51 protein-coding genes (2 of these 51 only partly in view) are annotated in these 57,671 nt (G+C 69.9%); 15 read left to right on the top strand and 36 right to left on the bottom strand.

Translation table 11 applies throughout. The annotated features are described in order from the left end of the window. Both nusA and V6S02_RS03795 read right to left on the bottom strand, forming a co-directional pair. Positions 1-108, bottom strand: the 5' end (the start) of a protein-coding gene (nusA, locus tag V6S02_RS03800) for a transcription termination factor NusA (protein ID WP_336399916.1). 882 nt of this gene lie to the left of the window's left edge; only the first 108 of its 990 coding nucleotides appear in the window; the start codon lies at positions 106-108; its stop codon lies off the left edge, out of view. A 93-nt stretch (positions 109-201) separates the two neighbouring features. After that, positions 202-2,031, bottom strand: coding sequence for a lipase family protein (locus V6S02_RS03795; protein ID WP_240638807.1), 1,830 nt, complete (start codon positions 2,029-2,031; stop codon positions 202-204). Between the two features lie 99 nt (positions 2,032-2,130). Here V6S02_RS03795 and V6S02_RS03790 point away from each other — a divergent pair, with 99 nt between their 5' ends. Further along, positions 2,131-3,633 carry an alanine/glycine:cation symporter family protein gene (locus V6S02_RS03790; protein ID WP_124292863.1) on the top strand — a complete coding sequence of 501 codons (1,503 nt, stop codon included), beginning with the start codon at positions 2,131-2,133 and terminating at the stop codon, positions 3,631-3,633. 41 nt (positions 3,634-3,674) lie between these two features. Here the strand turns inward: V6S02_RS03790 and V6S02_RS03785 are convergent, their stop codons facing one another. After that, entirely contained in the window at positions 3,675-5,747 is a 2,073-nt protein-coding gene (locus tag V6S02_RS03785; RefSeq protein WP_336399915.1) for a PhoX family protein, read from the bottom strand. Between the two features lie 132 nt (positions 5,748-5,879). Between V6S02_RS03785 and V6S02_RS03780 the strand changes: the two genes are divergently transcribed. Continuing rightward, the gene (locus V6S02_RS03780; RefSeq protein ID WP_124292861.1) at positions 5,880-6,707 is read left to right on the top strand and encodes a DUF1206 domain-containing protein; all 828 of its coding nucleotides are present in this window, start codon (positions 5,880-5,882) and stop codon (positions 6,705-6,707) included. Here the strand turns inward: V6S02_RS03780 and V6S02_RS03775 are convergent. Beyond that, complete coding sequence (locus tag V6S02_RS03775; protein ID WP_124292860.1) at positions 6,694-8,493, bottom strand: proline--tRNA ligase; 1,800 nt, start codon at positions 8,491-8,493, stop codon at positions 6,694-6,696. The two genes, V6S02_RS03780 and V6S02_RS03775, sit on opposite strands and share 14 nt — an antisense overlap. A gap of 100 nt (positions 8,494-8,593) precedes the next feature. On the opposite strand from V6S02_RS03775, the gene V6S02_RS03770 reads away from it, so the two are divergent. Further along, positions 8,594-9,613: a 1-aminocyclopropane-1-carboxylate deaminase gene (locus V6S02_RS03770; RefSeq protein WP_336399914.1), complete on the top strand. Its 1,020-nt coding sequence runs from the start codon at positions 8,594-8,596 to the stop codon at positions 9,611-9,613. Between the two features lie 141 nt (positions 9,614-9,754). Here V6S02_RS03770 and ispG read toward each other — a convergent pair whose 3' ends face one another. Further along, the gene (ispG, locus tag V6S02_RS03765; protein WP_200829956.1) at positions 9,755-10,906 is read right to left on the bottom strand and encodes a flavodoxin-dependent (E)-4-hydroxy-3-methylbut-2-enyl-diphosphate synthase; all 1,152 of its coding nucleotides are present in this window, start codon (positions 10,904-10,906) and stop codon (positions 9,755-9,757) included. Positions 10,907-11,102: 196 nt separating this feature from the next. Here ispG and V6S02_RS03760 point away from each other — a divergent pair, with 196 nt between their 5' ends. After that, on the top strand, positions 11,103-13,073 hold the full coding sequence (locus V6S02_RS03760; RefSeq protein ID WP_336399913.1) for an anthranilate synthase family protein: 1,971 nt from the start codon (positions 11,103-11,105) through the stop codon (positions 13,071-13,073). A gap of 108 nt (positions 13,074-13,181) precedes the next feature. On the opposite strand, the gene V6S02_RS03755 is transcribed toward V6S02_RS03760, so the two are convergent. The 3 genes from V6S02_RS03755 to V6S02_RS03745 all read right to left on the bottom strand — a co-directional run bounded on the left by V6S02_RS03755 (position 13,182) and on the right by V6S02_RS03745 (position 15,972). Next, positions 13,182-14,510: a M50 family metallopeptidase gene (locus V6S02_RS03755; RefSeq protein WP_124292857.1), complete on the bottom strand. Its 1,329-nt coding sequence runs from the start codon at positions 14,508-14,510 to the stop codon at positions 13,182-13,184. A gap of 108 nt (positions 14,511-14,618) precedes the next feature. Further along, positions 14,619-14,747 (bottom strand): hypothetical protein, encoded by a 129-nt coding sequence (locus V6S02_RS03750; protein ID WP_336399912.1) that lies wholly within the window; start codon positions 14,745-14,747, stop codon positions 14,619-14,621. A gap of 199 nt (positions 14,748-14,946) precedes the next feature. After that, positions 14,947-15,972 (bottom strand): DUF222 domain-containing protein, encoded by a 1,026-nt coding sequence (locus V6S02_RS03745; RefSeq protein WP_336399911.1) that lies wholly within the window; start codon positions 15,970-15,972, stop codon positions 14,947-14,949. A 180-nt stretch (positions 15,973-16,152) separates the two neighbouring features. Between V6S02_RS03745 and V6S02_RS03740 the strand changes: the two genes are divergently transcribed. From V6S02_RS03740 to V6S02_RS03730, 3 genes are all read left to right on the top strand, one after another. Further along, entirely contained in the window at positions 16,153-16,740 is a 588-nt protein-coding gene (locus V6S02_RS03740; RefSeq protein WP_336399910.1) for a hypothetical protein, read from the top strand. A 101-nt stretch (positions 16,741-16,841) separates the two neighbouring features. Continuing rightward, positions 16,842-17,534: a DUF1775 domain-containing protein gene (locus V6S02_RS03735; RefSeq protein WP_336399909.1), complete on the top strand. Its 693-nt coding sequence runs from the start codon at positions 16,842-16,844 to the stop codon at positions 17,532-17,534. A 51-nt stretch (positions 17,535-17,585) separates the two neighbouring features. After that, complete coding sequence (locus V6S02_RS03730; RefSeq protein ID WP_336399908.1) at positions 17,586-19,241, top strand: Mur ligase family protein; 1,656 nt, start codon at positions 17,586-17,588, stop codon at positions 19,239-19,241. A 20-nt stretch (positions 19,242-19,261) separates the two neighbouring features. On the opposite strand, the gene dxr is transcribed toward V6S02_RS03730, so the two are convergent. Next, positions 19,262-20,350, bottom strand: a complete 1,089-nt coding sequence (gene dxr / locus V6S02_RS03725) for a 1-deoxy-D-xylulose-5-phosphate reductoisomerase (RefSeq protein ID WP_336399907.1) — start codon at positions 20,348-20,350, stop codon at positions 19,262-19,264. 37 nt (positions 20,351-20,387) lie between these two features. Then, entirely contained in the window at positions 20,388-21,338 is a 951-nt protein-coding gene (locus V6S02_RS03720) for an FKBP-type peptidyl-prolyl cis-trans isomerase (RefSeq protein ID WP_336399906.1), read from the bottom strand. 216 nt (positions 21,339-21,554) lie between these two features. Between V6S02_RS03720 and V6S02_RS03715 the strand changes: the two genes are divergently transcribed. After that, positions 21,555-22,265, top strand: a complete 711-nt coding sequence (locus V6S02_RS03715; protein WP_124294413.1) for a lysophospholipid acyltransferase family protein — start codon at positions 21,555-21,557, stop codon at positions 22,263-22,265. Here the strand turns inward: V6S02_RS03715 and V6S02_RS03710 are convergent. Further along, positions 22,234-22,749, bottom strand: a complete 516-nt coding sequence (locus V6S02_RS03710) for an OsmC family protein (protein WP_124292852.1) — start codon at positions 22,747-22,749, stop codon at positions 22,234-22,236. The two genes, V6S02_RS03715 and V6S02_RS03710, sit on opposite strands and share 32 nt — an antisense overlap. A 59-nt stretch (positions 22,750-22,808) precedes the next feature. Here V6S02_RS03710 and V6S02_RS03705 point away from each other — a divergent pair, with 59 nt between their 5' ends. Next, positions 22,809-23,798 carry an asparaginase gene (locus V6S02_RS03705; RefSeq protein WP_336399905.1) on the top strand — a complete coding sequence of 330 codons (990 nt, stop codon included), beginning with the start codon at positions 22,809-22,811 and terminating at the stop codon, positions 23,796-23,798. A gap of 32 nt (positions 23,799-23,830) precedes the next feature. Then, positions 23,831-24,946: an alanine dehydrogenase gene (ald, locus tag V6S02_RS03700; RefSeq protein ID WP_336399904.1), complete on the top strand. Its 1,116-nt coding sequence runs from the start codon at positions 23,831-23,833 to the stop codon at positions 24,944-24,946. 9 nt (positions 24,947-24,955) lie between these two features. Here the strand turns inward: ald and V6S02_RS03695 are convergent, their stop codons facing one another. From V6S02_RS03695 to V6S02_RS03665, 7 genes are all read right to left on the bottom strand, one after another. Continuing rightward, a complete protein-coding gene (locus tag V6S02_RS03695) occupies positions 24,956-26,497 on the bottom strand; it encodes an APC family permease (RefSeq protein WP_124292849.1) in 1,542 nt (513 codons plus the stop codon). Between the two features lie 32 nt (positions 26,498-26,529). Then, positions 26,530-29,460, bottom strand: a complete 2,931-nt coding sequence (locus V6S02_RS03690) for an FtsK/SpoIIIE domain-containing protein (RefSeq protein WP_336399903.1) — start codon at positions 29,458-29,460, stop codon at positions 26,530-26,532. Between the two features lie 67 nt (positions 29,461-29,527). Continuing rightward, entirely contained in the window at positions 29,528-30,346 is an 819-nt protein-coding gene (locus V6S02_RS03685; protein ID WP_124292847.1) for a PP2C family protein-serine/threonine phosphatase, read from the bottom strand. A 68-nt stretch (positions 30,347-30,414) separates the two neighbouring features. After that, the gene (locus V6S02_RS03680; RefSeq protein WP_336399902.1) at positions 30,415-32,400 is read right to left on the bottom strand and encodes an ABC transporter ATP-binding protein; all 1,986 of its coding nucleotides are present in this window, start codon (positions 32,398-32,400) and stop codon (positions 30,415-30,417) included. Continuing rightward, a complete protein-coding gene (locus V6S02_RS03675) occupies positions 32,397-34,127 on the bottom strand; it encodes an ABC transporter ATP-binding protein (protein WP_336400772.1) in 1,731 nt (576 codons plus the stop codon). Before V6S02_RS03675 ends, V6S02_RS03680 begins: the two co-directional genes overlap by 4 nt. 117 nt (positions 34,128-34,244) lie before the next feature. Then, positions 34,245-35,228 (bottom strand): aldo/keto reductase, encoded by a 984-nt coding sequence (locus tag V6S02_RS03670; protein WP_336399901.1) that lies wholly within the window; start codon positions 35,226-35,228, stop codon positions 34,245-34,247. Positions 35,229-35,296: 68 nt separating this feature from the next. Beyond that, positions 35,297-36,055, bottom strand: a complete 759-nt coding sequence (locus V6S02_RS03665) for a large exoprotein (protein WP_336399900.1) — start codon at positions 36,053-36,055, stop codon at positions 35,297-35,299. A gap of 166 nt (positions 36,056-36,221) precedes the next feature. On the opposite strand from V6S02_RS03665, the gene V6S02_RS03660 reads away from it, so the two are divergent. After that, on the top strand, positions 36,222-36,686 hold the full coding sequence (locus tag V6S02_RS03660; RefSeq protein ID WP_336399899.1) for a DUF4282 domain-containing protein: 465 nt from the start codon (positions 36,222-36,224) through the stop codon (positions 36,684-36,686). Positions 36,687-36,692: 6 nt separating this feature from the next. Here the strand turns inward: V6S02_RS03660 and V6S02_RS03655 are convergent, their stop codons facing one another. The 13 genes from V6S02_RS03655 to prmC form a co-directional block, all read right to left on the bottom strand. After that, a complete protein-coding gene (locus V6S02_RS03655) occupies positions 36,693-37,445 on the bottom strand; it encodes a YaaA family protein (protein WP_336399898.1) in 753 nt (250 codons plus the stop codon). 116 nt (positions 37,446-37,561) lie between these two features. Next, the gene (locus V6S02_RS03650) at positions 37,562-37,822 is read right to left on the bottom strand and encodes a F0F1 ATP synthase subunit epsilon (RefSeq protein ID WP_124292842.1); all 261 of its coding nucleotides are present in this window, start codon (positions 37,820-37,822) and stop codon (positions 37,562-37,564) included. 2 nt (positions 37,823-37,824) lie between these two features. After that, positions 37,825-39,288 (bottom strand): F0F1 ATP synthase subunit beta, encoded by a 1,464-nt coding sequence (atpD, locus tag V6S02_RS03645; protein WP_124292841.1) that lies wholly within the window; start codon positions 39,286-39,288, stop codon positions 37,825-37,827. Positions 39,289-39,311: 23 nt separating this feature from the next. Next, complete coding sequence (locus tag V6S02_RS03640) at positions 39,312-40,208, bottom strand: F0F1 ATP synthase subunit gamma (RefSeq protein WP_336399897.1); 897 nt, start codon at positions 40,206-40,208, stop codon at positions 39,312-39,314. A gap of 19 nt (positions 40,209-40,227) precedes the next feature. Beyond that, positions 40,228-41,865 carry a F0F1 ATP synthase subunit alpha gene (atpA, locus tag V6S02_RS03635; protein WP_124292839.1) on the bottom strand — a complete coding sequence of 546 codons (1,638 nt, stop codon included), beginning with the start codon at positions 41,863-41,865 and terminating at the stop codon, positions 40,228-40,230. Between the two features lie 84 nt (positions 41,866-41,949). Further along, positions 41,950-42,741: a F0F1 ATP synthase subunit delta gene (locus tag V6S02_RS03630; protein ID WP_124292838.1), complete on the bottom strand. Its 792-nt coding sequence runs from the start codon at positions 42,739-42,741 to the stop codon at positions 41,950-41,952. Then, positions 42,741-43,319 (bottom strand): F0F1 ATP synthase subunit B, encoded by a 579-nt coding sequence (locus tag V6S02_RS03625; protein ID WP_124292837.1) that lies wholly within the window; start codon positions 43,317-43,319, stop codon positions 42,741-42,743. The genes V6S02_RS03630 and V6S02_RS03625 overlap by 1 nt, the downstream gene beginning before the upstream one ends. A 28-nt stretch (positions 43,320-43,347) precedes the next feature. Beyond that, positions 43,348-43,584, bottom strand: a complete 237-nt coding sequence (gene atpE, locus V6S02_RS03620; protein ID WP_124292836.1) for an ATP synthase F0 subunit C — start codon at positions 43,582-43,584, stop codon at positions 43,348-43,350. 46 nt (positions 43,585-43,630) lie between these two features. Then, entirely contained in the window at positions 43,631-44,425 is a 795-nt protein-coding gene (gene atpB, locus V6S02_RS03615) for a F0F1 ATP synthase subunit A (protein ID WP_179559124.1), read from the bottom strand. A gap of 135 nt (positions 44,426-44,560) precedes the next feature. Further along, entirely contained in the window at positions 44,561-45,076 is a 516-nt protein-coding gene (locus V6S02_RS03610; RefSeq protein WP_235014696.1) for a hypothetical protein, read from the bottom strand. Continuing rightward, the gene (locus V6S02_RS03605; protein ID WP_124292834.1) at positions 45,073-46,233 is read right to left on the bottom strand and encodes an MraY family glycosyltransferase; all 1,161 of its coding nucleotides are present in this window, start codon (positions 46,231-46,233) and stop codon (positions 45,073-45,075) included. Before V6S02_RS03605 ends, V6S02_RS03610 begins: the two co-directional genes overlap by 4 nt. 16 nt (positions 46,234-46,249) lie before the next feature. Then, positions 46,250-46,945: an L-threonylcarbamoyladenylate synthase gene (locus V6S02_RS03600; protein ID WP_336399896.1), complete on the bottom strand. Its 696-nt coding sequence runs from the start codon at positions 46,943-46,945 to the stop codon at positions 46,250-46,252. Positions 46,946-47,016: 71 nt separating this feature from the next. Next, positions 47,017-47,895, bottom strand: a complete 879-nt coding sequence (prmC, locus tag V6S02_RS03595; protein WP_124292832.1) for a peptide chain release factor N(5)-glutamine methyltransferase — start codon at positions 47,893-47,895, stop codon at positions 47,017-47,019. Between the two features lie 87 nt (positions 47,896-47,982). Here prmC and cysK (V6S02_RS03590) point away from each other — a divergent pair, with 87 nt between their 5' ends. The 3 genes from cysK (V6S02_RS03590) to epsC are packed head-to-tail and all read left to right on the top strand — an operon-like array spanning position 47,983 to position 50,482. Further along, a complete protein-coding gene (gene cysK, locus V6S02_RS03590; protein ID WP_124292831.1) occupies positions 47,983-48,921 on the top strand; it encodes a cysteine synthase A in 939 nt (312 codons plus the stop codon). 32 nt (positions 48,922-48,953) lie between these two features. After that, positions 48,954-49,907, top strand: a complete 954-nt coding sequence (gene cysK, locus V6S02_RS03585; protein ID WP_124292830.1) for a cysteine synthase A — start codon at positions 48,954-48,956, stop codon at positions 49,905-49,907. Beyond that, a complete protein-coding gene (epsC, locus tag V6S02_RS03580) occupies positions 49,904-50,482 on the top strand; it encodes a serine O-acetyltransferase EpsC (protein ID WP_124292829.1) in 579 nt (192 codons plus the stop codon). Before cysK (V6S02_RS03585) ends, epsC begins: the two co-directional genes overlap by 4 nt. Positions 50,483-50,488: 6 nt before the next feature. On the opposite strand, the gene V6S02_RS03575 is transcribed toward epsC, so the two are convergent. Next, entirely contained in the window at positions 50,489-50,920 is a 432-nt protein-coding gene (locus tag V6S02_RS03575) for a hypothetical protein (RefSeq protein WP_336399895.1), read from the bottom strand. A gap of 94 nt (positions 50,921-51,014) precedes the next feature. Between V6S02_RS03575 and V6S02_RS03570 the strand changes: the two genes are divergently transcribed. Next, complete coding sequence (locus tag V6S02_RS03570; RefSeq protein WP_336399894.1) at positions 51,015-52,412, top strand: amidase; 1,398 nt, start codon at positions 51,015-51,017, stop codon at positions 52,410-52,412. 42 nt (positions 52,413-52,454) lie between these two features. Here V6S02_RS03570 and prfA read toward each other — a convergent pair whose 3' ends face one another. The 4 genes from prfA to thrC form a co-directional block, all read right to left on the bottom strand. Continuing rightward, entirely contained in the window at positions 52,455-53,534 is a 1,080-nt protein-coding gene (prfA, locus tag V6S02_RS03565; RefSeq protein ID WP_124294411.1) for a peptide chain release factor 1, read from the bottom strand. Positions 53,535-53,560: 26 nt separating this feature from the next. Next, on the bottom strand, positions 53,561-55,747 hold the full coding sequence (gene rho, locus V6S02_RS03560; RefSeq protein WP_336399893.1) for a transcription termination factor Rho: 2,187 nt from the start codon (positions 55,745-55,747) through the stop codon (positions 53,561-53,563). Between the two features lie 178 nt (positions 55,748-55,925). Next, on the bottom strand, positions 55,926-56,855 hold the full coding sequence (gene thrB / locus V6S02_RS03555) for a homoserine kinase (RefSeq protein WP_336400771.1): 930 nt from the start codon (positions 56,853-56,855) through the stop codon (positions 55,926-55,928). Between the two features lie 5 nt (positions 56,856-56,860). Beyond that, positions 56,861-57,671, bottom strand: the 3' portion of a protein-coding gene (gene thrC, locus V6S02_RS03550; protein ID WP_124292824.1) for a threonine synthase. Its footprint extends 278 nt past the window's final position; the window shows 811 of its 1,089 coding nt (coding positions 279-1,089); its start codon lies beyond the right edge, outside the window; the stop codon is at positions 56,861-56,863.

Here is a 57,671-nt window from a genome sequence, read left to right as displayed (position 1 = left end):
CTTGGCGTAGGCGGTCAGAATCGCCTGCTCGATGATGCGCAGGAGCTCGTCGAAGGGAATCTCCTTCTCCCGCTCGATGGTGCGCAGCAATCCGAGATCGATGTCCACGATGCCCTCTCCTCTATTCAGCTCTCTCCGGCATCCAGCCGCTCCGGAATCCTTCCTACGGTACCCGATGGGCCGCCCGCGGGTGTCGGCCGGTCATCGCGCGCAGTCGTCGCGATCGAGCTCGCGCAGCTGGAACCGCTCATCGCTCCACCGCACGAGGACCGGCAGGAACCGCGAGCCGGGCAGCAGGATCTGCAGGTGCTCGTAGTCGTCGTACACCAGTGTGCGCATGCGGTTGTCGGCGGCGCAGGAACGGGCGACGAAGTCTTCCTGGAGGGAGGGGGGGATCACCTCGTCGGCGCTCCCCCACGCCAGGAGCACCGGCACCTCCCACGGGCCGGATGCGGCATTGGCCTCGAGGCGCTCGCCGAGCGGACCCTCCGTGAGGTCGCTGGCGTACAGCGGGTTGTCGGCGGAGACCCCGAGAGCGGTGGCGACCGAGACGACCACCCCGGGCTCGCTCGGGCAGCGCTGCGTCATCTCGCGGACGATGGGGGCGGCGCCGGGGGCGAGGTACCGCGACAGTTCGACGTCGTCGTAGGTGTCGGAGTAGGGCACGAGGACCCACGAGATGAGGATCGCCAGAAGGGCGTTCGGCTCGCCGGAGATGAGCTCTTCGGCCAGCTCGGCCGGCTCCGCCGCCGGGGCGAGCGCCGCCACGCCCAGGACGTCGACGTCGGGGGCGTAGTCGTCGGCGATCTGAGCCGCCCAGAGAGCCGCGTGGCCGCCCTGGGAATGCCCCCAGGCCATCGTCCGCTTGGACAGGATCAGCCCGTCGATCTCGCGCGCAGCGAGAACCGCGTCCAGCGACGACCTCGCCTCCCCGGTGCCGATGAGGTACGGGAAGACGCCGGGGGCGCCCTGCCCGGAGTAATCGGTGGAGACCACCACCCAGCCTTTCGCCAGGGCGTCCTCCAGAGCCGGGATCGCCCACCGCGTGGCGGCGTCGTCGCGGAGGCTGGGTGCGCACCCGCGCGCGACGCCGGTCGTGCCGTGATGCCACATCACGACCGGTCGGGCACCCCGCGGCGGGTCCACCGGCGAGATGACGAGGCCGCTCGCGACGGCCGGCTGCCCCGCGGCATCCCTCGTGGTGTACAGGATTCGCGTGACCTCCCCGCCTGCGGGGGCACGACCGGAGTAGTCGTCCGCACGGATCAGCCGCCCGTGTTCGTAGGGGACGACCTCGGGTGGGGTGTAGAACGCGTCGACGACGGGCGCGCCGTCCTGCAGCCACTCATTCACCCACCATCCGCCGGCGCTCACCGCCACCAGAAGCACAGAGAGGGCGTACCGACCGACCGCCTGCCACCCGCGCAGCCGTCGCGACTCCCGCGCCGAGCCGTCGGCGGACGCGCGCGCCCGGGAGGACAGCGCCGCCTGGCGGACGACCCGCACGAGCTGGGTCGCCCCGAAGACGATGGTGCGGACACCGAAGACCACGGCGACGACGAGGACGGTGACGTCGGGCCACGTGACGGAGAGGATGGCGAAGACGATCTGGCTCGCACCCCACGTCGCTGAGAGCACACGCTCGCTCGCGCGGCCGCGCATCACGGCGTCGGCGAGGGACGTCAGGCCCCCCACGAACAGCAGCACGGCGATCGCCGCAGGAAGGATCTGCAGGGCGCCGCGAAGGCCGAGAAGGATGCCGAGCCCGAGCGCCACCCAGACGATCGCCAGCACGCGCGACAGCCACCGCGGTTCCCGCGGGCGGACGACCTCGGCGATGCCGGTGGCGACGGCGCTGAGCGCGATGTAGATCGCCAGGAGCACGAGGGAGGTGAGCGGCCGCGTGACGACGAGGAGGCCCAGCAGCAGGGCACCCGCCCCGACCACCACCGACACCCACGGCGGCGCGTGGGTGGCGAAGTGCGCGAGCGTTCGCCACCGGACGCGGCGCGGGTTCGGGTGTGCGCTCACCCGGGCCAGCCTATTCGCCTCCCGTGGGAGGAGCCGCGCACATCGGCGGCGGAGCGTACGTGGTCGCACGAGCACCACCTCGCCCGCCATACTTTGCGAATGGATGACGTCAACGCCTGGCTCCTCACCTGGGGCGACAACCTGTGGACCTGGGTCGTCCTGCCCGTCGTGGTGCTGCTCGGGCTCTACTTCACGCTCCGGTCGGGGGTGGTGCAGTTCCGCCTCATCCCCGAGATGTTCCGCACTCTCACCGATCGCACGCCTCGCACCGAGAGCGGCGCCCCGCAGTCGGTGTCTGCTTTCCAGGCGTTCACGATCTCGGCCGCCTCGCGCGTGGGAGTGGGCAACATCGCCGGCGTCGGCACTGCGATCGCGGTCGGTGGACCGGGTGCGGTGTTCTGGATGTGGCTCATGGCGTTCGTGGGCGGAGCGTCGAGCTTCATCGAGTCCTCGCTCGCGCAGCTGTTCAAGGTGCGCGACAAGGACGGGTTCCGCGGCGGGCCCGCCTACTACATGGAGCGCGGCCTCAAGGCGCGATGGCTGGGCATCTGGTTCGCGGTCATCCTCATCGTCTGCTTCCCCTTCGCCTTCAGCTCCCTGCAGGCCAACACCATCTCCGCCACCCTCGTCGCCACCCTCGGTGACGGCTCCCCCGGTTGGCTTCCCTGGCTCGTCGGCGGCGTGGTCGCGGTGCTGACCGGACTGGTGGTGTTCGGCGGCGTCCGCCGAATCGCCTCGGTGACCCAGCTTCTCGTGCCCATCATGGCGCTGACCTACCTCCTGCTCGGCCTGATCGTCGTGGCGGTCAACATCGAGCGGGTGCCGGAGGTGTTCGCGCAGATCTTCACTCAGGCCTTCGGATTCAACGAGGTCGTCGGCGCCGCCTTCGGCTACATCGTGCTGACCGGGGTGAAGCGGGGCATGTTCTCCAACGAGGCGGGCCTCGGGTCGGCCCCCAACGCCGGCGCGAGCGCCGCGGTGACGCACCCCGTCAAGCAGGGACTCGTGCAGACCCTGGGCGTGTACTTCGACACCTTCCTGGTGTGCTCGATCACGGCGTTCATCATCCTCGTGTCCGTCCCCGATCTCGCCGGCGCCCAGCGCGGCATCGATCTCACGCAGGGCGCGCTGGTGTCCACCCTGGGCTCCTGGTCGAGCGTGGTGCTGAGCGTGGTCATCTTCCTGCTGGCGTTCTCGTCGATCCTCGGCAACTACTACTACGGCGAATCGAACATCGAGTTCATCAATCCGGCGCCGTGGCTGCTCGCCTGCTATCGCACCCTCGTCGTCGTCGCCGTCCTGGTGGGATCGGTCGTCGGGGCGGATCTCGTGTGGAACTTCGCCGACGGTGTCATGGGTCTCATGGCCCTCACCAACCTCATCGCCATCGGCCTCCTGTCAGGCATCGCCTTCAAACTCCTGAAGGACTACACCCGGCAGCGCCGGGAAGGCCGTGACCCCGTCTTCACCCGCGACCGCCTCCCCGAGATCACCGGCATCTCGGTATGGGAGGACGAGCTCTCCGTCACAGGTCCCGTGGACCTGCCCACTCGGGAGCGCCAAAGCAGGAAGCATCGCGACCACCTGCATGCCCGTTCCTGAACGCGGGCGCAGTCGACAGGGGCCGATCGCGAGCTCGAGCGTCAGGCGTGCGTGACCTGCACCACCGACGGACGCGGTGCGTCGGGGACATCTCCCGGCGCGGTCGAACCGTAGTCGGGGAACCGCGAGTTCGGCGCATCGAAGGTGCCGTCCTCGCCGGGGTGCTGCACCGCCACGAACACCATGCCCTCATCGTCGCGGATCACCGGGCCGCACGTCTCGGCGTCGCGCGGCACGGAGAGGAACTGCTGGACGCGACCGCGCTCGGGGCCTTCCAGGGGGACCTTGAAGAGGCCGTCGTTGCGGCCGATCGTGCTCGGCGCCCCATCCGTGGAGATCCAGAGGTTGCCCTCGGAGTCGAAGGCGAGGTTGTCGGGACAGGAGATCGGCGAGACCTGATCCTTCGGGTAGCCGGCGAAGTAGGCGGGGGCGAAGGTGGTCGGATCGCCGCAGACGATCAGGATGCTCCAGCCGAACGTGGTCCCCGCCTGACCACCCGTCTCGGTCAGCTCGATGACGTGTCCGAAGCGGTTGCCGGTGAGGGGGTTCGCCTCGTCGACGGGCGCGGCCGGGCCGCCGCGCTGGGAGTTGTTCGTCAGTGCGACGTAGACCTTGCCCGTCTTCGGATTCGGCTCGACGTCCTCGGGCCGATCCATCTTCGTCGCCCCGACGCGGTCCGCTGCGAGCCGCGTGTACACGAGGACCTCGTCGATGCTCATTCCCGGGACCGCGCTCTGCCCGTTCCGGGTGAGCGGGATCCACTCCCCTGTGCCGTCGAACGCGCCGTCGGCGGGCGCGGCGCCGGACCCGTCGATCTCGGTGGCCGGCGAATCGCCCCGGAAACGGGCCACGTACAGATCCCCATCCGAGAGCAGCTGACGGTTCTTCCGGCGGGACGCCGTCATCCGATTGCGGGAGACGTACTTGTAGAGGTAGTCGTTCCGCTCGTCGTCGCCCATGTACGCCACGACCCGCTTGTCGGGGGCGAGGATCACGTTCGCGCCCTCGTGCTTGAACCGCCCCATCGCGGTGTGCTTGACGGGCGTGGATCGCGGGTCGTCCGGATCGATCTCGACGATCCAGCCGAACCGGTTCGGTTCGTTGACATAGCCGGGATCGTTGGCATTGAACCGCGGGTCGTAGGTCTCCCAGCCGGTGGAGGTCGACGTGCTGGCGCTCGCCTGGTAACGACGCTGCTCGGCGGTGCTCGCGTTCCACGCGAAGTAGCCGTTGAAGTTCTCCTCGCCCGAGAGCACCGTGCCCCACGGTGTCGTTCCGCCCGCGCAGTTGCCGAGCGTCCCGCGGACCCATCGCCCCTCCGCGTCGCCGGCGGTCTTCAGCAGGGGCGATCCGGCGGCGGGGCCCGTCAGTTCGAACACCGTCTCGACGGTGATGCGACGGTTGCGGCGGCCGTCCACCCGGTATCCCCAGGGCTCGCCGGCACGGCGCCGCTCGAGCTCGACGACCGACATCCCCTGGGCCGCCTTGTAGATGTCGCCGCGACGGCGCAGCTCTGCCGGATCGGTCGACGGCGGGAACATGATGGTGGGGTTGACGTACTCGTGGTTGCACACGAGCACGCCCCGACGGCGGTTCGGTTCGGCGATGATGTCGAGGTAGTCGCAGTTGTAGCCGAACTGGCCGGCTTGCGCCTCAGGGGTCTGGGCGTGGATGTCGAAGACAGGTGCCGACGAGAACAGGGGGTCGCCCCACCGGATGACGGGTCGCCAGCCGTAGCCGTCCGGCACCGTGAACGCGTCGACGGAGGCGTCGACGGGCGCGATGGGTGTGAAGGGCAGTCCGCCGCGATCGGCGCGGGCGAAGGACGCGCCGGGGAGCGCCCCAGCGCTCTGTCCTGCGGCGGACGGCGCGGAGACGGGTGCGTCGCGAAGGCTGCTGACGGCGAGCGTGATCGCCGCCGCGGCACCGAGACCCAGGACCGCTCGGCGCGAGAGGGCCGCTGACGCGATGTCGCGGAAGTGGTCGTTGCTCGACGTGTTGCACTCGGGGCCCAGGCACGCGTTGGCGCACTTGAACTGACAGGTGACGGCGGAGCGCTTCCCCCGCGCATGGTCCGCCATGGGCAGCGTGCGGCGGTTCTCGATCAGTGACATCGCATCCTCCTCGGTGAGGGGACGAGCATCGCCCTGGGCGGCGAACCGCCCGCGTCGTGGAGATGAACGGCCGGGGACCAACCCGTGAGACTCTTTTCATGAAGCCCCGGCGCCGGCCGCTACGCTGGGGCGATGGGTGCGGTGACCGAAGCCCGGACCGCAGCACGCGCCGCCGAGGATGCCGGGTGGTTCCGGATTCTCGCACGGTCGGGGTACGTCGCCAATGGGGTGGTCCACCTCATCCTGGGCGTCCTGACGCTGGCGATCGCGGTCGGCTCGGACGGAGCGAGCGACCAGACGATGGTCTTCAAAGCCATCGCCGCCGCCCCGTGGGGATTCGCCGCGCTGTGGGCTCTCACCATCGGTTTCTCCGCACTGGGTTTCTGGCAGCTCGTGCAGAGCGTCCTCATGCGGCGCCGCGGCGAGGAGATGCGTGTGGCCGTCTGGGGCCGCCGCCTCGGCGCGTGCGGACAGGCCGTGATCTTCCTCGCTCTGGGACTCATCGCCGCGGCTGTCGCGCTCGGCGCACGCCCCGACGCCGAGGAGGCCACCGAGGACCTCAGCTCGGTGCTCCTGGACATCTGGGGCGGCGCAGTGGTGCTCGGACTCACGGGCCTCGGAGTCGGGATCGGCGGCCTCGCCTTCATCGTGATGGGCGTGCGACGGAGCTTCGAGAATCGGATGACACTGCCGGACGGCCGCCTCGGCACGATGATCCGGGTGCTCGGGGTCGTCGGGTTCGTCGCCAAGGGGGTCGCGCTCACGACCGTCGGGATCCTGCTGCTCGTCGCGACCGTGACCGCCGACGCGGATGTCGCGGGCGGTCTCGACGGCGCGGTGCAGGCGCTCTTCCGCCTCGCCCTCGGTCCGTCCCTCGTGGCGGCCGTCGGTGTCGGGCTGCTCTGCTACGGCGTGTTCAGCATGCTCCGGGCACGGTACGCGCGACTCACCTGGCGGTGAGCTGCGCGATCGCGGCCTCGACGTCCATGACCTGACGCTCGCCCGTTGCACGATCCCACAGCTCGACATCGCCGGAAGCGGCGTCGCGTCCCGCGATGACGATTCTGGGCACGCCGACGAGCTCAGCATCGGCGAACTTCACCCCGGGAGAGACCTTCGGCCGATCGTCGTAGAGCACGTCGCGACCCGTCGCCTCCAGGCGAGCGGCGATGTCCTCGGCGAGCGCGTACGCCGCGGCATCCTTCCCCGTCGCCACCACGTGCACGTCGAACGGCGAGACCGACGCGGGCCAGATCAGGCCCCTGTCGTCGTTGTTCAGCTCGGCGAGGATGGCCAGGATCCGCGTGACGCCGATGCCGTACGAGCCCATCGTGACGGTGACGAGCTTGCCGTTCTCGTCGAGCACTTTCAGTCCGAGGGTCTCGGCGAAGAACCGGCCGAGCTGGAAGACGTGGCCGATCTCCATGCCCCGTGCCAGCGACACCGGGCCCGACCCGTCGGGGGCCGGGTCACCGGCACGCACCGAGGCGACATCCACCACGCCGTCGCCGACGAAATCGCGACCCGCGACCAGCGAGTGGACGTGCTTCTCGTGGATGTTGGCTCCGGTGATCCAGCTGGTGCCGTCCACGACGCGGGGATCCAGCAGGTATCGGATGCCGCTGGCCGACTCCTCGCCCAGGATCGGCCCGGTCTCGGACCAGGGTCCGATGTAGCCCCGGACGAGCTGCGGGTTCCGCTCGAAGTCGGCGTCGGTGGCGGCCTCGACCTCGGCGGGCGCGAAAGCGACCTCGACGCGCTTGTCGTCGACATCGCGATCGCCGGGAATGCCCACCACGACGAGCTCGCGCGTGCCGTCGAGGTGGGTGAGGGCGAGCACCACGTTCTTCAGCGTGTGCGCTGCCGTCCACTGCGTGGCATCGGCGGTCGCCGGCCCTGCGATTCCCGGCGCGGGGGCGCCGAGGTGCGCGTTGGCGTGATCCACCAGGGTCTGGATCGTCGGGGTGTCGGGCGAGTCGAAGATCACCGGCGCGGGGAGCCCATCGATCGGGAGCGGCTCGGGCGCTATCGTCTCGAATGCCTCGACGTTGGCGGCGTAGCCCCCTTCCGAGCGGACGAAGGTGTCTTCGCCTACCGAGGTGGGGTGCAGGAACTCCTCGCTGCGGGCGCCGCCCATCAGGCCGTTGTCGGCCTGCACGATCACGTACTCCAGCCCGAGGCGCTGGAAGATCCGCTCGTAGGCGTCGCGCTGCGCCTGATACGAGACGTCGAGACCGGCGTCGGTGTAGTCGAAGGAGTAGGCGTCCTTCATGGTGAACTCGCGTCCGCGGAGGAGCCCCGCGCGGGGGCGGGCCTCGTCGCGGTACTTGTCCTGGATCTGGTAGATCGACAGCGGGAGATCCTTGTACGAGGAGTAGAGGTCCTTCACCAGCAGGGTGAAGAGTTCCTCGTGCGTGGGCGCCAGCAGGTAGTCGGCGTCCTTCCGGTCCTTCAGTCGGAAGATCCCGTCGCCGTACGCCTCCCAGCGACCGGACTCCCGGTACGGATCGGCGGGGACCAGGGCGGGGAAGTGCACCTCGTACGCCCCGATCGCGGTCATCTCCTCGCGGATGATGTTCTCGATGCGGGCCTTCACGCGCAGCCCCAGGGGCAGCCAGGCGAAGATCCCGGGCGCCTGGCGGCGGATGTACCCGGCACGGACGAGGAGGCGGTGACTGGTCACCTCGGCGTCGGCGGGGTCTTCGCGAAGCGTGCGGAGGAAGAAGTGCGAGAGACGGGTGACCACGAGCGACAAGTCTAGGGCGGGAGGCGGGCCGTCCGAGTCGGATCGCAGAATGCAATATATTGCAAGCAGCCCCTGCGCACATCCCGACGAAAGGCGCATCGTGAAGCTGCACGAGTTCCCCCGGCATCCGCTCACCTTCGGGCCGAGCCCCCTCCAACCGCTGAACCGGCTGACGAAGCATCTCGGCGGTGCGGAGGTCTGGGCCAAGCGCGAAGACGTCTCGAGCGGCTTGGCGTACGGCGGCAACAAGATCCGCAAGCTCGAGTACATCGTCCCCGACGTGCTGTCCTCGGGCGCCGACACCCTCGTCTCGATCGGCGGGTACCAGTCCAATCACACCCGGCAGGTCGCCGCGGTCGCCGCGCACCTCGGACTGAAGGCACGCCTCGTCCAGGAGAAGTGGGTCCCCTGGGATGACCCGGTGAACGACAAGGTCGGCAACATCCTGCTCTCTCGGATGATGGGCGCAGACTCGCGCCTGGACGACGCGGGGTTCGACATCGGCATCCGTGACTCGTGGAAGCAGGCCCTGGCCGAGGTGGAGGCCGGCGGCGGCACCCCCTACCCGATCCCGGCGGGCGCGTCCGAGCATCGACTCGGCGGGCTCGGTTTTGCGAACTGGGCCTTCGAGGTCGCCGAGCAGGAGAGGGCGCTCGGGGTGTTCTTCGACACGATCATCGTCTGCACGGTCACGGGGTCCACCCACGCGGGGATGATCGCCGGGTTCGCTGCTCTGGAAGAGCTGACCGGCGTCCGCCGACGGGTCATCGGCATCGACGCCTCCGCGACGATCGAGAAGACGCGCGACCAGGTGACGCGGATCGCCCGGAACACCGCAGAACTGATCGAACTCGGCCGCGACCTCCGCGACGACGAGATCCAGGTGCTCGAGGGCTGGGCCGGCGACCTGTACGGCATCCCGGTCGACTCGACCATGGAGGCCATGTCTCTCGGGGCCCAGCTCGAAGCGATGATCACCGACCCGGTCTACGAGGGGAAGTCCCTCGCAGGGCTCATCGATCTCGTGAAGGGCGGCGACATCCCCGCGTCATCCACCGTTCTGTACGCCCACCTCGGCGGCCAGCCGGCGGTCAACGCCTACCACAAGCTCTGGAGCTGAGCCGGCCGGCCTGCTCCCGCCCGCGGAATTCGGAGGAGACGACGAACTTCGGATCCTCGCCGCCACATCATCCGAATTTCGCGCGATTCTCCGAGCTCGGGATGCCGGGCGCCCGCGGCACCGCCGCGCACCCCGCCCGCGTCAGCTCGTGACGACCTGCGCGGTCCCGAGGGGGGCGTCGGGCCCCATCTCGTCGGCGATGCGGTTGGCCTCCTCGATGAGGGTGGCGACGATCTCGGACTCGGGCACGGTCTTGATGACCTGACCCTTGACGAAGATCTGACCCTTTCCGTTGCCGGATGCGACGCCGAGGTCGGCCTCGCGCGCCTCGCCGGGACCGTTCACGACGCAGCCCATGACGGCGACGCGCAGCGGAACGGTCATGTCCTTCAGTCCCTCGGTGACGTTGTCGGCGAGGGAATAGACGTCGACCTGGGCGCGTCCGCACGACGGGCAGGAGACGATCTCGAGCTTGCGCTCACGGAGGTTGAGCGACTGCAGGATCTGGTGCCCCACCTTGACCTCTTCAGCCGGGGGCGCCGAGAGCGAGACGCGGATCGTGTCGCCGATCCCCTCCCCCAGCAGGATGCCGAACGCCGTCGCGCTCTTGATCGTGCCCTGGAAGGCGGGGCCGGCCTCGGTCACACCGAGGTGCAGGGGCCAGTCGCCGCGCTCGGCGAGCAGGCGGTAGGCCTTGACCATGACCACGGGGTCGTTGTGCTTGACCGAGATCTTGAAGTCATGGAAGTCGTGCTCCTCGAACAGCGACGCCTCCCAGACGGCGCTCTCCACGAGCGCCTCCGGCGTCGCCTTGCCGTACTTCTCCAGCAGGCGCGGGTCGAGCGATCCCGCGTTCACGCCGATGCGCAGCGACACTCCGGCGTCTTTCGCCGCCTTGGCGATCGCGCCGACCTGGTCGTCGAACTTCCGGATGTTGCCCGGGTTCACCCGAACGGCGCCGCAGCCCGCGTCGATCGCCTGGAAGACGTACTTCGGCTGGAAGTGGATGTCGGCGATGACAGGGATCTGACTCTTCTTGGCGATGATGTGCAGCACATCGGCGTCGTCCTGAGACGGCACCGCCACGCGCACGATCTCGCAGCCGGATGCCGTCAGTTCGGCGATCTGCTGGAGTGTGGCGTTGATATTGGTCGTCGGCGTCGTGGTCATGGACTGGACGCTCACGGGGGCATCCCCGCCGACCAGGACTTTTCCGACGCGGATCTGCCGGGTCTTGCGGCGGGGGGCGAGGACCTCGGGCACACGAGGCATACCGATGTTCACAGCAGGCACGGATTCAGCCTACGCCGCGCGCGTGCGCCCGGGCGGGAAATGCCGCCCTCCCGCGGTGTCGGGATGCCGGTGTGGTAGGTTCGCCGCATGTTGGCGCACTGGTGGCTCACCGCGTAGGCGGTGGTGTTCGCGCGACATCCGACCGCCTCCGGGCGGTCTTCTTCGTAGGGTGACCGCCCCCTGACGAAAGACCGAGATGACCGGCTTCCCCCACGACCTGTTCGCCGAGCTCGCCCAGGGCGCCCTGCCCTTCGCCCTCATCGCCCGCGACGCCGAGAACGTGGAGCTGCTGACCGGCGACGTCGTCGACGTCGACCTCCTCGCCGACATCCCGCTGACCGACGCTTCAGGTGCCCCTCACGAGGTCCTCGCCCTCGTGCCCTTCCGCCAGGTTCGCGAGCGCGGCTTCGCGTGCCACGACGACGGCGCCCCGCTGCGGTGCCTCATCGTCTCGGACCGCACCGTGATCTCCCGAGCCGAGGCGCTCGCCGAGCTGCCGAGCGCGCCCGTCGCTCTGCGGGACGCCGGCTTCGACATCGACGACGAGGCGTATGCCGACATCGTTCGACGCGTGATCGCCGATGAGATCGGCCGCGGCGAGGGAGCGAATTTCGTCATCCGGCGCGATTTCACCGCCGCCGTCGACGCCGACCCGATCACCGCCGCGCTGACGTGGTTCCGGGCTCTCCTCGAACACGAGCGCGGCGCCTATTGGACCTTCGCCGTGGTGACCCCTGGCCACATCGCCGTCGGGGCGAGCCCCGAGGCCCATGTCAGCGCCCGCGACGGCGTGGTCACGATGAATCCCATCTCCGGGACGTTCCGCCATCCCGACGGCGGTGCGACCGTGGAGACGCTCACCGAATTCCTGAGATCGACCAAGGAGACCGAGGAGCTCTTCATGGTCGTCGACGAGGAGCTGAAGATGATGAGCGCGGTGTGCTCCGACGGCGGGCGCATCACGGGCCCGCACCTGAAGGAGATGTCGCGCCTCACCCACACCGAGTACGTTCTGCGCGGGCGCAGCCGCCTGGATCCGCGCGAGATCCTTCGCGAGACGATGTTCGCCCCGACGGTGACCGGCTCCCCCATGCAGAACGCCTGCACGGTCATCACCCGCCACGAGACCTCGCCCCGCGGCTACTACTCCGGAGTCGCGGCCCTCTTCACGCCGCGCACAGACGTCATCCTCGAGGGTGAGTCGACGCACGACCTCGACGCGCCGATCCTCATCCGCACGGCGTACCTCTCCGGCGGGCGCCTGCGCGTCCCGGTCGGCGCGACGCTGGTGCGTCACTCCGATCCGTACGGCGAGGTGGGCGAGACGCACGGCAAGGCCGCCGGGGTTCTCGGCGCGATCGGGGCGATCCCGCGCGATCGCCCGGCCCCGGCCGTGCTGCCGGTCGCCGCCGCGATCGAGGAGACGATCGATGAGGATGCCCCCGCGGCCGCTGCGCGGCCGCTCGGATCCGACCCGGAGATCGCCTCGCTCCTGTCCTCGCGCAATGCCCGGCTGGCCGCCTTCTGGCTGAACCCGCAGGCTGCTCCCGAGGGCGGGGGGCCTTTCGCGGGCCGATCGGCGATCGTCGTCGACGCCGAGGATCGGTTCACCACGATGCTGGCCCACCAGCTGCGCCACCTCGGTCTCGACGTCGAGATCGTGCCGTGGGACCGGGTCTCGGACGCGCAGGTCGATGCCGCCGAGCTGGTCATCTCAGGCCCGGGTCCGGGCGACCCGCGCGACCCGTCGACGCCGCGGATGCGGCGCATGCGCGAGGTGGTCGCCCGACGACGCACCCAGGGCCGCCCTCTTGTGGCGGTGTGCCTGAGCCACCAGATCCTCGCCGACGGCCTGGGCATCGACCTCGTCCCGCTCGATCAGCCCCATCAGGGGCTGCAGAAGACGGTGGACGTGTTCGGCGAGCCCGCATCCATCGGCTTCTACAACACCTTCACCGCGCGGGTCCCCGCCGGCACGACACGGATCGACGCGGCGGAGGCGCCGGAGGTCGAGGTCGCCGCCGACCCCGTCACCGGCGACGTCTTCGCGCTCCGGGGTCCCGCGTTCGCCTCCATCCAGGGGCACCTGGAATCGATCCTGTCCAGAGACGGGATGCTGACGCTCGAGCGCCTGGTCGCCGCCGCGCTGTCGCCGGTCACCGCCTGAGTCTCACCGATCCACCGCCTGAGTCTCACCGATCCACCGCCTGAGCCTCACCGGTCACCGCCTGAGCCTCACCGATCCACCGCCTGATCGCCCGGCACCCGACCCCGGTCAGCCGAACAGCGAGATCGGGTTCAGGATGTCGGCGAGGATCAGCGTGCCGCCCATGACCAGGAGCGCGATGAACACCACGAAGGTGACCGGGACGAGCTTGGTGGCGTCGACCGGCTTCGGAGGCGGACGGCGGAACAGCTTCGCCCACGCCCGCTTGATGCCATCCCACAGGGCCACCACCACGTGGCCGCCGTCGAGAGGGAGCAGCGGCAGCAGGTTGAAGGCGAACAGCGCGACGTTCAGCGACGCCAGCAGCGACAGGAACCCCGCCACCCGATTGAGGATGGGCGCTTCGGCGGCGGCGACCTCTCCCGCCAGTACGCCGACGCCGACGACGCTGAGGGGCCCGTTGGGATCGCGCTCCTCGCCGGTGAAGAGCGTCGTCGCGGTGTCGAAGATGCGCACAGGAAGCTGCCAAATCACCGTGGCGACGGCGCCGACGTTCTCGAATGCGAACTGCGGGCCGGCCCAGATCGGCTGCTGGACGTAGGCCGATGACGGCCCGATGCCGGCGAAGCCCACCTCCTCGGTGACCGGGTTGCCTGCGGCGTCGGTGACCGGCCTTCCGGTGTCGTCGTAGACCTCCCGCTCGGCGGTGGTGGGGACGAGCTGGAGCGTCCGCTCCTCGCCATCCCTGAGCACCACGACCGACAGTGTGTCTCCCGGGGACGAGCGGATGATCTCGGATGCTTCGGCAAAGGTCTCGATGGGCGTTCCATCGATCGAGACGATCTCGTCGCCGGGCTCGAAACCCGCTGCCGCCGCCGGTGCTGCCGGATCGGAGGGTTCGCACGCCGTGCGCTCCGCCGACGCGGGGATCACGCATTCGTTGACGGTCTGGACCGTCGTGGTCGAGGTCTGCACGCCGATGCCCGAGAGCAGAATCGCGAAGAGCACGATCGCGAACAGGAAATTCATGATCGGTCCGCCCAGCATGATGACGATCCGCTTCCAGACGGGCAGCTTGTAGAACACCCGCAGGTCGTCGTCGCCGTCGAGGGTCTCGTCGTTCGCCGCCCGCGCGTCTTGGACCATCGTGGCGAAGAAGCCACCACCGGCTCGTCCGCCTCGCTCGGCGCTCTTGGGCGAGGGCGGGTACATGCCCGCCATCGAGATGTAGCCGCCGAGGGGGATGGCCTTGACGCCGTACTCGGTCTCTCCGATGCGACGCGACCACAGCGTCGGTCCGAAGCCGATCATGTACTGGCCGACGCGCACTCCGAACCGCTTGGCCGGCCACAGGTGCCCGAGCTCATGGAGGGCGATCGAGACAGCCAGCCCGACGACCATCAGGGCGATGCCGATGACGAATGCAAGGACCTCCACGCCACTCACGCTATACCCGGGTTCTTTGAGTCCGCCGTGGGTCCACGGCGGAGGCTTTCGTCGCCACGATGCTCACTCAGCACGATGCTCATCCAGCTCCCTGCTCATTCAGAAGGGGGCGACGGTGAGCGTGCCGTCGTCGGTGGGGACGAACGCGACGCGTGAGGGTGGGTGGCTGTCGTAGTTCTTCCCTCCGGGGCTGGTGAATTTCAGTACCCCGCCGGGGAGCTGTTCCACGTGCCAGTTCGTCGCGTGTTTCAACGTGTGGTGCCTCACGCATTCGTTGCAGAGGTTGTCGTTGGAGGTTGGTCCGCCTAACGCGAAGTCCTTCGAGTGGTCTTTGTCGCAGAGTTTCGCGGGCCTTCGGCATCCGGGTGTTCGGCAGGTGACGTCTCTGGCGTTGAGGAACCGGGTTTGGGATGGATGCGGGGTGTACCTATCGACCGCGGTGACGACCCCGGTGATCGGGTCGGTCATCACCCGGTCCCACACCTTCGCCGTCCCTGCCATCCGTCTGGCGGTCTCCGGGTCGACCGGGGTGACTCCGTTCAACTCCGCCCCTGACCCGGTGACGCCGGTGAGGGTGGTGATCGGGAGGGTGATCTGCACTTCGGCCCGGATGGCGCCGAGCCCACCCTGCGCCCCCGTCGGTGGGGTCGATCACCGGGGACGCGGCGAGGAGCATGTCCAGGGCGAGGTCGCAGCGGATCTCATCCAGCGACCGGTCATCGAACCACGGCTCTGCCGTTTCCTCCTCCGGCGCACCCGCTTCACCCTGGGTGGCCGCGTACTCGCGCCGCTTCGCGCGGTCGACGTCCTTGATCGTGGTGCCCTGTCCGGTGAGCCGGTTGAAGGCGCCGTGGATGTACACGTTCCCACCGAGGATCGTCAACGTCGACAGGGTGTCGTCGAGGTCGGTGACCCACACCCGGCGTTCCCGGATCGCGGTGTCATGTCGTTCCTGCAACGGCCTCGGGTCCAACACCGCCGCACGCTGGAGGGCGTACTTCTTCGTCCTCGGCACGGTCTGCCGTTCGGCTTCGACGAGGACGATGCGTTCGAACGCCGCCCGGTCGGCGGCATCCTCGATCACCCGGCCCGCGTCTTGGATCACCTGCGCATGCGCCCGCGTGACCCGCCCCTCCACCAGCGCCGCCATCGTCTGAGGGAACAGCTCGATCAACTCGTGGGCGTCATGCATCTGCGACTGCATCGACCGGTCATTCACCCTGACCGCCATCCCCAGTTCCAGCGCCATCGACCGCAACGGCATATCGCGTTCCCGCGACGACACCGACCCCACCCGCGACCGCTGCTCAAGCGTCAACGCATACGCATCCGCGAGCAACCGGGTCTCCTTCGCCTCCAGCGCCGCCCGACGCCGCCGCAGCTTCGCCAGCTCATCCGCGAACACCCCGGCGCGCCTCTCCTCCGCCCGCCGCCGCTTCTCGTCCGCGTCCACTGGAAACCCCGTCTCGATGACCTACCAGAATCATCGCAGAGAGCTCCGACATCGCCGAACCAACTCTCGACCTATCATCGAAGCTTTGTACGATCACTAGGCGACCGTTCCTCGAGTCGAGTTCCGGCCGCACCGCCGCGTAGCCTGTTACCGCCGACATGGCGAAGCCCCGAGGAGACCATGAGCCCCCGACACCTGCGCGCCGGCCGAGCCGTCGCAGCCGCCACCGCGGCCACGGTGATCGCCGGGACCTCGCACACCCTCGCCGCCGAAGGCCCTCCCCCGGTCATCCTGCTGCTGGTCGCGGCGGTGCTCGCCACCCCGGTCGCGCTGATCCTCATCGGCCGTCGGCCGAGCCTCGTTCGCACACTCGCCACGGTGACCGCGGCTCAGGCCGTCTATCACGTGGCGTTCGCGCTCGCGGGCACCGGCTCGTCGTCCGACGCCGCCGCCCCTGTGGGGCATCTCCACCACGTCGCGCTTCCCCTGACCTCGGGCGCCGTCGCCACCGTCCCCGACGCCCCGATGCTCTTCGCCCACGGCCTCGCCGCGATCCTCACGGCCCTTCTCCTCCACTACGGCGAGCGGATGCTGCGGGCCCTCGGGCGCGGCATCCGCACCCTCCTCACCGCCCCCCGTGCGGTGCTTCCTTCCCCTCGCGTTGCGCTCCCCCACCTCGGGATCGACCGGCCCGCGTGGAGTCTTCGCACCCGACCGGCATCGGGCTGTTCCTCCCGGGGTCCCCCGGTTCGCGTCGCGGCCGTCTGAGGCCGCGACGCCCCGCACACCGGCGCGGTCCGCGCCGGTGATCTGCGCGCCCGCCGACCGGCGGTGCGTCATCGACCCTGCGTGAAAAGGAAAGAATTCGCATGACCGCTTCTGCTTCCCTCCGTACGTCCCTCCTCGCGGCCGGCTCTCTCGTCGGCCTCGCCCTCGTGCTCGCGGCGCCCCTGGCCGCATCGGCGCATGTCGGCGTCTCGCCCGAGGTCGCTCCCGCCGGCGCCCGGACGACGCTGCAGTTCTCGTTCTCCCACGGGTGCGAGGACTCACCCACGACGACCCTCGCCGTCGACATCCCCGATGAGGTCGTCACCGCGACCCCGGTGGTCGGCGGAGACTGGACGATCACCCGGGACGTGGGCGCCGACGGCGTGCCGACCCGGGTGACGTTCACTGCCGACGAGCCCATCGAGTCGGGCCTGCGCGCCTCGGTCGCGCTGGATGTCACCTTCGCGGAGGCATCGGCCGGCGCCACCGTTAGGTTCCCGGTCGAGCAGAGCTGCGTCACCGGCTCGACCGCATGGAACGACGTGGCCGAAACCGGAGAGGAGGAGCCGGAGCATCCGGCCCCCGTCGTGCTGGTCTCCGCTCCGGAGGAGGGCGCAGCCTCGGAGCATGGCGGGTCGCACGCGAGCGTCGCGTCGGAGGATCCCGCCGCATCAGCGGCGACCGAGCAGACCGGCACGGATGATCCGGTCGCCCGCGGGTTGGCCGCAGCGAGCCTCGCCGCCGGCGTCGGCGCCCTCGTCGTGGCGCTGTGGCGCCGACGCGCGCGGAGCTGATCCCCGCCGGATCACGGTCTCGGCCGGAGCCGGTGAGAGGATGGATGCGCCATGCCGACGGATGACGCTCCCCACCTGCCCCCCGTGCTTCGGCCGGACCACCCGCCCGTGCACCGCGTGGGCGATCTCGTCGAACGCTTCGCTCGCCGCGTGAGCGGCGACCCCGGCGAGACGACCCTCACGGGGGTGACCCTCGCCACCGCAGATCTGCGACCCGGCGACGTCTTCGTCGCCGTCCGCGGGGTGAATCGTCACGGCGCAGAGTTCGCCGGCGATGCCGCAGAACGCGGCGCGGTGGCGGTCGTGACCGACGAGGCCGGTGAAGCACTCGCCGCGGCATCCGGTCTCCCCGTCCTCGTCGTCGACGACCCGCGCGCCCTGCTCGGCGCCATCTCGGCGTGGGTCTACGGCACCGGGCGTGACGACGACCTGCCCCTGCTGTTCGGCACCACCGGCACGAACGGCAAGACGAGCGTGTCGCACCTGCTGGAGGGCATTCTCGATCAGCTCGGCGTCGTCACGGGGCTGTCCTCGACGGCGGAGCGCCACATCGCGGGGCAGGTGGTGGTTTCCCGCCTGACCACCCCCGAGGCCTACGAGATGCACGCGCTGCTGGCGCTCATGCGGGAACGGGGCGTGCAGGCCGTGGCGGTCGAGGTGAGCGCGCAGGCGCTCAGCCGGCGCCGCGTCGACGGCATCGTCTTCGACGTGGCCGGGTTCACCAACCTCAGCCACGACCACCTCGACGACTACGCCGACATGGCCGAGTACCTCGAGGCGAAGCTGCCGCTCTTCACCGCCGAGCGCGCCCGCCGCGCCGTGATCTCCCTCGATTCATCCGCCGGCGCGGACGCCGTCGCGCGATCGGAGGTGCCGACCCTCACCGTCGGGACGCCGGCGATCGCCGTCGACCCCGAGGCTGCGGCGCAGGCCGACTGGGTCGTCGAGATCGTCGAGGAGCGCCAGCAGGGCACCCGATTCAGGCTGTCGTCGAAAGACGGACGGATGCTGGAGACCGTCGTCCCGGTCATCGGCCAGCACATGGCCGCCAACGCCGGTCTCGCCATCGTGATGCTCCTCGAGGGTGGCTACGCGTGGGACGACCTCGTCTCGGCGTTCACCCGCGACGGTGGAATACGGGCGTATCTGCCCGGACGCACCGAACTCGTCTCGGGTGAGAGCGGCCCGGCGGTCTTCGTCGACTTCGGCCACTCCCCCGACGCCTTCGAGAAGACCCTCGCCGCGGTGCGGCACGTCACCCCCGGCCGGGTGCTGATGCTCGTCGGCGCGGACGGCGACCGCGACGCCACCAAGCGGCTCGACATGGGGCGCACTGCCGCCGAAGGCAGCGACATCCTGATCATCACCGACCACCATCCGCGGCACGAGGATCCCGACTCGATCCGGGCCACCCTCATCGAGGGAGCGCGCCGGGCGAAGCCCGACGCCGAGATCCACGAGTACTCCCCGCCGGAGCGGGCCATCCGCGAGGCCGTCGCGCTGGTCGGGGAGGGTGACGCCATCCTGTGGGCCGGCCCCGGCCACCAGGATTACCGCGACATCCGCGGCGTTCGCACTCCCTATTCCGCGCGGGAACTCGCCCGGCGGGCCCTCGCCGCCCGCGGCTGGCCCGTTCCCGAGCCCCGCTGGCCGGTTCCCTACCCGGAGGACAGCACACCGTCATCCGATCCCCTTCGCCCGGCCTGAGACAGGCCGGGGAGAGGCCCTCAGCGCGCGGCGATCAGCTCGTCGGCGACGCGCCGTGCCCAGCTCTCGGCGTCGGCGAGCGACGCCCGCGTGAGAGCGGCGGGAGCCTCATGACGGTCGACGACATCGGCGACGAGGTCGACGATGTCGAGGAACCGGAGTCGCCCCTCGTGGAAGGCGTCGACCGCCTGCTCGTTCGCCGCGTTGAACACCGCGGGGTAGGTGGCCCCGGCCTTTCCCACCCGCTTGGCCAGACGTACCGCAGGAAAGGCCTCCTCGTCGAGCGGCTCGAAGGTCCACTGTGTCGCCCGGGTCCAGTCGATCGGCACGCCGACACCGGCCACGCGCTGCGGCCAGTCCAGGCCCAGCGAGATCGGAAGCCGCATGTCGGGGGGTGACGCCTGCGCGATGGTCGACCCGTCGACGAACTCGACCATGGAGTGCACCACCGACTGCGGGTGGACGACGACGTCGATCGCGTCATAGGGCACATCGAACAGCAGGTGCGCCTCGATGACCTCGAGCCCCTTGTTCACCAGGGTGGCCGAGTTCGTCGTGACGACCCGGCCCATGTCCCACGTGGGATGGGCCAGGGCCTGTGCGGGGGTCACGTCGGCGAGCTCCGATCGTGAGCGCCCGCGGAAGGGTCCACCCGAAGCGGTGAGCACCAGTCGGCGCACCTCCTCGTGGGTGCCGGCGCGAAGCGCCTGCGCGATCGCGGAGTGCTCGGAGTCCACGGGGACGATCTGCCCGGGCGCAGCGAGGGCGGTGACGAGCTCACCGCCCACGATCAGCGATTCCTTGTTCGCCAGCGCGAGGGTGCGACCGGTCTCGAGCGCGGCGAGAGTCGGCCCGAGCCCCACCGACCCGGTGATGCCGTTGAGCACGACATCAGCTTCGACGTCGCGGACGAGCTGCTCCGCCTCGACGGCTCCGAGAGCGCACGCGCTCTCGGAGACCCCGAACTGCGCCGCTTGCGCAGTCAGCTGGTCGCGGCGGGTCCCCGCCGCGAGACCGGCCACCTCGAAGCGGTCGGGATTGGCTGCGATGACCTCGAGGGCCTGCGTGCCGATGGAGCCGGTGGAGCCGAGGACGAGGATGCGTCGCATCCGGTCAGCCTATCCGCGGTCCTCCCGCGCAGCGGGGTCAGGGCGCGGTCGTGGCCGCGACGTGCTGGACACCGAGGATGTCGACGACGAAGACCAGGGTCTCCTCCTGGAGCTCATTGCCCTCGACGGCGCCGTATCCGAACTCCGGCGGGATCACCACGAGCACCTGCGAACCGACGGTCTGACCTTCCAGCGCCTGGCGGAACCCGTCGACCACGCCGGTGGTCTGGAACGACGTCGGCGTCCCGGCCTCCCAGCTGGAGTCGAACACCTCGTTGTCCGACCACTTGACGCCGGTGTACTGGACGAGCACGGTGTCGCCGGGCTCGACGGTCTCGCCGTCACCCTGCTTCAGGGTCGCGAGCTCGACCTCGGTGGGAGCATCGGCGTCGGGCACCGTGATGGTCGGCTCACCGTCATCGGCCAGCTCGACCTCGGGAAGCCCCTCCGGCGCCGGCTGCTCGGTGCCCCACGCGGCATCGGGGACGGTCTCGAGGAAGTCGAACACGTAGACCTCGCCGCCGTTGGTCTCGGTCGCGGGGAAGGTGGCGACCACCCGTGTGCCGGGCGTGGCGCAGCCGAGGACCTGGCCGATGGGATTGTCGGCGGAGATCTGCTGCGGCAGGAACTGCCCGGGCTCGTAGTTCAGCGACCCGAGCTCTTCGCCGGTCTCGGCGCTGAAGGCGGTGAAGGCGATGTTGACGAGCTCACCGGCCTCGACGGCGTCGCCCTCGCCCTCCGTGACGACGGTGCTCTGCAGCTCGGAGATCTCCAGCGGCGCGGTGAAGACCGCCTGCGATGCGGCGCCGGGCTCACCTTCGACCGTGACCGCTTCGGACGCGTCGCCCGACGGGGCGACCGCGTCGCACAGATCGGCGACCTGAGCCGACGGCGACTGGGTCGCGTCGGGCGCACCACCCGAGCACGACGTCAACAGCAGGACCGATACGGCGGCGACGGACAGAGCGGCGAGCGGACGAATACGCACAAAAACCTCAGGGTCGAGGGACGGAAGGACCTCCCCATCCTGGCCTACGTTTCCTCTGTCTGGGCTGAGAGGTCGCGATGGTCCGGTGTGCAAGGGGGTCGGACGGCGGTGATGCCGACGACGGAATGAGAGCGAGAGTACCCTCGTCTGGTGACGTCCGAGGCAGCCAGCGATCTCCCCCCAGGGGCCCCCGACGCCTCTTCGCATTCCATCGGCATGACCTATGCACTGGGGCGGATGGTGATCGCTCCGCTGGGGAGGCTGATCTACCGCCCGAAGGTCGAGGGCAAAGGCAACGTTCCGCGCCAGGGACCGGTCATCTTCGCCAGCAATCACCTGTCGTTCATCGACTCGATCGCCATCCCGGTCGCCGCTCCCCGCCCGGTGCACTTCCTGGCCAAGGCCAGCTACTTCGAGGGCTCGGGGATGAAGGGCTGGATGTCGCGGGAGTTCTTCCGGGCGATCGGCGCCATCCCCGTCCAGCGCGGGGCGGGCCAGGCGGCGCTCGACGCCCTCGAGCAGCAGCGCATGCTGCTCGCGGAGGGGCGCGCGGTCGCACTGTACCCCGAGGGCACGCGTTCGCTCGACGGACGGCTCTACAAGGGTCGCACCGGTGTCGCCTTCCTGGCGTTGGAGACCGGCGCTCCCGTGGTGCCGGTGGGTCTCATCGGCACCGACCGCGTGATGCCGGTGGGGGCGAAGCGTCCCTCGCTCTCCGAGCGCATCACCGTGCGGTTCGGCGCACCCCTGGACCTGTCGCACCACGGCGCGGCGTCTTCGGGGCGTGCGCGCCGAGGGGCGACCGACGAGATCATGGCGGCGATCCACGCCCTCAGCGAGCAGGAGCTCGCCGGCGTCTACAACGAGGTTCCGGCTCAGAATCCGATTGAGCGCATCAAGCAGGTTCTTCCGCACGAGCGCCTCTAGCTCGCACCGTGGCGTCGGCCACCAGGATGGTCGGCTCGTGGCGCACCGGGAAGTTGACCGAGTTGGCGATGAAGCACAGGGCATGCGCCTTCTCGTGCGCCGCGACCGCAGCATCCCTCATCTCCTCGGACGCGACGGTGACGCGCGGGTGCAGCACCACCTCGCGAAACGCTCCGCTGCCCGCACCGTCTTCGACCATGAGACCGGTCGCCTCGTCGTCGTAGTCGACCACGACGACCCCGGCCATGACGCACGCGTGCAGGTAGGACAGCAGATGGCACTCGCTGAGCGCGGCGAGAAGGAGGTCCTCGGGGTTCCATCGCGCCGGATCTCCGCGGAACGGCTTGTCGGCCGAGGCCAGCAGCGTGGGCTTGCCGTCGACCTCGATGGTGACCGAACGGTCGTAATCCCGGTATCCGCTGGTTCCGCTCCCCCGGTTGCCAGTCCACGTCGCGCGCAGCGCGTATCGATGCTCACCCCACATGGCCCCAGTCTCGCACGAGGGATCCGGGAGCCTCCGGGGTCGAGGGTAGGCTGACGGGCGTGCCGCAGACCATCGCCGCCGCAGAGGCCGTCGAGCTCGCCGTCGTCGAACGCAGTGGGTTCGTGGAGTCCCGTCACAGCGGAGTCGCCGTGGTGCTCGACGCCGACGGCGTGGTCTCGGAGCGTCTCGGCGCCGTCGAGGCGCTGATCCTCCCGCGCTCCAGCCTCAAGCCTCTTCAGGCGCTGGCCCTCCTCACGGCGGGAGCCGACCTCGCCGGCGAGGAGCTGGGTCTTTCCACCGCGAGCCACACCGGCACCGACCGGCACGTGGCGGTCGTCCGCGGCATCCTGGATCGTGCCGGCCTCGACGAACGCGCGCTCGGCTGCCCTCCGGCCTGGCCGTCCGACCAGCCCACCCGCGACGCGCTCGTCCGCGCCGGCGGCGAGCCCACCCGCGAGCGAATGAACTGCTCGGGCAAGCACGCCGCGATGCTCCTGACCGCAGCCGTCAACGGGTGGGACACCGCGACCTACCTCGAGCCCGAGCACCCGCTGCAGACCCGCATCCGCGAGGTGATCGAACGCCTCATCGGCGAGCGCGTCGCGGCGACCGCCGTCGACGGCTGCGGGGCGCCCGTCTACGCCGTCACGCTGCTCGGCCTCGCCCGCGCTGTCCACCGCATCGGGGTGTCGTCCGAGCGGTCGCCGTTCGCCCTGCACCGCCAGGCCGGAACACTCGTCCGCACGGTTCGCGAGCACCCCTGGACCATCGAAGGACCCGGTCGCCCCGACACCGTCGCGATCGAGCGCCTGGGCGTCTTCGCCAAGACCGGCGCCGAGGGTGTGCTCGTGATGACCGCCCCGGGCGGCACGACCGTGGCCCTGAAGATGCTCGACGGGTCGTCGCGCGCGGCGACCGCGGTCGCCCTGCGCCTCCTCGAGCGCCACGGTGCGCTGCCGGCGGGCGACGTCGCCGCGACCCTCGCCGAGCTTCCGCTGTCGGTCACCGGCGGCGGTCGAGACGTCGGGGTGATCCGCCCCGTCATGTGACGCTTCCACCAGGAGCGGAGAGGACCGCGAAGATGAGGATCTCAGTTCCCACCGAGGTGAAGAACAACGAATACCGGGTCGCGCTGACCCCGTCCGGAGTGCACGACCTCGTCGTCGCCGGACACGAGGTCGTCGTGCAGCGAGGTGCCGGCGCGGGATCGTCGATGCCCGACGGCGAATACGACGACGCCGGGGCGGTCCTGGTCGACGACGCCGCCGAGGTGTGGGGGCGAGCGGAGCTCCTGCTGAAGGTGAAGGAGCCGATCGCCGAGGAGTACCGGTATTTCCGCGATGACCTCGTCCTCTTCACCTACCTGCACCTCGCCGCAGACCGCACGCTGACCGAGCGCCTCATCGCCGACGGGGTCACCGCGATCGCCTACGAGACCGTGCAGCTGCCCGGGGGCGGGCTGCCGCTCCTCGCCCCGATGAGCGAGGTCGCGGGGCGCTTGGCCCCCATGGTCGGCGCGCATACGATGCTCCGCTCCGAGGGAGGACGGGGCCTGCTCATGTCGGGTGTGCCCGGCACCCGCCCCGCGCGGGTCACCGTGATCGGGGGCGGGGTCGCCGGAGCGAACGCCGCCGTCATCGCCGTCGGCCTCGGGGCGGATGTCACGGTGTTCGACACCAACATCCAACGTCTGCGCGCCCTCGACGACCATTTCCAGGGACGGGTCAAGACCGCGTCGTCGAATCCTCTCGACCTCGATCGCGCCGTGGTGGACTCCGACCTCGTCATCGGTTCGGTGCTGATCCCGGGGGCGAAGGCGCCCAAGCTCGTCAGCAACGAGATGGTGTCCCGGATGCGACCGGGCAGCGTCCTGGTCGACATCGCCGTGGATCAGGGCGGCTGCTTCGCCGACACGAGGCCGACCACCCACGCCGATCCCACGTTCGCCGTGCACGACACCGTCTTCTACTGCGTGGCGAACATGCCCGGCGCCGTGCCGAACACCTCGACCTCCGCGCTGACGAACGCGACCCTGCCCTACATCCGCCAGATCGCCGGCCGAGGATGGCGGTCGGCGCTCGCGCAGGACGCCGCGCTGGCGGCAGGCCTCAATGTCGTCGGCGGTGCCGTCACGAGCGCGGGCGTCGCCGCCGCGCACGGTCTGACGCACACACCGGTCGCCGATGTCCTCGGCTGAGGACCGGGGTCAGCTGAGCCCGCCGTCCACCGATCGCTGGTAGGCCCCCTCATCGGGCACGAGCACCGGCGTGTCGCGGTTGAGCCGCTCCCCGCGGAAGAAGGGCTTGGAGGTGGGGAAGGCGTACCAGATGAACATCAGCACCACGCCGATCGCCAGCGAACCGACGCCCACGACGAAGGTGCCGCCGATGCCGAGCAGCACGGTGTACCCGTAGTCGACGTCGTACATGTCGATCGCGGACTGGATGAACGCGTAGGTCAGCATCAGGGCTCCGAGCAGGGGCAGGATGCCGCGGTACACCAGGTTCCGCGCCGAGGTGAACAGGTCACGTCGGAAGTACCAGACGCAGGCATACCCCGTGAGGGCGTAGTAGAACGCGATCGCCAGGCCGAGCGACAGGATCGAGTCCTGCAGGATGTTGTCGCTGATCAGTGTCATCCCGATGTAGTACAGGCTCGCGACGATCCCCATGACGATCGTGGAGAACGAGGGGGTCTTGTACACGGGGTGCACCGTGCGGAATCGCTGCGGGAGCGCCTTGTACACCGCCATCGACAGGGTGCCACGCGCCGTCGGGAGGATCGTCGTCTGCGTCGACGACACCGCCGAGATCAGGACCGCGATCAGCAGGAGCGGGGCCAGCGGGCCGAGCAGGTCGTCCTTCAGCGCCAGGAAGATGTCGTCGGCGTTGGCCTCATTGCCCAGGCCCACACCCGTTGATCCGAGACCGGCGTACATCATCGCCGCCACGGTCACGCCGACGTAGGTGAAGACGAGGATGAGCGTGGTCAGGAGGGCGGCCCGGCCCGGGATGCGCTTGGGGTCCTTCGTCTCCTCGTTCAGCGCGAGACAGGTGTCCCACCCCCAGTAGATGAAGATCGCCAGGAGGATCGCCTCGGTGAACGCACTCCAGTCGGTGAACCCGAGCGGGTTGAACCACGACAGATCCAACGGCGTGGGGTTGGGGGCCGTGCCGGTGAAGAACTGCCAGAGCGCGGCGACGATGAAGACCGCCAGGAGGAGGTACTGGATGGCGAGGAGGACGTTCTGGATCCGTTCGCCGATCTCCACGCCCCGCCAGCTCACCCACGTCATCGCCGCGATGAAGAAGACACCGGTGGCGGTGACCAGCGGCACGTTGCCGGCCAGCGAGCCGTCTCCGAAAAGGGACCAGAAGTAGATGCCGGCGATCTGCGCGAGGTTCGCGAGCACGATCGTCCCGGCGACGGCCACACCCCACCCGCCGAGCCAGCCGACCCAGGGTCCGAAGGCCTTCGTGCTCCAGGTGAACGTCGTGCCGCAGTCGGGCACGGCGTTGTTGAGCTCGCGATACGCGAAGGCGATGAACAGCATCGGCACGAAGGCGATGATGAACGCGATCGGCGCCTGCGCACCGACGGCGAGCACCACGAACCCGAGGGTCGCGACCAGCGAGTACACCGGTGCCGTCGACGCCAGACCGATGACGGTCGAGCCCCACAGCCCCAGCGTCCCCGCTGCGAGTCCCTTGCCTTCGGGTCGGCCCAGGGTCACAGGGGAGGTTGCCATGCGCTGACGTTATGGCCAGCGGGCGACAGCGGTCAAGCATGCGCGGGAGTGTCGGGAAGAAGGATGCGACGGGGCTCGCCTGCTGCATGGCGCACCCAGGCCCGACCGCGCCCGGTCAGGCAGTAGGGCGGCAGGTCGCGGTCGGCCGTCAGCATCCGATACTCGGGTCCGCAGGACGCGTCGATGACCAGGTCGTGGTCCGACCGGATGAGCGCGAGTGTCCGCCAGTGCCGTTGCCACTCGTCGGGTTCGCCGACGACCACGACGCGGCCGGTTCGGCTGCCGCGCTCCACTCCGGCGTCGAAGGCCTCGAGATCGATGAGCGCGGCCCCTGCTCCCTCCCAGGCGCGCAGCGCCGCCCGCGCCTGCGGCGAGCGCCGCGTCACGAACCCCGTGAGCGCTCGGGGGTGCCAGGTCTCGGGCGGACCGGCCGGACCCGGAACCGCTGCATCCCAGGCGGTCGCCACCTGAAGGGCGATGCCGTCCATCGTTCCTCGACCCGGCACGGCACGGGCCTCGTACCCCGCCGGATCACCGCCGAGTGCGACGTGATCGGCACGCGAAGCGGTGGCGAGGAGGACGCGCCGAGGGGCCAGATCGACCAGTCGCGCCACGCCACCGGTCAGCCGCTGCGCGGTGAGCGCGACGACGGCGCCCTCGCCGCCGGCGCCACGGAGAAGATCCTCGAGCCGCTGAAGGAACTCCCCGGCATAGTCCATCGGGTAGCGCCCCACCAGCGCATCGACGTCGTCGATCAGGATGAGCCTCGGCGAGGCCGACGCCGGACGCGGCGCCCGGACGAGATCCGCGACGAGATCCCACGCCGCCTCCGGATCGGCCGGCACCCACGTCGCCGCATCAGGACGCTGAGCGCTGAGCGTCTGCAACGCGGTCGTCCGGCCGCTGCCGCTTCGCCCCAGGAAGACCACGCCAGGCGCGCCGCGCTCGAGCAGCGCCGGCCGCTGCCGCTGCTCGTCGGGCTCATCGAGAAGCCCCAGGACCAGGGGCGCCGCCGACCCGCCCCCGTCGGCCGGCACCGGTAGGTCGGCGAGGTCGACGCGCGCCGGCAGAGCGGGCAGCCAGGAGCGTCGCGGCGTCGGCCCCTGGGCGGAGTGACGGACGGCGGCGACGTCCTCGGCTCGGGCGAGGGCCACCCGGAACCGTCGTGGCGCGACATCGATGCTCCTTCGCAGCCAGGCGGTGCCGCGCTCGGTTCCCGCTGACACCGGACCTGCCGCGGCATCGGTCCCGAGCACCGCCCGGCTGTCGGCGGCGTCGGCGACCCGCAGGCTCAGCCGCAGCGGCAGGTTCGCCCACAGTCCCTCCCGGATGACCCCCGTTGTGCGCTGCGTGCCGAGGATGAGGTGCATGCCGAGCGCCCTTCCTCGCGCTGCGAGGTCGGAGAACAGCGTCTGGAGTTCGGGGTGATCAGCCAGGAGGGCCGCGAATTCGTCGACGACCACGACGAGCCGCGGCAGCCCGGCTCCGTCATCACGGATGTCACGGGCCCCCGTGCGCGCGAGCTCGGATTCCCGCCAGCGGATCTCGGCCCGGAGACTCTCGATCGCCCGGCGCGCTCCTCCGGGATCGAGATCGGTGATGACGCCGGTGACGTGCGGAAGGCCCGCGAGGCGCTGGAACGCCGTGCCGCCCTTGAAGTCGGCGAGGAGGAAGGTGACCTCGCGGGTGGAGTAGCGGGCGCACAGGGCCAGCACCCAGGTGACGAGGAGTTCGCTCTTGCCCGACCCCGTCATCCCGGTGACGACGGCATGAGGACCGTCCTCCACGAGGTCCACCGACACCGGAGCGCGATCGCGTCCGATCGTCACCGCGAGTCCGGCGCCGGCGACGGGCGGTCGGCCGTCATCTGCCCAGAGGTCGGCCAGGAGGACAGCGCGGTCGTCCCCGCCCAGGTCTCCGAGCGATCGCGCGGCGCGGAGGGCGAGATCATCGGCGATCGATGCCGCCTGCGCCCGCCCGACCGCTTCGGGTCGGATCTCGTACGTCTCCCCACCGATGTCGGCCAGCGCCCGGTCGGGACCGTCGACCCGCAGCACGACCGCGCAACCGGGAGGCGGTGGTTCTCCGGGACCGACGCAGACGATCCGGATGTCGGCGGCGTCCGTGGCATCCGCTCCCCCCACCTGGAGTGCGAGCGTGCGCCCGGCGGCGACTCGGCGATGCGGCAGCCGGGCGAACCAGACCTCATCGTCGGAGTCCGACGGGAGCAGCGAGAACGCCCCGGGCGGATGCGCCAGGCAGGCCTGCAGGACGAGTGCGCGAGCCACCGCCGCACTGACGACCGGCGGCCCGATGACGGCGATTCCGGCGTCGAGCGGCACCGCGATCGGCGCATCCTCGAGGACTGCGGCGCGACGGCGCAGCTCACCGGCACGCGGGTCGCCACGCCCGCCGGTGACCCGCACGGCGCTGGGGATGCGCCCACGGCCGACGACGACGGTGTCGCCGCGATCGTGATGGGTCCGCCAGACCTCGACGTCGGATTCCACGAGCCGCGCGACGTCGGGGTGCACACCCCACCACCGTTCGCGCTCCGTCCGGTGGCGCGACGCCACCGCGCGCATCACATCGGCGCGCGTCCTCGCGCCCACGCGCTCGGCCTCACGACGGTCCCGTCGTGCGGTGCGGGCGGCGTCGGCGATCGACGCGATGGCGATGAGGGGCCCGAGGGCGGCGAGCCACAGCGCGAGGATCGACCCGGTGACCAGCCACAGCGCACCGGCGCCGAGGATCGGGACCGTCGAGGCGACGATCGGCAGCGGAGGCCGGGGCGGCCGCTCCCACCCGTCCTCGAGGCGGAGCAGTTCGTCCGGTGCCGGGTCGTCGGGCACGGGCGATGCGAGCGCAGCATCGGCCTGGGCCACCCCGACGCGGCCGGACGACCGCGCCCCCGGTGGCGACGTCGGGGGAAAGGCCGGGGGAAGCGGAGTGAACGACGACACCCACCCACCCTGGAGGCCGGGCGACCGTGAGGATCTTCGTCACGATCGATCGGTGGAGAACTCGCTCTCAGGCCGAGGCTGTGGAGGAATCGACTCCGGCCGCGGCACCGGCGGTCTTCTCGCGGAGGGACACGTTCACGACGATGATCGTGATGTTGTCGCGACCGCCGTTCTCGAGCGCCGCATCGAGCATCGCACTCACCGCTCCGGCGGGATCATCGTGCTGCGCGAGGAAGTGACGGATGCCGAAATCAGTCAGCTCTTTGGTGAGCCCGTCGGAGCACACCACGAAGCGGTCACCGTCGACGATGTCGAGACGCACGTAGTCGGGTGTCACGCTCTCGCTCGGTCCGACCGCGCGGGTGATGACGTTGCCGTAGGGGTGATTCTCGGCCTCTTCGGGGCTGAGACGCCCCGAGGCGACGAGTTCCTGCACGACCGAGTGATCGGTCGTGACCTGCACGACGTCGTCGTCGCGAAGCACGTAGACCCGCGAATCTCCGATGTTCAGCGTGACCCATGTCGCCGGCTCGGTCGTCGGATCCAGGTAGACGCCCGTCAGGGTCGTACCCGTGCCGTCGTCGGTCGTCTCCGGGTGGGAAGCGATGTCCTTCACCGCGCGGCCGAGCGCCTTCTCGATCGTCTTCGCGCTCACCGGGCCCGTCTCCACGACGGCGCGGAGCCGATCGACGGTGCTGGCGCTGGCGATCTCGCCGCCGATGTGCCCTCCCATGCCGTCGGCCACGGCGAACAGCGGGAACGAGGCGAGCACGGCATCCTGATTCACCTCGCGTCGGCGGCCGGTGTGCGTCGTGGCAGCCCAGCGGAGCGCCAACGTGGCATCCGGGAGCTCGATCACGCGGTCTCCGGAGGAGATGTCAGGCACCTGCTCTCCTCTCCTCACGTCGACTCGCATTCGCCACCGGATCGGTACGACCGCCGGCGGTGGCGTCCTCACATCCTAGTAGACACCCGCGACGACCCCGCGGACTCCCCCGCCGCGTCCGCAGCATCCGGTTCGTCCTCATCGGTCACGGCCGCGCGGAACTGCGCATCCGACAGACGACGATAGGCGCCGCCGGCCGCGAGCAACTCGTCGTGCGTCCCGCGCTCCACGATCCGGCCGTCCTCCATCACCAGGATCAGGTCCGCATCGCGGATCGTCGAAAGCCGGTGGGCGATGACGAACGCGGTGCGATCCTGCCGCAACTGCGACATCGCCCTCTGGATCAGGAGCTCGGTGCGGGTGTCGACCGACGAGGTCGCTTCGTCGAGGATGAGGATCCGCGGGTCGGCGAGGAACGCGCGGGCGATGGTGACGAGCTGGCGCTCGCCCACGCTGAGGTTCCCCGCCTCATCGTCGAGGACGGTGTCGTAGCCGTCCGGTAGGGCGTGGACGAACCGGTCGACGTACGCGGCGCGCGCCGCGGCGAGGATGGCGCCCTCGTCGGCGTCCGGCCGCCCGTAGGCGATGTTCTCGCGGATGCTGCCGGCGAAGAGCCAGGTGTCCTGGAGCACCATGCCCGTGCGGGACCGGAGGTCGTCGCGGGTCATCCGGCGGATGTCGACCCCGTCGAGGGTGATCCGACCCGAGTCGACGTCGTAGAAGCGCATGATCAGGTTCACCAGCGTGGTCTTGCCCGCCCCCGTCGGACCGACGATCGCGATCGTGCTGCCCGGTTCCACGGTGAGGTCCAGGTCGTCGATGAGCGGGGTGTCGGCGCTGTACCGGAACGACACGTCTTCGAATGCCAGGCGCTTGGCCGATGCCGGCGCGGTCTCGGCAGGCTGGGGATCGGGCGTCCGCTCGGCCTCGTCGAGCAGCTCGAACACGCGCTCGGCGCTGGCGACACCGGACTGCAGCAGATTGGCCATCGAGCCGAGTTGCGCGAGGGGCTGGGTGAACTGCCGCGAGTACTGGATGAAGGCCTGCACGCTGCCGATGGACAGAAGACCGGATGCCACCTGGATACCGCCCACGACGGCGATGGCGACGTACACGAGGTTGCCGACGAACATCATCGCGGGCTGGATGATCCCCGAGAGGAACTGCGCGCCGAAGCTCGCGCGATAGACCTCTTCGTTCTCGGCCAGGAAGTCGGCCTCCACTTCGCGCTGGTGGCCGAACACCTTCACGATCGCGTGGCCGGAGAAGGTCTCCTCGACCAGCGCGTTGAGAACGCCCGTCGCCTTCCACTGCGCGACGAAGAGCTTCTGCGAGCGGCCTGCGACGACGGCGGTGATGACGAGAGTGAGCGGAACGGTGACGAGGGCGATCACCGCGAGGAGCGGGGAGATGAGGAACATCATCACCATCACCCCGATCACGGTGAGGAGCGAGATGATCACCTGCGACAGCGTCTGCTGCATCGACTGACCGATGTTGTCGACGTCGTTGGTGACCCGGCTGAGCAGCTCGCCCCGCTGCACCCGGTCGAAGTACGACAGCGGCAAGCGGTGGATCTTGTCCTCCACCTGCATGCGCAGCCGGTTCATCGCCCGCTGCACGATGCCGTTGAGCAGCCGCGCCTGGAGCCAGCCGAAGATGCTGGAGAACACGTAGACGGCGAGCACGGCGAGGATGACCGCGCCGAGCGCGTCGAACGCGATGCCGGCGCCGGGGGTGAAGTTGACGGCGCGGACGAGGTCGGCCTGCTGCTGCTGCCCGGAGGCGACGAGCTCATCGACGACCTGCTGCTTGGTCGCGCCCGCCGGCGCCTGGAGGGAGAGGAACCCGGCGAACACGATGTTCGTGGCGTCACCGAGCAGTTTCGGTCCCAGCACCGACAGCCCCACGCTCAGGACGCCGAGGACGAGCACGACCACCAGCCGAGGTCTGTCCGAACTCAGGGTGCCCAGCAGACGTCGCGCGCTCGGACCGAAGCTCTTCGCCTTCACCACCGGCGCGGTCTGCATGCGCCCGTGCCCCGGCCCGCTCATGCCGCCTCCACCGAGAGCTGCGACTCGACGATCTCGCGGTACGTCTGGCTGGATTCCACCAGCTCATCGTGGGTGCCGATGCCGACGACGCGGCCGTGGTCGAGGACGACGATCTGATCGGCGCTCTGGACGGTCGAGACCCGTTGGGCCACGACGATCCGCGTCGCGTGCGGAAGATGCGTGTCCAGCGCCTGTCGGAGCGCGGCATCGGTGGCGAGGTCCAGGGCCGAGAAGGCGTCATCGAAGAGATAGATCTCGGGTTTCTTCACCAGCGCCCGCGCGATCGCGAGTCGCTGACGCTGCCCACCCGAGACGTTGGTGCCGCCCTGGGCGATCGGTGCGTCGAGTTGCTCCGGCATGGCGCGGACGAAGTCGGCCGCCTGGGCGAGTTCGAGCGCGTGCCACAGCTCGGCGTCCCCGGCGTCCGGATCGCCGTAGCGCAGGTTCGAGGCCACCGTTCCCGAGAACAGGAACGCGCGCTGCGGGATCAGTCCCACCCGGCGCCACAGCTCATCGGGGTCGACGTCGCGGACATCCGTCCCGTCCACCCGCACCGATCCCGCTGTGGCGTCGAAGAGCCGCGGCACCAGGCCGATCAGGGTGGTCTTGCCCGACCCGGTCGACCCGATGACGGCGGTCGTGGTCCCGGGCGCCACCTCGAACGAGATGTCGCTGAGCACGGGATCGGCGGCGCCGGGGTAGGCGAAGGCCACCCCGTCGAAGCGCACGGCACCTCGGGCCGCCGGCGGGATGGCCGGCACGGCAGGGGGCGCCACCGAGGGGTCGGTGGCGAGCACCTCGCCGATGCGATCGGCGCAGACCGCGGCCCGCGGGATCATCACGAACATGAAGGTCGCCATCATGACGCCCATGAGGATCTGCATGATGTACGTCAGGAAGGCGAAGAGCGTGCCGATCTGCACGTCGTTCTGCTGCACCTGGAACGCGCCGAACCAGATCACGGCGACGCTCGAGACGTTCAGCACCAGCATCACCGCCGGGAACATCAGGGCCATGAGGTTGCCCGCGCGAAGGCCGGTGGCCATCACCTCCGCGCTCGCGACCGAGAATCGCGCGCGTTCCTGGGGCTCGCGGACGAAAGCGCGGATGACGCGGATTCCGCTGAGCTGCTCGCGCAGGATCTGGTTCACCCGGTCGATCCGCTTCTGCATGACGGTGAAGGCGGGCACCATGCGCCACACGATCAACCCGACGATGATGAGAAGGGCCGGGATCGACACCGCCATCAGCCATGACAGACCCACGTCCTGGCTGATGGCGAGGACGACGCCGCCGACGGCGAGGATCGGCGCCGACACCATGAGGGTCGCCGACACCTGAACCAGCATCTGCACCTGCTGGACGTCATTGGTGTTGCGGGTGATGAGCGATGCGGCTCCGAAGTGACCGACCTCGCGCTGCGAGAAGGCGACGACGCGGTGGAAGAGGTCGGCGCGCAGCTGCCGCCCCACTCCCATCGCCAGGCGGGATCCGAAGTACACGGCGATGATAGCGCAGACGATCTGCACCAGGCTGATCCCGAGCATGACGAGGCCCGTGGACCAGATGTAGGGGATGTCGCCGGTGATGACGCCGTTGTCGATGATGTCGGCGTTGAGCGTGGGCAGGAGCAGCGACGCGATCGACTGCGCCAGCTGGAACACCACCACGGCGACGATGAGCGGCCAGCCGGGCCGGAGGTAACGGGCGAGGAGCTTGCCGAGCACGGGTGTCCCTTCCACGACGCGGGCCCAGCGGGGCGCCCGCACCTTCGTGAACGTTACAGCCGTTGCGTCAGGTCAACCACCTTCTCCGGTGCGCTCTCAGCGAACCCGGTGCCGGGCTCAGGCTGCCGGGTCGTCCGGCAGGGGGAAGATCGCGTCGATCTCGGCGACATCGGCGACGGTGGGTGTCCACGCCGTCGCGGCGGCGGCGTTGGCGCGCACCTGTTCGGGGCTCGTCGCACCGGCGATGACGGAGGAGATCGACGACCGTGCCAGCAGCCATCCGAAGGTCGCCTCGAGCATGGTGATCCCCTGATCGCGGCAGAACGAGGCGTAGGCCTCGAGCGCGTCCCACGGCGCGTTCTCCCACAGGTGCGGACGCTGACGCATGATGCGGGTGTCGGAGGGCGCCTCGGTACGGGAGAACTTCCCCGTGAGAAGGCCGTTGTGGAGGGGGAAGTAGGGCAGGAAGCCCAGACCGAAGTGCTCGGCGGCGGGGAGGCGCTCCCGCTCGACACCCCGCGCGAGCAGGCTGTAGTGGTCCTGCGACGACACGAAGGGGACGGTTCCGCGGTGCTCGGCGACGAAGTGCGCCTCGGCGATCTGCCACCCGCTGAGGTTGGAATGCCCGATGTAGCGCACCTTCCCCTCCCTCACCAGGTCGTTCAGCGCGTCGAGGGTCTCTTCCATCGGCGTTCCGGGGTCGGGCGTGTGCAGCTGGTAGAGGTCGATCCAGTCGGTCTGCAGCCGGGTCAGCGAGGCGTCGACCGCACGACGGATGTAGGCGCGAGAGGCCTTGGCGCCCGCCAGCCCGTATCCCATGTCGCGGCCGGAATGACCGAATTTCGTTGCGAGCACGACCTGGTCGCGGCGCCCCGCGAGAGCCTCGCCCATGAGGATCTCGGACTGACCGGGGTCGCCCCCGTACATGTCGGCGGTGTCGAGGAAGGTCACCCCCGCATCGATCGCGGCGTCGAGGACGGCGCGGGTGCCCTCGATGGTCTCGGTGCGGGTGCCCGGCCGGCCGAAGTTGTTGCAGCCGAGCCCGACGGCGGAGACGAGCAGACCGGATGATCCGAGACGACGAAGCGGCACAGCATTCATGGCTCCACGCTACCGGCGCACGAGCGACGACAGCCCCCGGCGGCGAGGCCGGGGGCTGTCGTGGAGGGTTACGGACGCGGAGCGTCCGGTCCCGCGGGCGGCTCGTTCGCCGGCGGCGCCGCGGGCGGCGGGGTCGGGTTCGCCGGGGGCGCGGCCGCCGGCGGCGTGGCAGGAGGTGCCGGGGGTGTTGCGGGCGGCGCGGCAGCCGGCGCGGGCGGAGCCTGGTAGCCCGGCGCGGGCTCGTACCCGGCGGGCGGCGCGGCCGGGCCGCCGGACGCGGCCGTCGGGTAGCCGTAGCCGGGCGCCGCGACGGCACTCGGCTGCTGCGGGATGCCGGGCCACACCGTGGTGTCCTTGAGGAACGAGTTCGCCCACGGCGCCGGCGGGATGTTGGGGTTCCAACGGTCGGAGGAGAACGCGAGGATGCCCAGCCAGATCAGGGTTCCGACGCCGGGAATGAGCCAGAGGAGCAGGTAGGGCCAGTCCTTTCCGAGCTTCAGCCCGACCCGCCAGCCGACGATGACGCCGACCGCGATGGCCACCAGGGACAGGATCCAGCCGATGACCGGTATCTGGCTGAGGATGGCCGAACCCACGACGGCGCCCAGCATGACCCAGGGAGAGAGGTCACCGAGTTTCGCCAGGACCAGGGTGTTGTAAACCGGCACCCACGCTCGCCACTTCCCTTCGACGCCGGCCTTCTCGAAGATCTTCATGAGGAAGAAGGCGCTGATCAGATACCCCGCGAGCGCGAAGATGAGCAGGAGCGGCAGCAGGATCAGCAGGAACGCCAGCATCGCGCCGTATCCGTCGTACGTGGAATCCATGAGACCTCCAGAGTGTCCCCAGCGTGCAAGCACGGCGGGATGGTCTGCCCGCGTGGTCATGGTATCGACGCCGAGCCGCCATTGTGAGGAAATTCCCAGAAACACGGGGTCGGGCGCGTCGCGATCGGTAACGTGGCCGGGAGAGGCCACCGAAGGACGAGGATCCATGAGCACCGACACCCCTCCCCCGCTGCCCCGTCAGCCCGCCGCCGAGGCCGCCCGCGCCACCGAGGCCGCGGCGCCCGGCATCGCCGGCGTCGACGACACCGGCGTCCCGTCCGTCGGCGACAGCGACACGGCCGACATCGGGCGGGGCTTCTTCCGCGCGCTGTTCGATCTGTCGTTCCGCACTTTCATCACACGACGGTTGGCTGCCGTGTTCTACGTCGTGGGTCTGATGGCGATCGGCATCGCCTTCGTCGTCTACCTCGTGACCGGGATCGTCGAGGGCATCGGCGCTCTCTGGTTCAACCCGGGCGCAGGCATCTCGCTGATCGTGGCCACCGTCATCCTGGTCCCGCTCTTCTCGTTCCTGGCGGTGATCGCTCTCCGGTTCGTCATCGAAGCGGTCGTCGCTCTCATCGCGATCGCGGAGAACACCGAGCGCACCGCAGCGCACACGCGGCGGTAGCCGGCGTCAGACGATCAGGTCGAGCTCTGCGGAGTCGGACTCTCCGACCACCCGCAGCCCCGCGTCATCCGCCCATTGCCGGAACCCCGCGACGCTGCGGATGCGCGGTCGCTCCATGGCGAGCAGCCGGACGAGCTCGCCCTTGGCGTGCTTGTTGAAGTGGTTGAGAGCGCGCACCGTGCCGCCCGGGGCGTCGGTGACGATCCGCAGCGAGACAGCGGGGACGGAGCCGGGCACCGGTCCGAGAGCGACGTAGGCGTGGGAGCGGAGATCGAGGATGAACGGCGGTGCCGCGGTCGCGAGGGCGGCGGCGACAGGATCCGCCCAGTGCCGGGCGGGTGCCGCGAGCCCGGGGAGGCGCACACCGGCGCCCAATCGGTAGTTGGGGATGGGATCGAGCGCCCCCACGGGGCCGAACGGGGCGGAGTGGATGAGCACGTGCGTCTTCAGCCAGCGTCGCGCCGGCGCATCGAGGCTCGGAGCATCGAGGGCGTCGAAGAGCACCCCGGTGTAGCGGTCGGCCGCGGGAAGCGTCGGGGCGGTGCGCAGGAGCGCGTTGACCGCGACCTCGTCACGCTGGCGCGGTCCGAGCTTCAGCACCCGGGCGGCCTCGTCCGCATCGTCCGACAGCGTGATCAGCGCCGCGAGAACCGCCTCGCGCTGCGGCCCGAGGGAGGGCAGCGCCAGGCTGTCGAGGTCGAGCGCCCGACGGCGCCCGCCGGTCTGCTTCGTCTCGGAGGGTGGGAGGAGGATCAGCATTCGGCACCACGATGGAGGACGGTGAGGATGACACTGGCCGCCGAGGGCACGGGGTTCACCCGTGCTCTCGGCGGCCAGTTGCACTCTCGCGGGAAAGCGGAGGCGGGATCAGGCGCTCAGGAGATCAGTGCGGCGTTTCCTGCCACGACCGTGACCTCGTCGCGTTCCATCGACAGGAAGCCGTCCTGGGCGTTGGCGACGATCTTCGAGCCGTCGGTGCGGGTGATGCGCACCTGGCCTTCGGCGAGGATGGCCAGCACCGGCTCGTGGCCGGCCATGAAGCCGATCTCTCCTTCGACCGTCTTGGCGACCACCAGCGATGCCTCGCCGGACCAGACCTCCGCATCGGCGGAAACCAGGCTGACTTTGAGAGGCATGATCAGCCGTTCTCCTTCTGGATGCGCGCCCATGCCTCTTCGACGTCGGAGATGCCGCCGACGTTGAAGAACGCCTGCTCGGCGACGTGGTCGAAGTCGCCCTTGACGATGGCGTCGAACGACTCGATGGTCTCCTTGATCGGGACCGTGGAGCCCTCGACACCGGTGAACTTCTTCGCCATGTAGGTGTTCTGCGAGAGGAACTGCTGGATGCGACGCGCGCGGGCGACGACGACCTTGTCCTCTTCGGAGAGCTCGTCGACACCGAGGATCGCGATGATCTCCTGCAGTTCCTTGTTCTTCTGCAGGATCTGCTTCACGGCGGTCGCGACGCGGTAGTGGTCCTCACCGATGTAGCGCGGGTCGAGGATGCGGCTGGTCGAGGTCAGCGGGTCGACCGCGGGGTACAGACCCTTCGACGCGATCTCGCGCGAGAGCTCGGTGGTGGCGTCGAGGTGGGCGAAGGTGGTCGCCGGCGCCGGGTCTGTGTAGTCGTCGGCGGGGACGTAGATCGCCTGGAGCGAGGTGATCGAGTGACCACGCGTCGAGGTGATGCGCTCCTGGAGCACACCCATCTCGTCGGCCAGGTTCGGCTGGTAGCCCACCGCGGACGGCATGCGGCCGAGGAGCGTCGAGACCTCGGAGCCGGCCTGCGTGAAGCGGAAGATGTTGTCGATGAACAGCAGCACGTCCTGCTTCTGCACATCGCGGAAGTACTCCGCCATCGTCAGCGCCGACAGGGCCACACGAAGTCGCGTGCCCGGCGGCTCGTCCATCTGGCCGAAGACGAGGGCGGTCTTGTCGAAGACACCCGCCTCCTCCATCTCGCCGATGAGGTCGTTGCCCTCGCGGGTGCGCTCACCCACGCCGGCGAACACCGACACACCACCGTGGTCCTGCGCGACACGCTGGATCATCTCCTGGATGAGGACGGTCTTGCCGACGCCCGCACCACCGAAGAGACCGATCTTCCCACCGAGCACGTACGGGGTGAGGAGGTCGATGACCTTGATGCCGGTCTCGAACATCTGGGTCTTGGACTCCAGCTGGTCGAAGTTCGGCGCCTGACGGTGGATCGGCCAGCGCTCGGTGATCTCGATGGTCTCGCCCGGGGCGCCGTTGAGCACCTCGCCGGTGACGTTGAACACGCGGCCCTTGGTGACGTCGCCGACGGGCACGGTGATCTGCTCGCCGGTGTCGCGCACCTCCTGGCCGCGGACGATGCCGTCGGTGGGCTTGAGGGCGATGGCGCGCACGAGGTCGTCACCGAGGTGCTGGGCGACCTCGAGGGTGATCTCGGACGACGAATCGCCGATGACGATGGTCGTCTTCAGCGCGTTGTAGATGTCGGGAATCGCATCGTGGGGGAACTCGATGTCGACGACCGGACCGGTGACGCGGGCGACCCGGCCGACGGCGGGCGCTGCGGCCGTCGTGGCATCCGTCTTCTCAGCGGTGAGGCTCATGGCTTCTTCTCTTTCGTGTGGGTCTATTTGCCCGACGCGAGAGCGTCGGCGCCGCCGACGATCTCGGCGATCTGCTGCGTGATCTCGGCCTGACGCGCGTTGTTGCGCAGCCGGGTGTAGTCGGTGATGAGCTTGTCTGCGTTGTCGCTGGCCGACTTCATGGCCTTCTGGGTCGCGGCATGCTTGGCCGCCGACGACTGAAGGAGCGCATTGAAGACGCGGCTCTGGATGTAGACGGGCAGGAGCGCGTCGAGGACCGTCTCGGCGTCCGGCTCGAATTCGTAGAGCGGGTAGACCTGGGCCGACGCTTCCTCCTCGGCCTCGACGACCTCCAGGGGAAGGAGACGCACGGTCTCGGGGCTCTGCGTCATCATGCTGACGAAGCGGTTGTACACCAGGTGGATCTCATCCACCCCGCCCTGCTCTCCCCCACGGTTGTACGCGTCGAGCAGCGTGGCCGAGATCTCCTCGGCGGTGTGGAACTGCGGGGTGTCGGTGTCACCCGTCCACTCCGCGGCGGCCTCCATGCGTCGGAACTGGAAGTACGCGACGGCCTTGCGACCGATCAGGTAGAACATCGGCTCGCGGCCCTCCGACCGCAGCAGTGCCGCCAGCTCCATGCCCTCGCGGAGGATCTGGGAGTTGAACGCACCCGCCAGCCCCCGGTCCGACGCGAAGATGACCACGGCCGAGCGGCGGATGGTCGACCGTTCTTGCGTCAGGGGGTGATCGACGTTGGAGTGCGTCGCCACCGCGGACACCGCGCGGGTCACCGCGCGGGCGAAGGGTGAGGACGCGCGCACGCGCGCCATCGCCTTCTGGATCCGCGAAGCAGCGATGAGCTCCATCGCCTTCGTGATCTTCTTCGTGGTCTGAGCAGAATTGATCTTCTGCTTGTAGACCCTCAGTTGTGCGCCCATGATCCTTTACCGGTTCCGCTCAGCGACGGCCCTTGACGATCTTCTCCTGGTTGACGTCCTCAGCCTCGGCGGCCGCGACCTCGTCGCTGCCGGGACGGTTGATCGACTGTCCCTTGCCGGAGCGGAACTCCAGGATGAACTCGTCGACCTTCTTGTCCAGCTCGGCGACGGTGTCGTCGTCGAGGACGTTGGAGTCGCGGAGGCGGTCGAGGATCGTCGTGTTGCGACGCAGGTAGTCCAGCAGCTCGCGCTCGAACGGCAGCACGTCCTCGACGTCGATCGAGTCGAGCTTGCCGTTGGTGCCCGCCCAGATCGACACGACCTGTTCCTCGACCGGGTAGGGCGAGTACTGCGGCTGCTTCAGAAGCTCAGTCAGGCGCGCGCCACGCGCCAGCTGGCGCCGGGAAGCGGCGTCGAGGTCGGAGGCGAACATCGCGAACGCCTCGAGCGAGCGGTACTGCGCGAGCTCGAGCTTCAGCGTTCCCGAGACCTTCTTGATCGACTTCACCTGGGCGTCACCGCCGACGCGGGACACCGAGATGCCCACATCGACCGCCGGACGCTGGTTGGCGTTGAAGAGGTCGGACTGCAGGAAGATCTGACCGTCGGTGATCGAGATCACGTTGGTCGGGATGTACGCCGAGACGTCGTTGGCCTTGGTCTCGATGAGGGGCAGCCCCGTCATCGACCCGGCGCCGAGCTCGTCGGAGAGCTTCGCACAACGCTCCAGCAGACGCGAGTGCAGGTAGAAGACGTCGCCGGGGTAGGCCTCGCGGCCCGGGGGACGACGCAGCAGGAGCGACACGGCACGGTAGGCCTCGGCCTGCTTGGTGAGGTCGTCGAAGACGATCAGCACGTGCTTGCCGTCGTACATCCAGTGCTGACCGATGGCCGAGCCGGTGTAGGGCGCAAGGTACTTGAAGCCGGCCGGGTCGGAGGCGGGAGCGGCGACGATGGTGGTGTACTCCATCGCGCCGGCGTCCTCGAGCGCACCCTTCACCGCGGCGATGGTGGAGCCCTTCTGACCGATCGCGACGTAGATGCAGCGCACCTGCTTGGTCGGGTCGCCCGACTCCCAGTTCGCCTTCTGGTTGATGATCGTGTCGATCGCGATGGCGGTCTTGCCGGTCTGACGGTCGCCGATGATCAGCTGACGCTGACCGCGACCGATCGGGATCATCGCGTCGATGGCCTTGATGCCGGTCTGCATGGGCTCGTGCACGGACTTGCGCTGCATGACGCCGGGCGCCTGGAGCTCGAGGGCGCGGCGGCCGGTGGTGGCGACCTCGCCGAGTCCGTCGATCGGGTTGCCGAGCGGGTCGACCACGCGACCGAGGTACCCGTCGCCGACGGCGACCGAGAGCACCTCGCCGGTGCGGGTCACCTGCATGCCGGCCTCGATGCCGGAGAACTCACCGAGGACGACGACACCGATCTCGTGCTCGTCGAGGTTCAGCGCGAGTCCCTGGGTGCCGTCGGCGAACATCACCAGTTCGTTCGCCATGACGCCGGGCAGGCCCTCGACGTGGGCGATGCCGTCGGCTGCGTCGATGACCGTGCCGACCTCGGTCGCGGCAGCGCCGGTGGGTTCGTAGGCCGCGACGAAGTCCTTCAGCGCGTCACGGATGACGTCGGGGCTGATAGAGAGGTCTGTCATGATCTTCCTTCGTTCGGTGGGGCCTCACCGTCGAGTGTGACCCCGAATGCTCCGGCGCTTCCTGGGAAGCGCACGGGAAGTCTGTTAGCCGGCCAGCCGCTGGCGGAGGTCGGCGAGGCGCGACGACACACTGGCGTCGATTACGTCGTCGGCGATCTGCACGCGCAGCCCGCCGACCACGGTCGGGTCGACGACGGTGTTGATCGATACCTCGGTGCCGTAGCGGGCCGAGAGCGTCCGTGCCAGACGCTCGATCTGCGCGTCGCTGAGAGCGACGGCGGTGACGACCGTGGCGACCTTGCGGCCGCGCTGGTCGGCGACGATGCGCATCGCCCAGGTCAGGAGCTGACGCACGCGGCGCTCGCGGGGCTGCTGCACGAGGGCGTCGGCGATGACGATCGCCGATGCGCTTGCGCGGCCTGCGAGCAGGGAGGACACGAGCCGGCCCTTCGCCGCCGGGTCGCCCAGACGGCTGCCGAGCGCGAGCTCGAGCTCGCCGTTGTCGGCGACGACGCGGGAGAAAGCGAACAGGTCGGCCTCGACGTCGGCCTGCGGTTCCGCCACGGCGGCGGCACGCACGGCCAGCTCTTCGATGCCCTCCACGAGATCGGCGGCCGACGACCAGCGCTCTGCGACCACGGCGCCCAGCAGGGTGCGCGTGATGGCCGACACCTGACGCCCGAAGACGTCGTCGACGACCTTCTGTCGGGCCGGCGCAGGCGCCGCCGCGTCAGCGAGGGCCGATGCCAGCTGCGGGGTCTGACCCACGGCACGAGCGACCCCGAAGAGCTCACGCGCCACGGCGAGGTCGGTGATCGCCGCGGCATCCAGTGCGGCGATGCCCGACACCCGGGCCTGCGTGGTCGCGCTTCCCATCAGAGGCCCTGCTTCTGACCGGTTGCGGCCTTGGCGGCCTCGTCGGCCTCGAGCTCGGCGAGGAAGCGGTCCACGACCGCCTGCGCCTTGGCGTCGTCGGAGAGGGTCTCACCGATCACACCACCGGCGAGGTCGAGGGCGAGCGTGCCCACCTCGCTCCGCAGCGACACCAGAGCCGACTGCCGCTCCGCCTCGATCTGAGCGTGCGCGGTGGCGGTGATGCGCGCGGCCTCGGAGGCTGCGGCGTCCTTCGCCTCGGCGAGGATCTTCTTGCCGTCCTCGCGGGCGGCATCGCGGATCTCGCCGGCTTCACGCCGGGCGTCGGCGAGCTGTGCGGTGTACTCCTCGAGCGCGGCCTCGGCCTTGCGCTGGGCCTCGTCGGCCTTGGCGATGTTGCCCTCGATCGCGGCAGCGCGCTCGTCGAGCAGCTTCTGCATGCGCGGCAGAACGATGCGCCAGAACACCGCCAGGATGACGATGAAGCACACCGCGGACCAGATGATGTCGTAGTACGCCGGCAGCAGCGGGTTCTGCGACTCACCCTCTTCCGCAGCGAGAGTGACAAGAGCGTTCAGCATCTCGTCTCCTTAAACGTGAGGAAGGGGATCAGGCGCCGAAGATGAAGCCGGTGGCGATGCCGATGAACGCGAGCGCCTCGGTGAACGCGATACCGATCCACATCAGGACCTGGAGGCGACCGGCCAGCTCGGGCTGACGAGCGACGCCCTCGATGGTCTTGCCGACGACGATGCCCACGCCGATGGCGGGGCCGATGGCGGCGAGGCCGTAGCCGACGGTCGCGATCGAACCGGTGACCTGGGCGAGAACCGTAGTTGCATCCACGGGTGTGTTTCCTTTCGGTTGGGTGGGTAGGCCGGAGCCTGCCCGCTCAGTGCTCTTCCGCGACCGCGAGCTGGATGTAGACCGCGGTGAGGATCGTGAAGACGTAGGCCTGCAGGAAGGCGACCAGCATCTCGAAGAGAGTGAACGCCAGCCCGAAGGCGAGGGTGCCGACGCCGAAGGCCTTCCACAGGCCGTCGGCGGTGAAGAGGAAGAACTGCGTCGCCGAGAAGAACAGCACGAGCATGAGGTGCCCGACGATCATGTTCATCAGCAGTCGCAGCGTCAGCGTGACCGGCCGGATGATGAAGGTGGAGAGGAACTCCAGCGGCGTGACGATGATGTAGAGGAACGGCGGGACGCCCGAGGGGAAGAGCGAGTTCTTGATGAAGTTCTTCGGGCTCTTGCGGAGCCCCGCGTAGATGAAGGTCACGTACGACACGATCGCCAGCAGCAGCGGTACCGCGATGACGCTCGTTCCTGCGATGTTCAGCCCCGGGATGATCCCGGTGATGTTCATGAACAGGATCATGAAGAACATCGTGGTCAGCAGCGGCAGGAAGCGGTCGCCGTCCTTGCGCCCGAGCAGGTCGTGCGCGATGTTGACCCGGACGAAGTCCAGGCCCATCTCGACCACGCTCTGGAAGCGGGTCGGGACGATCCGCATGCGGCGCGTGCCGATGACGAAGACGAGGATGAGCACGATCGTCGCGAGCACCTGCACGAGGTTGATGCGCGTGAACTCGATCGGAAGCCCGAGGCCCTCGAGGATGTTCGGCGGGAAGAAGTCCGAGATCGAGGGCGGGTGGAACTCACCGTCGGACGACGAGGCATTCGCGATCAGGGTCGCAGCTTGAGTAGACAGCGCGGGCTCCAGCTTCGGGGCACCGGTCGAGGACCGTTGCGACGATGGTCGGTGAGAGTCGTTCCGCAGACGCGCGCAGAGCGGCGGGCGGGCGCAGTGACCACCCTATCAAACTCAGGGAGCGTCGTTTTTCCGGGTGTCCGGGTCCTTCTCGTCGTCGAGAGGCCGGTTGCGGTCCTCCTCCGGGTCCGTGGTAGGGAGCGACACGTCGCTGACGTGGGGCATGCGCATCCGGGTGAGCACGACCACGTCGATCGCGAGCGATGCCAGAACGCTCACCACCACGGCGACGAAGAAGACCGGGCCGTTCAGCCACGGCTGCCCGCGCAGGATGATCAGGGCGACGATGAAGACGATGAGCTTGAGGATCCAGCCGCCCATGACGATCCCGAAGAACACCGGCACATACAGCGGGTCGCCGAACCAGCGGTTGGCGATGAGGATGCTGGCGCCGGTGATGCCGAGGAAGACTGCGGCCAGGATGACGCCGGACAGGGCGCTCCACACCCCGTCCGTGCCCGCCACGAGGCCGCCGATGATGGCCGCGGCGACGGCGAGCACCACGGTGACCACCCCCGACCACAGGAGGGTCGTGCGAAGGATCGGGTTGCTGGACACATCGGAGGTCATGAGGCTTCCTGGGGGACGTCGGCGGCGCTGCGGCCGCGCTGGCGAGCGGGGAGAAGGGTGACCACGAGGCAGGCGACGACGCCGACAGCACCCAGGGCGACGCCCAGGAGATAGTCTCCCGGCCATTCCTCCTGGGTGCCGACGTACATCAGCAGCACCGCGAGACTGACCACGGCGGTCCACGAATAGAAGATGAGCACCGCGTCGCGATCGCTGTGCCCCATGTCGAGCATGCGGTGGTGCAGGTGCTTTCGGTCGGGCGAGAACGGCGATTTTCCGGCACGCATGCGCCGGATGACGGCCAGGCCGAAATCGAGCAGCGGCAGCAGCACGACCACGATGGGCAGGATGATCGGGATGAAGGCACCCAGCAGCTGGGAGCGGCCGAAGCGCTCGGGGTCGAGCAGCTCGGGCGAGAGCTGCCCGGTGATCGAGATCGCCGAGCAGGCCATGAGGAGACCGAGCATCAGGGCTCCGGAATCGCCCATGAACAGTTTCGCCGGGCTCCAGTTCAGCGGCAGGAAGCCGATGCACGCCCCGATCAGCACGGCCGCGATCAGGGTGGCGAGGTTGAAGTAGGTGTTCTGCCCCGTGTCGCGGGCGAGCAGGTAGGAGTACGCGAAGAACACGACATTCGCGATGAGACAGACTCCGGCGACCAGACCGTCCAGACCGTCGATGAAGTTGACCGCGTTCATGACGATCACGATCGACAGGACGGTGAGGAGGAAGCTCTGCCAGCCGGAGCCGATGATGAGGTCGCCGATCGGCAGTGTGTAGATCTGCAGCCCGCCGAACCACGCGATGATGCCCGCCGCGACGAACTGCGCACCGAGCTTGACCATCCAATCCAGATCGAACAGGTCGTCCGCGACCCCGACGATGACGATGAGAGCGGTCGCGACGAGGATCGCGATGACGGTGCGCGGCTCGAGCCAGACGATGGAGAAGAAGGGGTTCTGCGACGACACCAGGAAGGCGGCGACCACCCCCAGGAACATCGCCACTCCCCCGAGGCGCGGGGTGGGGGTCTTGTGCACATCGCGCTCGCGGATGCCGGGATACAGCTTGAAGCGCAGACTCAGTCGCCAGACCACCCACGTCAGCACGAAGGTGACCGTGGCGGTGAAGAGGACCGTGAAGACGTACTGCTTCACCCTCTGCCGTCCGCTCTCACTCGGCGTCGCCCGCCGGTGCCGGCTCCGGATCCTCCAGCAGCTCGCCCAGCACCTCGCGGAGCCGATCCCGACCGATCGCGCCGTCGCGGAGGATCCGCACCCGAGGCTCGGCGCCGCGCACCACCAGGGGCGTGGCATCGACGATGGTCGAGGCGACCCCGACGTCGGCGGGTCCGCCGTCGAGGTAGACCGCGATGCTGTCGCCGAGCATGGCCTGGGCCTCGTCGATCCGCACGGCCGCCGGCTGTCCGGTGAGATTGGCGCTGGAGACGGCCAGGGGGCCGGTCTCCTCCAGCAGTTCCAGCGCGATGCGGTGGGCGGGCATGCGCACCGCGACGGTGCCGTGGGTCTCGCCGAGGTCCCACGACAGTGACGGCTGAGAGGGCAGAACGATGGTCAGACCGCCCGGCCAGAACTCCGCGACCAGGCGTTCGACCGGCTCGGGGACTTCCGCCACCAGTGCCCGCAGCGTCGCCTGTCCCGCCACGAGCACCGGCGGCGGCGACTGGCGGCCCCGTCCCTTGGCGTCGAGCAGCCGTTGCACGGCACGTGCGTTGAACGCATCGGCGGCCACGCCGTAGACGGTGTCGGTGGGCATCACGACGAGGTCGCCGCGGCTGATGGCCTGTCGGGCCTGCCGCATACCGGGAAGGAGCTGCTCGTCGTCACGGCAGTCGAAGAGGGTAGACATGACGCGACGAGTCTACGGCCCCGACCTCCACGTGCCCCGGGCTCCCCTCCGTCGCCGGCCCGCGGCCCGGTTCAGGGACGCAGCGCGGTGGTCGCGCGATCCCGGAGGGTGAGATCCCGGTGGGTCGCCGCAGCGCGCCATCCGTCCGTCGTCAGCAGTGCGCGGATCTCGGCACCCTGCCATTCCCCGTGTTCGATAATGAGCACCCCGCCCGGATGCAGCAGTCGGCGTCCGACGCCGCTGAGCACGCGGACGACGTCGAGTCCGTCGGGACCGCCGTAGAGCGCGGCGGGCGGATCGAAGAACCGCACCTCCGGGTCGCGGGGCACCGCGTCGTCGGGAACGTAGGGCGGGTTGGAGACCAGCACGGAGACGGTTCCGTCGAGCTCACCGAACGCGGCGGCGAGATCGACGAACGCGACACGCGCATTCGGAGCGCCCACGGCGGCGAAGTTCTCCTTCGCCCAGAGGAACGCCTCGACGTCGTTCTCGGCAGCGTGCACCCGGGCGTGGGGAACCTCCGTCGCCAGCGCGAGGGCGATCGCGCCGCTGCCGGTGCCGAGGTCGACGGCGATCGGCTCGGGTGATGCAGCCGCGCGAAGCGCGTCGATCGCCAGCTGAGCGACCATCTCGGTCTCGGGGCGTGGGACGAAGACCCCCGGGCCCACGCGCAGCTCCAGATGACGGAAGGGGGCGCGTCCGGTCAGATGCTGCAGCGGCACACGCGTCGCCCGTTGATCGACGAGGGCGTCGAACCGGGAGCGCTGGGCGGCGTCCAGGCGTGCACCGCGGATGGCGGACGCCTGCACCTCGCCCCGACCGAGTCCCAGAACGTGTCCCGCGAGCAGTTCGGCATCGACGTCGGCGCCGCCGACACCGGCGCGTTCGAGCCGTGCCCGGGCATCGCGAAGCGCGTCGGCGAGGGGGATCGCGGCGGAGGAGCTGTTCATGACCGCCGTCCAGACTGTCACATTCGGGCCGTCTCCCCCTGCCTCCCGTAGGCTTTCAGGGTCACCCCACCGCCCGAAAGGTCCGCCATGCCCGGCATCCACCCCGACATCACGTCCGCCTTCGGCGACACGCCGCTCGTCCGACTGAACCGGGTCACCGAGGGGCTCCCCGGCACGGTCATCGCGAAGCTGGAGTTCTACAACCCCGCGTCCAGCGTCAAGGACCGCCTCGGGATCGCGATCGTGGACGCGGCGGAGGCGTCGGGTGAGCTCACGCCCGGCGGCACGATCGTCGAGGCCACCAGCGGCAACACCGGCATCGCGCTGGCGATGGTCGGGGCCGCCCGCGGCTACCGGGTGATCCTGGCGATGCCGTCGTCGATGTCCATCGAGCGCCGTATTCTGCTGCGCGCATACGGCGCCGAGGTCGTCCTGACCGATCCTGCCGGCGGCATGAAGGGCGCCGTTGCGAAGGCGCAGGAGATCGTGGCCGAGACCCCGGGAGCGGTTCTCGCCCGTCAGTTCGAGAACGAGGCCAACCCGGCCATCCATCGCAAGACCACGGCGGAGGAGATCCTGCGCGACACCGACGGCGCCGTCGACTACCTCGTCGCGGGCATCGGCACCGGCGGCACCATCACCGGCGTCGGGCAGGTGCTGAAGGAGCGCGTGCCGGGAGTGAAGATCGTCGCGGTCGAGCCGGCGGATTCGCCCCTGCTGACCACCGGCACCCCCGGGCCCCACAAGATCCAGGGGATCGGCCCGAACTTCATCCCCGCCATCCTCGACCGGGGCGTCATCGACGAGGTGTTCGACGTCGAGTTCGATGACGCCGTCGCCACGGCGCGTGACGTGGGCGCCCGCGAGGGCATCCTCGTCGGGATCTCGTCGGGCGCCGCGGTGTGGGCTGCGCTGCAGCTCGCGGCCCGCCCCGAGGCGGCGGGAAAGAACATCGTCGTCATCATCCCGTCCTTCGGTGAGCGCTACCTCTCCACGCCGCTGTACGCCGACCTCCGCGAGGACTGAGCCGGGTCCTCCCGGCGGCGAAGAGCGCTCCCGTGTCCGCCATCCATTCCGACATCACCACCGCGTTCGGCGGCACGCCGCTCGTACGGCTGAACGCCCTGACCGAGGGCCTCCACGCCGAGGTCGTCACCAAGCTCGAGTTCTACAACCCCGGCGCGAGCGTCAAATGCCGCCTCGGCATCGCCCTCGTCGACGCCGCAGAGGCCTCGGGCGAACTCCGGCCCGGCGGCACGATCGTGGAGTCCACGAGTGGGAACACCGGCATCGCCCTCGCGCTCGTCGGAGCCGCACGCGGCTACCGCGTCATCCTCACGATGCCGGCATCGATGTCGAAGGAGCGTCGGACGCTGCTGAAGGCCTACGGCGCCGAACTCGTCCTCACCGATCCGTACAAGGGGATGACGGAGGCCGTCCGCACGGCGAAGCAGATCGCCGCCGACACCCCTGGCGCCGTCCTCGCCCGGCAGTTCGAGCACCCGGCCAATCCGGAGATCCACCGTCGGACGACCGCGGAGGAGATCTGGCGCGACACCGACGGTCGCGTGGACTACTTCGTCGCGGGATCGGGCACCGGCGGCACCGTCACCGGCGTCGGTCGCGTGCTGAAGGAGCGGAACCCCGACGTCAGGGTCGTCCTCGTGCAGCCGAAGGACTCCCCCGTTCTCACCGAGGGACGAGCGGGCGGGCACCGCATCCAGGGCATCGGCCCCAACTTCGTCCCCGACGTGCTCGATCGCAGCGTCGTGGACGAGATCGTCGACGCCGACTTCGACGACGCGATCCGGGTCGCCCGTGACCTGGCTGAACGCGAAGGCATCCTCGCCGGGATGTCGGCGGGCGCCGCCGTGAGTGCGGCCCTGCAGATCGCCCGTCGCCCCGAAGCATCCGGGAAGCGCATCGTCGTCATCGTGCCGGACTCGGGCGAACGCTACCTCTCGACCGCGATGTACGCGGACCTCCGCGAAGAACAGGCGGTACCGGCATGATCCTCACCCGAGCCCTCGCGCGGGTGCGCGAAGACCTCGCCGCCGCGAAGCTGCGCGACCCCGCCGCGCGCGGGGCGCTGGAGATCGCTCTGCTCTACCCGGGCCTCCACGCGATCTGGGCGCACCGCGTCTGGCACGCGCTCTGGCAGCGACGCCTGCGGTTCGTCGCACGGCTCGGCTCGCAGGTGACCCGCTGGGTCACGGGAATCGAGATCCACCCGGGCGCCGTCATCGGACGCCGCTTCTTCATCGACCACGGCATGGGGATCGTCATCGGCGAGACCGCCGAGGTCGGCGACGACGTGATGCTGTATCACGGGGTCACCCTCGGCGGGCGGCAGCGCGAGGGGGGGAAGCGTCACCCCACGCTGCTCGACGGCGTGGCTGTCGGTGCGGGCGCGAAGATCCTCGGGCCGATCACGATCGGCGCCCGCTGCGTCGTCGGCGCGAATGCCGTGGTGACCAAGGACGCCCCCGCAGACAGCGTGCTGGTGGGGGTGCCCGCCAAGCCCCGGCCGCGGCGCGAGGGGATGGACACCCGCGCCGTTCTGACCGCGCCGGAATATGTGATCTGAGCCGGTTCAGGCCCGCTTCTCGCGCCCGTTGGCGCCGTCACGTCGCTCATCGATTCTGCGCTTGAGGAAGATCATCGGCAGGAACAGCGTCGCGAGCGCCGTGACGAGCCAGACGATCACCGGCGCCAGGATCCACGTGAGCACGAACGGCTGGCCGATCGTGAGGCCGGCTCCGGGGATGAGCACCACGACGATCAGCGCGACCAGCGTGGAGATGATGCCGATGCCACCGAGGAGGGCGGGGGCGTTCCTGCGGGCGACGCTCGCGATCCACGGGGTGAGGATGCTCTGCAGCACCGCGAAGATGACGATGGCCAGGGCGAATCCCCACCAGTTGGCCCAGTCGATGCGGAATCCGGGCAGGAGGAGATCTGCCACGATCAGCCCGAGCGCGGCGGAGACGAGGAAGATGAGCGCGCGGATGAGGAAGATGATCACGCGCTCAGGGTACGCCTCGCGACTGGTCGAGGCGGGCCGGTCCGGCTCCGCCACGCCGCAGGGCGCAGGCGGCCGGGCTGGCTAGGGTCGGAGGGTGAGTGATCTCCTCGGGATGTCGGCGGTCGACCTCGCTGCGGCGCTGCGGCGTCGCGAGCTCAGCGCTGTCGAGGTCGTTCAGGCCGCCCTCGCGCGGGCCGCGGCGACGAGCGAGCTGGGGGCCTTCGTCGAGGTGACCGCCGAACGGGCCCTCGAGCAGGCGGCGCGCCGAGACGCCGCCGCGCCGGCGGGGCCGCTCTGGGGCATCCCGATCGCCGACAAGGATCTGGTGGCGCGCGCCGGAGTCCCCACCCGTTACGGATCCCGCACCCGCGTCGACTTCGTCCCGACCGCATCAGACCCGCTCGCCGCGGCCCTGGATCGGGTGGGCGCCGTGAGCATCGGGAAGACCAGCACCTCGGAGTTCGGCCTGACGGGGTACACCGAGCCGCTCGAGGGCGGAGCCTGGGCGCGCGACCCGTGGAACCCCGCCCACGGAGCGGGCGGTTCGAGCGGCGGAGCAGCGGTGGCGGTGGCGGCGGGCGTGCTGGCGATCGCGCCGGGGTCGGACGGCGGCGGATCGATCCGGATCCCGGCGGCCACCGTGGGCGTGGTGGGGCTGAAGCCGTCGCGGGGCCGCCTTCCCCTCGGGTCGGGCCTGGACGCACCCGACGGACTCGCGGTCGCCGGGCCCATCGCGGGGACGGTCGAGGATGCGGCGTTCTTCTTCGACGCGCTGTGCGGACTCGCCCCCTACGACTTCTCGGTGCGTGCCGCCGATTCGCCGCCGTTCCTCCCGGCGACGGCCGCGGACCCGCCTCGCCTCCGCGTGGGTGTCACGACGGTGTCGCCGTGGGATGACGACCTCGAGATCGCGGTGGATCCCGCGGCGATCGGCGCGCTCGATGAGGCCGCGAGAAGCCTCGCGTCCGAAGGACACGTGGTGGAGGATGCCGCGTGGCGACCGCACGGCTACGGACCGCTCTTCCGGGTGCTGTGGCGCGCAAGCGCTGCCCGCATCCCTCTCACCGATGACGACCTGCGGATGGTCGAACCGCTCACCGCCTGGCTCGTGCGCGAGGGACGCGCCCTCGACGCCCGGGGTCTGCTCGGCGCCCTCGCCGAGGCACGCGTCTTCGAGCGGGAGACGATCGCCGCGTTCGCGCCCTACGACGTCGTCCTCACCCCGGCGCTCGCGCAGACGCCGCGTCCCATCGGCTGGTACGACCGCGACGACCCCGAGCGGGGCTTCGCCCAGCAGGTGGAGTACGCGCCCTTCAGCAGCTTCGTCAACGTCGCCGGCCTTCCGGCACTCGTGCTCCCCCTGGTGATGGCCGCCGGGCACCCGGTCAGCGTGCAGCTCATCGGCCGCCCGGGCGGCGAGCGGACGATCCTCGCCGCCGCCGCGCAGCTCGAGCGTCTTCGCGGGGCGCTCCCCCGTCCCCCGGCGCCCTGAGCCGTCGCGCCGGCGGAGAGCCTCTGTCTGGCGGCGTCGCCGTCAGGAGTCGCCGCCGAGGGCGGCGAGCCGCTCCTCCTCGTCGGCGGCGATGCACGACGCGATGAGGGGCTCCAAAGCGCCGTCCATCACCTGGTCGAGGTTGTAGGCCTTATAACCGGTGCGGTGGTCGGCGATGCGGTTCTCGGGGAAGTTGTACGTGCGGATCCGTTCGGAGCGGTCCATCCCCCGGATCTGCGACTTCCGGGCATCGGATGCCGCGGCATCCCGTTCCTCCTGCTGACGCGCGAGGAGTCGGGCACGCAGCACCCGCATACCGGCCTCACGGTTCTGCAGTTGCGACTTCTCGTTCTGCATCGACACGACGATGCCGGTCGGAAGGTGGGTGATGCGCACCGCCGAGTCGGTGGTGTTCACTGACTGACCGCCCGGCCCCGAGGAGCGGAAGACATCGACCTTGAGGTCGTTCGGGTCGATCTGCACCTCTTCGGGCTCGTCGACCTCGGGGAAGACGAGCACACCGGTAGTCGAGGTGTGGATCCGCCCCTGCGACTCCGTGGCGGGAACGCGCTGTACGCGATGAACGCCGCCCTCGTACTTCAGGTGCGCCCACACGCCCTGCGCGGGGTCGGTCGACGATCCCTTGATCGCCACCTGGACGTCTTTGAAGCCGCCGAGGTCGGACTCCGTGCGCTCGAGCAGCTCGGTCTTCCAGCCCTTCGCGGCGGCGTACTGCACGTACATCCGCAGCAGGTCCGCGGCGAACAACGCGCTTTCGGCGCCGCCCTCGCCGGCCTTGATCTCCATGATCACGTCGCGGGCGTCGTCCGGATCCCTGGGGATCAGCAGGCGCCGCAGCTTCTCCTGCGCCTCGGTGAGCCGAGCCTCGAGCGCCGGGACCTCCTCGGCGAACGACGCGTCCTCCCGTGCGAGATCGCGCGCGGCATCCAGATCCTCGGATGCCGCGAGCACGGCCTCGTGGGCCGCGACGATGCGCGACAGCTCGGCGTACCGCCGGTTGACCCGCTTCGCGCGCGCTGCATCGGCGTGCACGGCCGGATCGGACAGCTCGTGCTGCACCGCCGCGTGCTCGTCGATCAGCGCGCGGACAGACTCCCACATCGCGGGCTCAGCCACGGGCGATCCGCTCAGCGGATGCTGTTGTCGTGACCGTGGCTGCTGCCGTGGCCGCCGTGACCGCCCTGGGCCGGTGCCGGCATCGACTTCTGCATCTGCACGAGGAACTCGACGTTCGAGCCGGTCTCCTTGAGTTTTCCGAGAACGACCTCCAGCGCCTGCTGGGGGTCCAGGCCCGCGAGCGCGCGCCGGAGCTTCCAGGTGATCTTGACCTCGTCGGCCGACATCAGCATCTCCTCGCGACGCGTCGACGACGCATTGACGTCGACGGCGGGGAAGATGCGCTTGTCGGCGAGCTGACGGTTCAGGCGCAGCTCGCTGTTGCCCGTGCCCTTGAACTCCTCGAAGATCACCTCGTCCATCTTCGAGCCGGTCTCGACCAGCGCCGTGGCAAGGATGGTGAGCGAGCCGCCGTTCTCGATGTTGCGGGCCGCGCCGAAGAAGCGCTTGGGCGGGTAAAGCGCCGAGGCGTCAACCCCGCCGGTGAGCACGCGACCCGAGGTGGGCGCGGAGATGTTGTAGGCACGACCCAGGCGCGTGATCGAGTCCAGCAGCACGACGACGTCGCGACCGAGCTCCACCAGGCGCTTGGCCCGCTCGATGGCGAGCTCGGCCACCGTGGTGTGGTCCTCGGCCGGGCGGTCGAAGGTCGAGGCGATGACCTCGCCGCGGACCGTCCGCTGCATGTCGGTGACCTCTTCGGGGCGCTCGTCGACGAGCACGACCATGAGGTGGACCTCGGGGTTGTTGATCGCGATGGCATTGGCGATCTGCTGCAGCACGATCGTCTTGCCGGCCTTCGGCGGCGCGACGATCAAGCCGCGCTGGCCCTTGCCGATGGGCGCCACGAGGTCGATGATGCGCTGCGTGAGCTTCTCGGGCGCCGTTTCCAGGCGCAGGCGCTCCTGCGGGTACAGCGGCGTGAGCTTGCCGAACTCGACGCGCTCAGCGGCGTCGTCGACCGACAGGCCGTTGACGGCGTCGACCTTCACGAGCGCGTTGTACTTCTGGCGGCTGGACTGCTCGCCCTCGCGCGGCTGCTTGATCGAGCCGACGACGGCGTCGCCCTTGCGCAGGTTGTACTTCTTCACCTGACCGAGCGAGACGTAGACGTCCTGCGGTCCGGGGAGGTAGCCGGTGGTGCGCACGAAGGCGTAGTTGTCGAGCACGTCGAGGATGCCCGCGATCGGGATGAGGACGTCATCCTCATTGATCTCGGTCTCGAACTCGTCGACCGGGCCCTGGCCCCGGCGCTTGTTGCGCTGGCGACCGCGTCCGCCGGTCGAAGAATTGTCTTCATCGGATGCGTCGGGGCCGGCGTTCGCGGCGGCGGCGGCGTTCTGGTTCTGCGCGCCGCGACCGTTGCCACCCTGGTTCTGACCGCCCTGGTTCTGGCCGCCCTGGCCGTTGCCGGCCTCCTGCGCGGCTCCGTTCTGGCCGCCGCGGTTGCGGTTGCGGTTGCGGCTCCGACTCCGGCCACGCGACGGGGCCTCGTCGGCGTCGTCGCGGCTGCCCGCGTCGGCGTCACCCTCGGAAGAGGACGACGCGTCGTCGGACTGCTCGCCGGCAGGCGCTGCCGTATCACCCTCGGACGTGCTGTCGGTGGCGGGCGCCTCCGCCGGGGAGGTCGTGGCGCCGGCGACGCTCTCACTGGACGCGGCGTCGGCGTCGGCCTCGCTCTGGCTGGACGCGGCGTCGGCGGCCGTGTCGTCGACGGCAGCCGCCGTCTCGGGCGCCGGGGCAGGGGCCTCGTCGACGGCGGACTGGTCGGCGGCCGGCTGGTCCGCGGCAGGCGCCTCGTCCGCCGCGGCGGTCTTCTCGGCCTTGGTGGCGCGGGTGCGCTTGGGGCGGGTGGTCGCCGTGGCGCCCTCGGTCTTGGCACGGCGGGGCGCACGCTTGCGCGGCGCGGCCTCGGCGGGGGCCTCCTCGGCAGGAGCGTCGGCGGGCGCCTCCACGACGGCGGCGGCATCGGCGGCCGGTGCCTCGCTAGCGGCATCGGCGGATTCCGCAGCGGGGGCGTCGGCGGGCGTCGCTTGGGCGACGGCATCCGTGCTCTTCTCGGCGTCCGCCGCAGCAGTGGCCTCGGCCTCGGGCTGGTTGTCGGGGGTGGTGTTCGGGTCCGTGGCGACCGCCTCGGGCGCGTCCGCGCGCTCGTCGGTGGTGTCGTCAGGGGTGTGGACCTCGGAGATGGACTCCACGAGTTCTCCTTGTCAGCAGATTGCAGGCAGATGAATGTCAGACGGTGCACGACGACCGCACGCGCGGCAAAGCAGAATCTCGTCCGGATACCGGCGACCTGGCGTGGCTAGAGCGCTTCGTCAGGACGAGAGGTGTGCGGTGGTTTCGCAGAATTGCGACGGAGGCCAGATTCACGTATCACGTGGAACCCTCCGCGTACTCCCTCACTGTACCACCCTTGACGTCGACGGCCAGCATGAGGGCCTCCCACGGGGTGTCGGTGGCGCGTTCGGCGACGGCCACCGCCTCGAGGCGCCGACCCGGCCCGTCGGCGAGAACGAGGACGCTGGGCCCGGCCCCGGAGACGACCGCGGCGAACCCCACCGCGCGCAGCGCCCGCACCAGTCTGTCGGTGTCGGGCATGGCCTGCGCGCGATAGTTCTGGTGCAGCTTGTCCTCGGTGGCCGCCAGGAGCAGCTCGGGGCTCTGGGTCAGTGCCGCGATCAGCAGCGCCGACCGCGAGACGTTGAACACGGCGTCTTCGCGCGGCACCTGAAGCGGCTGCAGGCTCCGCGCGACCGAGGTCGACATCGTGAACTCGGGGACGAACACCAGCGGCGCGACACCGCGGTGCACGAGCAGCTTCTTGTGCTGCGGACGCCCGTCGTCGACCCAGGCGATCGTGAGTCCGCCGAAGAGGGCCGGCGCGACGTTGTCGGGGTGGCCCTCCATCTCGGTGGCCAGGCGCAGCAGGGTGTCGTCGTCGAGGTCGACGTCGCCGGCGAGGAGCCCCTTGGCCGCGAGGAGGCCCGACACGACCGCCGCCCCCGAGGAACCGAGTCCCCGCCCGTGCGGAATGACGTTCACGGCGCGAAGACGCAGCCCCGGCACCTCACGTCCGACCGCGTCGAACGCGTAGCGGATCGCGGTCACCACGAGGTGCGAGGCGTCGCGCGGGACACCTTCGGCACCCTCTCCCTCGACCTCGATCTCGAGGCGGCCGGGTTCGAGGGCGGTGACCGTCAGCTCGTCGTAGACGCTTAGGGCGAGGCCGAGAGTGTCGAATCCCGGACCGAGATTCGCGCTCGTCGCCGGCACCCGCACGACGACTTCTCGCCCCACGGGCACCCCGCTCACGCCGGTGCCGCGACAGGGGCGAGCTCGAGCACCGAGGCGACCTCGGTGGTCGCGGCGTCGACGACCGTCGGCTGCACCTGCGAGCCGTCGGCGTTGCGCAGCGCCCACTGCGGGTCCTTCAGCCCATGCCCGGTCACGGTGAGCACCACGCGCGACCCCGCGGGGATGACCCCGGCCTCGGCGCGGTCGAGGAGCCCCGCGACGCTGATCGCCGAAGCGGGCTCGACGAAGATGCCGACCTCGCCCGAGAGAAGCTTCTGCGCGGCGAGGATGCGCTCGTCGTCGATGGCGCCGAAGTAGCCGTCGGTGGCCTCGCGCTCCTCGAGGGCGAACTGCCACGACGCGGGGTTCCCGATCCGGATGGCGCTGGCGATCGTCTCGGGGTGACGCACGACCGCGCCGGTCACCAGCGGCGCGCTGCCGGCCGCCTGGAAACCGAACATGCGGGGCACCCGGGTGGCGACGCCGCGTTCGACCTCTTCCCGGTAACCGCGCGAGTAGGCGGTGTAGTTGCCGGCGTTGCCGACCGGGATGAAGTGGAAGTCGGGTGCGTCGCCGAGCACCTCGACGACCTCGTAGGCCGCCGTCTTCTGACCCTCGATGCGGTCGGGGTTGACGGAGTTCACCAGGTGCACCGGGTAGTTGTCGGCGAGCTCGCGCGCGATCTCGAGGCAGTCGTCGAAGTTGCCGCGGATCTGAATGAGACGCCCCTGATGGGCGACGGCCTGGCTGAGCTTGCCCATCGCGATCTTGCCCTCGGGCACGAGGACGGCCGCGGTGATGCCGGCGTGCGCGGCGTAGGCCGCC

The organism is Microbacterium sp. CCNWLW134 (genome assembly GCF_037083565.1).
Taxonomy (GTDB): Bacteria; Actinomycetota; Actinomycetes; order Actinomycetales; family Microbacteriaceae; genus Microbacterium.
Note: the sequence above shows the minus strand (reverse complement) of the source record. Positions and strands in the feature narration are given on the sequence as shown.

Excerpts from the sequence above, each read along its gene's own strand:
- atpD (WP_124292841.1), bottom strand. The coding sequence starts at position 39,288 with ATGAGCCTCACCGCTGAGAAGACGGATGCCACGACGGCCGCAGCGCCC.
- atpA (WP_124292839.1), bottom strand. The coding sequence starts at position 41,865 with ATGACAGACCTCTCTATCAGCCCCGACGTCATCCGTGACGCGCTGAAG.
- V6S02_RS03740 (WP_336399910.1), top strand. The coding sequence starts at position 16,153 with ATGAGCCCCCGACACCTGCGCGCCGGCCGAGCCGTCGCAGCCGCCACC.
- V6S02_RS03785 (WP_336399915.1), bottom strand. The coding sequence starts at position 5,747 with ATGTCACTGATCGAGAACCGCCGCACGCTGCCCATGGCGGACCATGCG.
- V6S02_RS03790 (WP_124292863.1), top strand. The coding sequence starts at position 2,131 with ATGGATGACGTCAACGCCTGGCTCCTCACCTGGGGCGACAACCTGTGG.
- dxr (WP_336399907.1), bottom strand. The coding sequence starts at position 20,350 with ATGCGACGCATCCTCGTCCTCGGCTCCACCGGCTCCATCGGCACGCAG.
- V6S02_RS03660 (WP_336399899.1), top strand. The coding sequence starts at position 36,222 with ATGAGCACCGACACCCCTCCCCCGCTGCCCCGTCAGCCCGCCGCCGAG.
- V6S02_RS03735 (WP_336399909.1), top strand. The coding sequence starts at position 16,842 with ATGACCGCTTCTGCTTCCCTCCGTACGTCCCTCCTCGCGGCCGGCTCT.
- V6S02_RS03760 (WP_336399913.1), top strand. The coding sequence starts at position 11,103 with ATGACCGGCTTCCCCCACGACCTGTTCGCCGAGCTCGCCCAGGGCGCC.
- ald (WP_336399904.1), top strand. The coding sequence starts at position 23,831 with ATGAGGATCTCAGTTCCCACCGAGGTGAAGAACAACGAATACCGGGTC.
- V6S02_RS03630 (WP_124292838.1), bottom strand. The coding sequence starts at position 42,741 with ATGGGAAGCGCGACCACGCAGGCCCGGGTGTCGGGCATCGCCGCACTG.
- V6S02_RS03665 (WP_336399900.1), bottom strand. The coding sequence starts at position 36,055 with ATGGATTCCACGTACGACGGATACGGCGCGATGCTGGCGTTCCTGCTG.
- V6S02_RS03655 (WP_336399898.1), bottom strand. The coding sequence starts at position 37,445 with ATGCTGATCCTCCTCCCACCCTCCGAGACGAAGCAGACCGGCGGGCGC.
- V6S02_RS03695 (WP_124292849.1), bottom strand. The coding sequence starts at position 26,497 with ATGGCAACCTCCCCTGTGACCCTGGGCCGACCCGAAGGCAAGGGACTC.
- V6S02_RS03640 (WP_336399897.1), bottom strand. The coding sequence starts at position 40,208 with ATGGGCGCACAACTGAGGGTCTACAAGCAGAAGATCAATTCTGCTCAG.
- V6S02_RS03625 (WP_124292837.1), bottom strand. The coding sequence starts at position 43,319 with ATGCTGAACGCTCTTGTCACTCTCGCTGCGGAAGAGGGTGAGTCGCAG.
- V6S02_RS03670 (WP_336399901.1), bottom strand. The coding sequence starts at position 35,228 with ATGAATGCTGTGCCGCTTCGTCGTCTCGGATCATCCGGTCTGCTCGTC.
- prmC (WP_124292832.1), bottom strand. The coding sequence starts at position 47,895 with ATGAACAGCTCCTCCGCCGCGATCCCCCTCGCCGACGCGCTTCGCGAT.
- V6S02_RS03710 (WP_124292852.1), bottom strand. The coding sequence starts at position 22,749 with ATGTGGGGTGAGCATCGATACGCGCTGCGCGCGACGTGGACTGGCAAC.
- V6S02_RS03730 (WP_336399908.1), top strand. The coding sequence starts at position 17,586 with ATGCCGACGGATGACGCTCCCCACCTGCCCCCCGTGCTTCGGCCGGAC.
- V6S02_RS03680 (WP_336399902.1), bottom strand. The coding sequence starts at position 32,400 with ATGAGCGGGCCGGGGCACGGGCGCATGCAGACCGCGCCGGTGGTGAAG.
- cysK (WP_124292831.1), top strand. The coding sequence starts at position 47,983 with ATGCCCGGCATCCACCCCGACATCACGTCCGCCTTCGGCGACACGCCG.
- V6S02_RS03715 (WP_124294413.1), top strand. The coding sequence starts at position 21,555 with ATGACCTATGCACTGGGGCGGATGGTGATCGCTCCGCTGGGGAGGCTG.
- V6S02_RS03600 (WP_336399896.1), bottom strand. The coding sequence starts at position 46,945 with ATGTCTACCCTCTTCGACTGCCGTGACGACGAGCAGCTCCTTCCCGGT.
- V6S02_RS03610 (WP_235014696.1), bottom strand. The coding sequence starts at position 45,076 with ATGACCTCCGATGTGTCCAGCAACCCGATCCTTCGCACGACCCTCCTG.
- prfA (WP_124294411.1), bottom strand. The coding sequence starts at position 53,534 with ATGTGGGAGTCTGTCCGCGCGCTGATCGACGAGCACGCGGCGGTGCAG.
- epsC (WP_124292829.1), top strand. The coding sequence starts at position 49,904 with ATGATCCTCACCCGAGCCCTCGCGCGGGTGCGCGAAGACCTCGCCGCC.
- V6S02_RS03650 (WP_124292842.1), bottom strand. The coding sequence starts at position 37,822 with ATGCCTCTCAAAGTCAGCCTGGTTTCCGCCGATGCGGAGGTCTGGTCC.
- V6S02_RS03780 (WP_124292861.1), top strand. The coding sequence starts at position 5,880 with ATGGGTGCGGTGACCGAAGCCCGGACCGCAGCACGCGCCGCCGAGGAT.